Below are 57671 nucleotides of genomic sequence, written 5' to 3'. Positions count from 1 at the left end.
GTAGAATCTGTTGTTAAAAAATGTAATTCACCGCCATCAACAGCAACATAGTTAACTTCACCACCAGCAACAATAGATTTGCATTTATACAATCCATCTTTTTTTGATGCGGTTGGATTAGGAACAAAATGTTGAGAACCACTTAATTCAACAGAACCACTCGTTTCTAACGTACTTGAAACGCCTATACCACCATAATTAATTAACTTAGAAACATCATGTTTTACCTCAGCCTTCGAATACCTACTAATTAGTTCATAGCTAGGTTGATCTATGGCTAATGGAAAATAGTCAATTGTAAGCTCTATTACAGATGCTAATTCTGTACATTTTTTACTAAAGGTAGGATCCGCAGGACGTATATTTTTTTGCTTTAACTCTGTAAAACCACACTCCAGCCCACCTTCAGCAGTCCAATGTGCTTGTCTGGCTAAGACTTCATTTTGAGTACGCTTAATCTGATAAAATAAGTTCTTATATGACGCCAATGAAAATAACAACGCTACAATTAATAACATGCTAGTAATTAATAATGTCGCCATCCCTGACTGCTGATGCTTATTCATTATTGCCAATTCCTTGTTTTAATCTGAATCGACTTCGCTGTACTCACTGCGATATCATTATTTAAATACGCAGCAAGAGTAATTTTAATTAATTGACTGGTTGCACTAGCAGAGCTAATCGGTTTATTTAAAATTCCAAATTCATTTACACTAATCTGCTTATCATAAATTAATGAATAAGATAGGGATCGAGATAAAGAGCATGCATTTAAAACTGTTATTTCATCATTCGACGAACGATAAACTAATTTTTTATCTTTATCGTTATAAATAAATTCATTATATTTGCGGCCATCAGTAGCATCATAAACATATGCTAAACAATTATTAGCGACATTTACATAAACGACATTATCTGCCCCTGATATTTTCAAACTAGAACGACCACCAGAGACATATCCGGCTCGTAGTACATCTTCTTTGATGAGTCGAAAGGCATCATTCACATCTTGTTGAAGTAATAATTCTAATGAACGCTTATTAGATGCTTGATAACCCGATAAAAAAACCGAACCTACAACAGCGATTGCAATTAAACCTACCGATGATGCAATGAGTAATTCAATTAAACTAAAACCTTGATTAGCATTTCTCATAACTGCTCAACTTTTCAGAGTCAGATTCTAAGCAGGTATAAATACGCCCAGTGATGGTATAGAGCGTTGTTTTAAGCTTATGGTCACCGCTGCTATAGCTATAACTACCATTTGCACTGGGTCTACCGTATATAGGATCAAAATAAAATCGATTGAGTTTGCTCGTGTTAGTTATCACTACACCAGAAAATGAACTTGATTCTATTAACGATAAAACAGTGGGTTCTGACTCTAATTTAGCACTAATAGTCCATGGTGCTATAGATCGAGTAAGTAGGCTTGTTGGTGCACTACTTTCAACATACACCTTAACCCCACGCATCACCGCTTCTGATTTGGCTTGCACCAATAACCACTCGATTTCTGTTGCTAACCGCTTGGCTTTATTCGATTCAATTAAACCATTAAAACGCGGGGCTGCCATTGCAATAATAATCCCCATGATCACTACGGTAAAAACCAATTCCAACAAAGTAAATCCTCGCTGACTGTCACCGGTATGATGTATGTAATGAAAGTGCGTGATAATTTCGCGAGCCATTCCCCAAATCCCTGTTAACGTTATTCTTCTTCACCAAGAACAACTTGATCGGGAGTTTATCATCACCGCAAAATAGCACCGTTAGGATATCAATCAGTTATCGAGTCAATTCGAATATTTAAGAGATTACGGAAGATGATTAAACAAAAAGGCGTGACGCTGATCGAAATGTTGATTGCAGTGGCTATCATTGGAGTCTTAACTGCGATTGCCTATCCTTCGTACCAATCTTATGTACTAAAAGGCCATCGTACTCAAGCAATGACAGATTTAATAATGATCCAGCTAGCAATGGAGAGTAAACGTACAGGAGGAGAAGATTATTCAGTTTTCGATGGTATTGATCATTCTCAAATCATTAGCTCATTATGTCCTGCTTGTGCCAATGATGAACGTTATGATTATGAGATTGAAGCGACAACGGTTAACTACACGATAAAAGCGCTACCAAAACTGGCGCAAACAAACGATGAGTGCTCAACTTTAGAACTTAATCAAACCAGTAAAGGTTCACCTGAAGGTTGTTGGTAATATTTTCACTGGCTTCTTTTATGCTCAAACGCGTGATAAGTAGATCACGGATAGCTCGTACCTCCCTTCCGAGACGACGGATAATAACCCGCATCATTCTCGTTTTGGTTTAGGAAATGACGATATTGAGCTACAAAAAAGCCGCTATTAGCATGTGCGAATAGCGGCTTTTATTTATTCTTTTTTGCGACGAATTAGTTGGTTAAATCGTCGAAAAACTTTTTTACGCCGTTAAAGAAACCTTCTGATTTTGGCTTGTGCTTACTCGCATCTTTACCGCCAAACGTTTCTTCTAGTTCTTGTAGCAACTCTTTTTGACGCTTGCTTAAATGTACTGGGGTTTCAACCACCAACTTACAGATAAGATCACCGCGTAAACCGCCACGAACAGAATCAACACCTTTGCCACGCATACGGAACATACGGCCCGTTTGCATTTCAGCAGGCACTTTCAAACTGACACGGCCATCAAGTGTTGGTACTTCAACTTCGCCACCCAATGCTGCCATTGTGAAACTTACTGGTACTTCACAATGTAGGTTATTACCTTCGCGCTGGAAAATGTGGTGTTCTTTAACATGCACTTGAACGTACAAGTCGCCTGCTGGTGCACCTTGTTCTCCAGCTTCGCCTTCGCCACTTAAGCGAATACGGTCACCGGTATCAACACCCGCAGGAATTTTAACTGATAGCGTTTTGGTTTCTTCTACACGGCCTTCGCCATGGCACTTATCACATGGATCTTTGATAATTTGACCACGACCATGACAGTGTGGACAAGTCTGTTGAACAGCAAAGAAGCCTTGACGCATCTGCACTTGACCAGCACCATGACAGGTACCACACGTTGTTGCAGATGAACCTTTTTTAGCGCCTGAACCATCACAGCTATCACAACCAACTAAAGTTGGAACACGGATTTCTTTCGAACAACCGCGAACAGCTTCTTCCAACGTCAGTTCCATGTTGTAGCGAAGATCTGAACCACGCTGCGCGCGTTGTTGACGACGGCCACCGCCACCACCAAAGATATCACCAAACACATCACCAAAGATGTCACTGAAGTCTGCACCGCCGCCAAAGCCGCCGCCGCCACCGCCCATACCACCTTGTTCAAAGGCTGCATGGCCGTATTGATCGTAAGCAGCGCGTTTTTGGTCGTCTGTTAGAATTTCATAAGCGTATTTCACTTCTTTGAATTTCTCAGCAGATTCCGCATCACCCTGGTTACGGTCGGGGTGGAACTTCATTGCTAAGCGCTTATAAGCTTTTTTAATGTCACGCTCACTTGCGTCACGAGCCACACTTAACACTTCGTATAAATCACGTTTCGACATAACTTGATTGTCACCTAGCTAGATATAGTTACGGGCGTTAGAGTAACCTCAAACGCCCGTAATTTAAACAAGATGTTAACTAATAATAGTTAACGTTCTTATTTGTTGTCTTTAACTTCTTCAAACTCAGCGTCAACAACATCGTCGTCTTGCTTAGCTTGTTGCTCACCAGCACCATCAGCTTGTTGTGCTTGTGCTTTCTGTTGAGCGATTTCCATTAGCTTTTGAGATGCAGCAACAACCGCTTGAACTTTCGCGTCGATTGCTTCTTTATCTTCGCCTTTGCGTGCTTCTTCTAGTTCAGCAACAGCAGCTTCGATTTTTGCTTTCTCATCAGCAGGAAGTGCATCACCAGCTTCTTCAATTTGCTTACGAGTACCGTGAACAAGTTGGTCAGCTTGGTTACGAGCAGTTACTAACTCTTCAAACTTCTTATCAGCTTCTTTGTTAGCTTCAGCTTCTTGAACCATCTTCTCGATGTCAGCATCGCTTAGACCGCCAGACGCTTGAATAGTGATCTTCTGCTCTTTACCAGTAGTCTTATCTTTAGCTGATACGTTTAGGATACCATCCGCATCAAGGTCAAAAGTAACTTCGATTTGTGGCATACCACGTGGTGCAGCTTGAATACCTTCTAGGTTGAACTGACCAAGAGACTTGTTGAAGCTCGCTTGCTTACGCTCACCTTGAATAACGTGGATTGTTACCGCGTTTTGGTTATCTTCAGCAGTAGAGAACACTTGGTTCGCTTTTGTTGGGATAGTTGTGTTCTTCTCGATAAGTTTAGTCATCACGCCACCCATGGTTTCAATACCAAGAGATAGTGGAGTAACGTCTAGAAGTAGAACGTCTTTAACATCACCAGCAAGTACACCACCTTGAACAGCAGCACCTACAGCTACAGCTTCATCAGGGTTAACGTCTTTACGTGGCTCTTTGCCGAAGAATTCAGTTACTTTAGCCTGAACCATTGGCATACGAGTCTGACCACCAACAAGGATGATGTCGTTGATGTCGCTAACAGAAAGACCAGCATCTGAGATAGCTACTTTTAGCGGCTCAAGAGTACGTTGAACTAGGTCTTCAACTAGAGATTCTAGTTTTGCACGAGTCACTTTGATGTTCATGTGCTTAGGACCAGTTGCATCAGCAGTGATGTAAGGTAGGTTCACATCAGTTTGCTGTGCAGAAGATAGTTCAATTTTAGCTTTTTCTGCTGCTTCTTTTAGACGCTGCATAGCTAGAGGATCTTTCTTAAGATCGATACCTTGATCTTTCTTAAACTCGTCTGCTAAGTAGTTGATTAGACGTGTATCAAAGTCTTCACCACCAAGGTGTGTATCACCATTAGTTGCTAGAACTTCAAATGTTTTCTCGCCTTCAACTTCATCAATTTCAATGATTGAGATATCAAAAGTACCGCCACCAAGGTCGTAAACAGCGATAGTGCGATCACCACCTTGCTTGTCTAGGCCGTAAGCTAGAGCTGCTGCTGTTGGTTCGTTGATGATACGTTTAACATCTAGACCTGCGATACGGCCAGCATCTTTAGTTGCTTGACGCTGTGCATCGTTAAAGTATGCAGGTACTGTGATAACTGCGCCAGTTACTGGTTCGCCCAGGAAGTCTTCAGCAGTTTTCTTCATTTTCTTAAGAATTTCAGCTGATACTTGAGGAGCTGCCATTTTTTGGCCTTTCGCTTCTACCCATGCATCACCGTTGTCAGCCTTAACAATTTTGTAAGGCATGATTTCGATATCACGCTGAACTTCTTCGTCTTCAAAACGACGACCGATTAAACGCTTGATAGCGAATAATGTGTTTTCAGGGTTTGTTACCGCCTGACGTTTTGCTGGTTGACCAACTAACGTTTCGCCATCTTGCGTGTATGCAACAACTGATGCTGTTGTACGCTCGCCTTCTGCATTCTCAATTACACGTGGCTTGTCGCCGTCAAGTACTGCTACACAAGAGTTAGTTGTACCTAAGTCAATACCAATGATCTTACCCATCAGACAATCTCCGAAATTCGTTATATGTTCTTAACTACACCCAAAATAACAAATGGGTTAGCGGTTCGGGATAACCCCGTGACAAATACATTTAATGTCTTATGACTACTAGATAAGGTCGCCAGACTGCTTTTCAAGGGGAGACCCCAAAAAAAATGCAAAAAAATAAAAAAACCCACCGAAGTGGGCTTTATTTTGCGACATCATCAAGTAAACCTTGAATCATTTGTTGCAAATTACGCTTGAGTATTCACATTACCCGCAGCAGCTTTTGATACCATCACCATTGCAGGACGGATCACACGGCCATTTAGCTCGTAACCTTTTTGCATTACAGCCATAACGGTATTTGGTGCAAATTCAGTGCTTTCTTGAATTGCCATCGCTTGGTGGAACTCAGGATTAAAAGTTTCACCTTGTGGGTCAATCACTTTTAGACCAAATTTAGCTACTGTGGATGTCATGGTCATCAATGTAAGCTCAACACCTTCCATCATTGCTTTAGTTGCTTCGTTATTCTTGTCTGCCATTTCAATAGCACGTTCAAGATTATCAATAACTGGCAATAACTCTTCAGCAAATTTGTTCAATGCGTATTTACGCGCTTTATCAATTTCTTGCTCAGAACGACGACGAACGTTTTCGCCTTCAGCGCGTGCACGTAATGCCGCATCTTTTACTTCATTAACTTCTGCATCTTTTGCTAATAGAGCTGCTTCTAGTTCAGCAATACGAGCTGCATATAATTCTTGCTCAGATTCAACAAACTCACCCTCGACAGCTTCAACTTCTACAGCTTCAACTGCGTCATTTAGCTGCTCATCCTGTACATTGTGGTTTTTGTTAGTCATGCGTTGGTTCTCCGCCAAGATAAAAGGGTATTTATTCACTTAGTAGCCTAATTGGATAAGCGCTACTTTTAGAACAGTCTTGAGCATATTATGGGGATGAAGTTCAATGATTCAAGCCAATATTGACAACAAACCACGACAAGTTGTTTTTTCTAAGGCTATACTGACCCACCATCATTTGTCGGAACAAGGACATGAAGCGTATTTTTGATACTATCGCGTTAATTGGCAAACCTCGTAATCCGGAGGCATTACAAACGCACTCTAGCCTTTACGAGTGGTTAACTGCACAAGGTTATAACGTGTTAGTCGATCATCGGTTAGTCAACGATATTGACGTACCTGAGCATTGTTTTTGTGATTTACTCACCATTGGTGATAAAGCAGATCTTGCCGTTGTTGTTGGCGGTGATGGCAATATGTTAGGTGCTGCTCGAGTATTATCTCGATTTGATATTTCTGTTATTGGTGTTAATCGTGGCAACCTTGGTTTCCTTACCGATCTTGATCCTGATGATTTTGAGCAACAATTACAGTTAGTGCTTGCGGGTGAGTTTATTAAAGAAGATCGGTTTCTGTTAGAAGCTGAGGTGCATCGCAATGGTCAAATTAAAAGCCGTAATGCGGCATTAAACGAAGCAGTATTACACCCAGATAAAATTGCTCACATGATTGAGTTTGAAGTCTATATTGATGACTGCTTTGCATTCTCACAACGTTCTGATGGATTAATCATAGCTACCCCTACAGGCTCAACAGCTTACTCTCTTTCTGGTGGCGGCCCAATTCTATCAACCAGTTTAAATGCTATTGCTTTAGTGCCGATGTTTCCTCACACCCTTTCATCTCGTCCACTGGTCGTAGATGGTGATCGCTGTATCAAACTGCTGGTTTCACCCAATAATGGCAGCACCTTAGAAGTAAGCTGTGATGGTCAAGTCTCACTGCCTGTAAGCCCTGGGGATGAAATTCACATCTATCAAAGCGAAGACCGTCTGCAATTAATTCATCCAAAAAATTACAGTTACTACAATGTACTACGTGGAAAACTAGGCTGGTCAAGCCGACTATTTTAAGCTGAACGGCAGTTATCACTCTAAAAACCAGCATATTTATCTGCTGGTTTTTTTATAACAGTGCAAAAAAGTTAATCTAAGTCACATTTTATCTGAATAATTATCACCCCAGTACTTTACTGGTTATAGATACAGTATATACTGTATGAAAAAACAGGTGTTGATTTAAACAGGTGAACACAATGCTCGCGCACATGACGATCTCTAACTTTGCTATTGTCAAAACTCTTCAATTTGAACTAAAACCGGGAATGACCACTATTACAGGTGAAACCGGTGCGGGTAAATCTATTGCGATTGATGCATTAGGTTTATGCTTAGGCGATCGCGCTGAAGCCTCAATGGTACGACCGAATGAAGATAAAGCTGAAATTTCAGCTGCCTTTTTATTGGCCAATAACCAAGCGGCTCGACGTTGGCTCGAAGATAATGAGCTCAGTGATGGTGAAGAATGTATTTTGCGCCGAGTGATCACCAAAGAAGGCCGTTCACGTGGCTTTATTAATGGCAGCCCTGTTCCTGCATCGCAACAAAAAGCCTTAGGCCAACTACTGATTAATATTCATGGTCAGCATGCTCATCAACAACTAATGCGCCCTGAATATCAACAGCATATGCTAGATCAATATGCTGGTCATCACTTACTGATTGATCGTACTCGCAGTGCTTACCAACGCTGGCGTCAAGCACATAATGAGCTAAAACGTTTAACTCAAAGCCGTGATGAAAACGAAGCCCAAAAACAATTATTGCAATACCAAGTAAAAGAGCTGGATGAATTAGCGTTAGGCGAAGAAGAATTCACTGAAATTGAAGAAGAACATAAACGTCTATCAAATTCAGGTGAACTGGCTATTTCAAGTCAAACTGCGCTGTCTGTTCTTTATGACAACGATGATGGTAATGCATTGCAATTACTGCAACTCGCTTGCCAGCAAGTTAACAATCTTGGGGAATACGACAGCAATTTAAGTGCTATTCCACAGATGCTTGAAGAAGCGATCATCCAAGTTCAAGAGGCTAGCCAAGAGTTACGTAGTTACCTTGATAACTTAGATATGGACCCGCATCGGTTAATTTATCTTGAAGAGCGTTTAGCTAAAATCATGTCAATGGCACGCAAGCACTACGTTATGCCAGCAGAGCTTTACCAAAAACATCATGATTTACTTAAAGAACTTGAAAATCTTGATTGCAGTGATGAACGTTTAGAAGATATGGCAGCTAATGTCGAATCTCTACGCCAGCAATGCATTGAAGCTGCCGAAAAACTAAGCAAAAGCCGTCAACGTTACGCCAAAGAATTAGATCAAAAAATCACTGAAAGCATGCACATGCTAAGTATGGAACACGGTGAGTTTGAAATCGCACTTACCAGTGATCCAGAACGGATGCTAAGTCCATTAGGCTATGACAGTATTAATTTCTTAGTATCAACTAACCCAGGCCAACCATTACAGCCATTAGGCAAAGTCGCTTCTGGTGGTGAACTTTCACGTATCTCACTCGCAATTCAAGTGATCACGGCTCAAAAAGTTGAAACTCCAAGTTTAATTTTCGATGAAGTTGATGTGGGTATCAGTGGTCCAACAGCGGCTATTGTTGGCAAAATGCTGCGAAAGCTGGGCAAATCAACGCAAGTAATGTGTGTAACTCACTTACCGCAAGTCGCTGGTTGTGGTCATCAACAAATGTTTGTTGCTAAGAAAACCACTGATGGTCAGACTGAAACTCAGATGCGTCCATTAAGTACCGATGATCGTATCGCAGAGCTAGCCCGTCTACTTGGTGGCAGTGAAATTACTGAACGCACACTCGCAAATGCCAAAGAACTACTGGTTGCGGCTTGATTTAATTTCGCATCTTGGGCAAATATGAAATAAACTAAAACATTGATGCAACTATTGCTGACAGTAGTAGTCGAATATCAAAATATATTACTTTTTTTCTTTACCGCTTTTTACTTCTGCCAAGAGCTTGTTTATCATCGCAGCAGTTAAAGCTAAAAAGCCAGGATGCTATGAGTTGGAAAAACATTGCAGCCCTAACCTTAGTGTTGGGCTTACTTAGCGGCTGTTCGGTCGCTGAACGTTTGGTTTATCGTATTGATATTGACCAAGGCAACTATGTAGAACAGAAAAGTGTTAATACCTTGCGTGTTGGCATGACGAAAACACAAGTTCAATATGTGCTGGGTACGCCTATGTTAGTCGACCCAAGTTACCCCAACACATGGAATTACATTTTCTACGAACAAAATGGTCATGATAAGCCGGTTCAAAAGAACTTGTTCTTAACTTTCAACCAACAGGCCCAGCTTGTTAGTATGAAAGGTGATTACAAGCAAGGTCCTAACTTCATGGATCCAATGAATTAATCAGACTTCATAGAAAATAGTTGTTTTCAAAAAATAAAAAAAGCTCGCTAATAAATGGCGAGCTTTTTATTGTCTGCTATAAAAAGAAGCGTTACTTTTCAGCGTCTTTTTTGGCTTGTTCTGCGCGTTTACGGCGGATCTCACGCGGATCTGCAATTAACGGACGATAAATCTCAATCCGATCCCCATCACGCGCTGTCGCATCTAATTTTACATTACGACTATATATGCCGACTTTATTGGTCTTGAGGTCAATCTCGGGGTACATAGTTAAAATACCCGATTGCTCAATAATCGCCTGAATGGGAGTCGCAGCAACAACAGCGAGCTTTAATACTCGCTGTACGTTAGGCAGTGCATAAACTACCTCAACATGAATTAAGGGTTGATCAGAATGCATAAACTTCTCTTGCTCGCTGTGTGAACGCTTGCACCATATTACTGGTCAGATCACGAAAAATTTTACCAAAGGCAACATCAATTAAGCCGCTAGTAAATTCAAATTCTAAATTTAATTCAATTTTACAAGCTGTTGCATCAAGTTCAGTGAATGTCCATCCGCCAACTAATTTTCGAAAAGGACCATCCACTAACTGCATTTGAATTTGATTAAAATCAACCAATTTATTATGCGTGACAAATGTTTTACGTATACCAGCTTTGGCTACATCAACTGAGGCCATCATATGGCTGGTCGAACTTTCAATGATTTTACTGCCCGCACAGCCGGGTAAAAACATTGGGTAAGATTCAACATCATTCACCAAGTTAAACATTTGTTGTGCACTAAAAGGCACCAGTGCCGAACGACTAATTTGTGGCATAGCTTCTCCTTCATCGAACACATCCTCACCCTGAAGATAAAATCTATTCGCTGCGTTTAGTCAATGATACCATTACTGAGCTATCGACCAAAATAACAGTTACCATCTAGCGGTATTATGGTAACGTCAATAGCTTATTCGACCAGAAAAATCACCGATATTAGATTTTGTTCTGGGACTGCAACAATGACTCTACGAGGTCAACATGGCTAAAAAACCAAAGCAAAGTAGCAATACTATTGCAAAAAATAAAAGCGCTCGTTTTGAATTTGCCATCGGCGACGAATACGAAGCTGGTATGGTATTACAGGGTTGGGAAGTAAAAGCCATCCGTGACGGTAAAGTAAATATGACCGAAAGTTATGTTTTCTTACGTAACGGTGAAGCCTTTATTTCAGGTTTAACCATTGCGCCATTAAATGCAGCATCAACTCACGTAGTCGCTGATCCAACCCGCGTACGTAAGCTATTGCTTAACCGTCGTGAACTGAGAAAGCTAGAAGATTCGGTTAACCGCGAAGGCGATACCATCGTCGCTTTAGTTATGTACTGGAGTACTTCATTTGTAAAAGTGAAAATCGGTACTGCTCGTGGTAAGAAATTGCATGATAAACGTGCGGATAGCAAAGCCAAAGATTGGCAACGTGATAAAGCTCGTATCATGAAAGGCAATAACCGTTAAGCAACCTATGCAACACGATGTTAGCATTTGAATAGTAATCAATCACTTGGTGAGTGAATTACAATATAGCTATTGACCTAGTTAAATATTCTGCTAACATCGAATGCATCTGGGGCTGATTCAGGATTCGACAGGATCACGAAGGCTTGTGGAGCATGTCGAGGTGCGGTTTGCCTCGTTAAACAGCCGCAAAAAAATAGTCGCAAACGACGAAAACTACGCACTAGCAGCTTAATACCCTGCTAAGAGCGCTCCTGCCCTAGCTTCCGCTTGTAAGACGGGGAATAACAGGGGTTCAAACCCAAACGAGATAGCGAGGGATTCTTTGACTAGAGAGATGAACCGCGAAATAGAATTCTGGTATGTATTAGCATAGCGTGTCAATTCGCAGTGACGATACGAGAATAAAGATTGACTAAACATGTAGCGCCATCTGTTAGACTGATTTTGGACGCGGGTTCAAATCCCGCCAGCTCCACCAAACGTTTGGAAAGGGCCACTTCTTAGGAAGTGGCCTTTTTTAATGCCTAAAATTCGATAAGATCATATATAAAAACAGCAGCAACAAAAAAGCGTTAGCAAAATCAATTCTGCTAACACCTTAAATAAAACACCATATTACGTATGACGAACATGTTTATGTTTAATGATTACGCTTAGTTTGACTCTTAATCAATATCGCAATCAGTACAGCTTTGTAATACGATTTCGTGTTCAAAAACAGCAGTATCACTACCGTTAGCTAATAGCTCTGCTATTTCATCTGCCACTTCTTGCTCATCTTCTGATTTAACTGGATTGGCTAATTCTTTTTCTGAATAACCATAGAAATTCAGCAATAAGTAATCACGAGCTTCGTCTTTAGTACAAGTAACGTTCACTGACAGTTCTTGCTCAACATTGCCTTGCGCAATAATCGCAGTGACTTGCGCGATAACATCATCTTTCATCGCAGCCGTTAACCAACCAAGATCAGCGCTTACTGTGTTTTTTTTACATTGAAAGCAAGGAAATTGATGAAAGTAATATTGGAAATTAGTCATGGTTCATTTCTTCTGTAAGTTTTGTATAGCACGATTATGATGCTTTTCTCGCAAAATACTATCTCAATAGGCATTGAAAATAGAAACTATCGCTTAATTAAAATCGCTATAAAATTGAATACTGCTATAAGATTTTATCTACATAGCAATGAGATACTTTTGAAAAACCTCAATCCAATTCTACAGTCAACCTTACCCACTATTGTCCGTTAATCATCGATATATTTAATAGGGTATTTATTATTGCTGATCAACAAAGTGGGATCATGACCGCATTCTTAGATAATACTTATGAGCTATTATCGATCCTCATATTGAGTCAAAATTAGCATATACTATTAATATATTGTACTCATAAGTAAGTATTACGATGGCTGATATTCCAAAAGGGATCCATTATAAGATCACCCACCCAGCTCATAAACTATGGATGATTGCGTTAGTTGCCGCTGCAGGCTCCGCATTATGTATTGGTACCCTTGCCTTTTTCGATGGTGTAGCCAAAGGTGACTATTTATTAGTCGCTCCTTTTGGTGCCACAATGGTGTTGGTCTTTGGGTTACCACAAAGTCCTTTAGCCCACCCTAAAAATGTAGTATTCGGTCACCTAACGACTGCAATCACAGGCATTATATTTGCTAACCTTTTGCCTGTAACATTTTGGTCTCTAGGCTTGGCGGTTGGCGTTGGTATTTTTCTGATGATAATGCTCAATGTTACGCACCCACCTGCTGGGGGGAATCCGTTATTGATCATGTTAGGTGCTCATACCAGTATTCTCTTCGCGTTTTATCCAATTTTTGCAGGTAGCTGCATAATTGTTCTGATTGCACTTTTGTACCATGCTTTAGTCTCTCGCTTAGAATATGCATGGGTTAACAAACCTAAAGAAGGCAAAGATGTATAAAAAAGTATTGTATGCGCTAGATATCGATTCTAAACCTTATCTTCTCAAAGCGATTGCTTTAGCTGAGCAACTCAACGCAGAACTGTTTGTTGGTTATGCCACAAATATTGATGATCAACTATTTTCTGATGACGCCTATTTTGGACACCAACTAGGGGATGATCTTGTTAATACTGAAAAGGACGAGCTAGAAAATAAAATAAAGGATTTAATTACTGGCACCAGTTTAAATAAAGATCATGTTTATATTGTCAGCGGACCGGTGGGTATGGCTATCGAGCGATTGGCGACACATTTATCCGTTGATTTAGTTGTCATGGCAAATTCTCACCATTATTTTAGTTTTTTATCAAAAAATGGTTTTCTAATAAAGTTAGCAACTCGCCATGATTTTTTGAGCTTCTCTTGATTGTAAGAAGGTTAGAATATTTAAAAAGTCCTATTTTATTTTTACATAAAATAGGACTTTTTCTTTAATCAGGTTAGGCCCGAGGTGTAGTCAATCTAAATAGTTTCTCCAGTCTCACTGGTGATAAATCATCAACCAACCGCCCCATACACCAACAATAGGTTTTAGCTATTGAATGTATCGGCTGTAACGATTTCCTTAATATCCCCGGTTCGACAATAATAGCTTCAGAGATTTGATTTGCACTACAGCATAAAAAATTAAAATTATATTTAAAAGGATTCCATATTATGATCAACACTGAAATTAAACCATTTAGCGCTACAGCATTCAAAGAAGGCAACTTCGTAGAAATCACTGAAAAAGATGTTCTAGGTAAGTGGGCTGTATTCTTCTTCTACCCAGCTGACTTTACTTTCGTATGTCCTACAGAGCTTGGCGACCTTGCTGACCATTACGCAGAGCTTCAAGAGCGTGGCGTTGAAGTGTTCTCAGTATCAACTGATACTCACTTTACTCACAAAGCATGGCACGACAGCTCTGATACTATCGGTAAAATCAACTACTTCATGGTAGGCGACCAAACTGGTAACATCACAAATAACTTCAATGTTATGCGTGAAGGTCAAGGTCTTGCAGACCGCGCTACTTTCCTAATCGACCCACAAGGTGTTATCCAAGCAATGGAAATCACTGCTGAAGGTATCGGTCGTGAAGCTGAAGATCTAATGCGTAAAGTAAAAGCTGCACAATACGTTGCTGCTCACCCAGGTGAAGTTTGCCCAGCTAAATGGAAAGAAGGTGAAGCTACACTAACTCCTTCTCTAGACCTAGTTGGTAAGATCTAATCTTATTCACCTTTGATGACAATATGACATTTTGATCGCTATTCAAAACTCAATATTGTTCATCCTGCTTTTAAATAATTCGCTTATTTAAAGGTAATAAGGCATCAAACATAAACCTCATGTTTGGTGCCTTATCAATTATAAGACCTTCCAAACATATTTAAGCCTTTTTATATAGGCAATATGTCGTATTACAGTAGATCAGTTTTCATCATCTACTGTTAAGCCGTAAATAAATTAAAAAGGCAAGATTATGTTAGAACAAAACATGAAGCAGCAATTAAAAGCATATTTAGAAAATTTAAAAACCGACGTACAACTTGTATTAAGTTTAGATGATAGTGACACTGCACAAAAACTGCATGAGCTTGCTTATGAAATTGCAGAACTAAATAATAAAGTTAGTGTTATTGAAGATAACAATGCCAGCGTACGTAAACCAGTAATGCAAGTGGTTAACCCAACCAAACAGACCTCAATGAGCTTTGCTGGTCTGCCAATGGGACACGAATTCACTTCATTGGTATTAGCACTACTGCATAGCGGCGGTCACCCAATGAAACTAGAGCAAGCGGTTATTGACCAAATCGCCGCGCTTGATCAAGACATCGTTGTTGAAACATTTATTTCGTTATCTTGCCAGAACTGTCCTGATGTTGTGCAGGCTTTCAATATGATGGCAGCAATCAACCCTCGCATTAAAGCAAGCATGATTGATGGCGCAGCTTTCCAAGCTGAAGTAACTGAACGTAATATCATGGCGGTACCGACTGTTTATGTAAACGGCGAAGTATTTGGCCAAGGTCGTATGTCTTTAACTGAAATTCTAAACAAGTTAGATACAGGTGCTGCTAAAAAAGTAGCGGCAAGCCTAAACGATAAAGCCCCATTTGATGTATTAGTTGTTGGTGGTGGCCCAGCTGGCGCATCAGCTGCTATCTACTCGGCACGTAAAGGTATTCGTACCGGTGTTGTTGCTGAACGTTTTGGTGGCCAAGTAATGGATACTATGTCTATCGAGAACTTCATTTCTGTTCAAGAAACAACAGGCCCTCGTTTAGCGGCAAGCCTTGAAGAGCATGTAAAACAATACAACGTTGATATCATGAGCGAGCAACGTGTAAATAACATCGTTGAAGCCGCTGATACTGACGACGGTTATGCTCATATTTATCTAGAAAGTGGTGCAATCTTAAAATCACGCAGTGTGATCATCAGTACAGGTGCACGCTGGCGTGAAATGAACGTCCCTGGTGAGCAAGAGTACCGTAATAAAGGTGTCGCTTACTGTCCTCACTGTGATGGTCCATTATTCAAAGGCAAACGTACTGCTGTTATCGGTGGTGGTAACTCTGGTATTGAAGCGGCAATTGATCTAGCAGGTATTGTTGAACACGTTACTGTACTTGAATTTGCTGACACATTACGTGCTGACCAAGTATTGATTAATAAGGCTGAAAGCTTACCGAACATCGATATCATAAAAATGGCACAAACCACTGAAGTTGTCGGTGATGGCACTCGTGTTACAGGTATTAGCTACAAAGATCGTAACACTGATGAAATCAAGCACATTGAATTAGCGGGTATCTTTGTTCAAATTGGCTTGGTACCTAACACTGAGTGGCTAAAAGAGTCAACAGTAGCATTAACACCACGTGGTGAGATTGAAATTGGTGCTCATGGCAATACCAGTGCTAACGGTATCTTTGCTGCTGGTGACGTAACAACTGTACCTTATAAGCAAATCATTATTGCAATGGGTGAAGGTGCTAAAGCAAGTTTAGGGGCTTTTGATTACTTAATTCGTACTCCAGCCCCAGTTAATAAGTAATACCAATAAAATAGCAAAGGCCTACTCTCATTGAGAGTAGGCCTTTTTACGTATAACAGCATAAAAAATTATACTGGATGTAAGATAGAGCATTCGATTCCTTCCCTTCCCCACCTAGTTTCAATATAAGCTCAATATCAAGCCTGATAGCAAATTTAAATACCAAAAAAGCATTTAAACGTTATAAAGACAACAATCAAATAATGATTATTCTTAAAATCATCAAGACTAATATTAATACCCATGAAAACTATTTAATTTTATTATTGATTTTACGGTTACTAGCAGTTGTTGTTTTACAAATAAAACCAAAATTTACAAAAATAAAAAACAAATAACACCACATTACTTAACACTTTTGAGTTTACTTTTAAAGTATTAAAAATCATTAAGTTATAACTTTTAATTATTTTATTTGCCTAATATCTCAATTGACGTAATCATTAAGATTGCTTCCGCAAACGTTACCTTTATGGTCAAAACTTATTTCTTTCTGCGTATTTTGTTCCCTTTTTTACCCATCTTTCCTCTGGGGTATATTTCTTTAACCAAATCAATCCCACTTTTAAAGTAACAATGATTCCTTTTCTACACTTTTGAGTAATATGTTTTATAACTATTGAGAATGTCTATCTCATTCACACCCCCTATTTGAAGCAGGAAGCTAGTTACATGGAATATTTAGAAAGAATTAAGCGTTTGGCTAAAGTTCAAGGTATTAGTCAGAAGCAACTTGGTGAAGCATTAAGCCTTCAACAAGGTACAATGAGCCGTAAACTATCAGGTAAATACGGTATCGAAGTACGTGAACTAGAAAAGATTGCTGAGACCCTAAATACATCAATTGGTTATATCCTAACGGGTCAAATTGATACAGGCACCCAAGCAACAACGACAATCAGCACTGAACATGATAGCTCAGCAACCTGCACATATATTCCAGTGATCCACCGTAAAGATTTTTCGGCTTACAATTTAGGTGATTCTGTTGAGGTAATCAGCAAGCGTGCTATTCCCCAACACCTAGAGCGTGATGCATGCCTAGGTTTATTCATTGATAATGAAAATATCGCCCATTGTGCACCAGTAGGTAGTTACGCTTTAGCAACTAAAGAGGCCGTTTACCGTCCAAAGCAACCTGTATTTGCTTCTGTGCGTGGCAGTGAGCCTGATTTCTACCATATGACACAATTAGCTGATGGCGTTGTATTTTCAACCTCACAGCCAGATTTCCCTAATTTATTTGTAAATAACGGTGAGTTCCAAATTCACGGTTACATTATCCAATCAGACTGGGCTTACGACCGTTAATCACTACGGACTGCTCAATTAGGGATAAAGAAAAGCTCATCTTATTATTAGATGGGCTTTTTTATTAACTACAAATCACACTATAAATACGCTATTTTCAATACACTTATGAATATTTTTATTTTATGAATAGTTAATTATGCTAACCATTATTGTCGCGTCAACTAACCCAGCTAAAATCACCGCAGTAACCGATGCATTTAAGGCTGCTTTTCCACAACAATCATTCACTACAACAGGCGTTAATGCTATCAGTGGCGTACGTGATCAACCATTAACCAGTGAAGAAACATTATTAGGTGCTAACAATCGAGTCGCTCATTGCCATGAACGTTATCCTGATGCAGATTACATCGTTGGCTTAGAGGCTGGACTCGACGACAATTTTACATTTGCATGGATGGTAATTGAACATCAAGGCAAAAAATCGACAGCTCGCTCAGCATCATTACCATTACCGCCACTAGCATTAGCGAAAATAGCTCAAGGAATGGAGCTAGGAGATGTGATGGATGAGATGTTTGCTCAACAAAACATTAAACAAAAAGGGGGGGCTATTGCGATGCTAACCCACCATTTGTTGAGCCGTAGCAGTGTTTATCAACAAGCTTTAATTCTCGCGTTAATCCCTTTTTTACACCCTGAATTATATTAATAAATACAATTTAGTAGTAATAACTAACGCGCAAGATGTTAATGAAGCTCATAATAATTATTCTGATGCAGAAGGGACATTTTTTGCAAGAAAATCAGCTAACCATGCTTTTGTTGCATCATCTTGATGTTTTAGTTCATTTGAACCACGCGTAATAGTAGCAACACCGACACCAAGTAACTCACTGATTTTACGTTGGCTACGTTCACCATTTAGTAGCTCATGTACTATGTTCACTCGTGCGATTAATGCTTCTCTTTCATCGTGAGTTAATAATACTTTAAACAGTAATTGATCACGTTGTTCCGCAGAAGCTTGCTGGAGTAAATCTAGAATCTGTTGCCAATCAGTATACTTTGGTGAGTCTACAGCCATTTTCGTTTATCCCGTAAGGCATTATATACGCGGTGCAGTGTACCGCGATTCCTACATCAGACCAAGTAACGGTGCTATTTATAGCGCATAAAGAGATGAGTAAATCATCACTATCATTCCCCTATTCTATGCCAAAAATCATCATTATTATTTACAGAATTAAGAATGCTGATGAAATCAGAAAAAATAAAATAGCCATATACAGGATGATTGTTTTTTTGATAAAACAAACCGCCTATAAAAATATTTATTTTTTTAGTGTCAAAAAAAGCAAATACACATAATATATAGCAAAAGCAGTAAATGTTTTATAAAACAAACAATATGTAATACAAAATATTTATGATTTACCTGTTTGACATATTAACTACAAATGCAAACCTGACACAGAGATAACAGATCAAAATCATTAAGTTAGTTATACTTAAATATTCATAAGTGATACTGTTTAATTAATTGATATATAAAAAGTACGAACAAATATATTAGTGTTAATTATAAAACATACAAATAATATTTACAAGTTAGATAAATAACAGGCAGAGAACCTAGAATGGAAAGTTTACAATATCGATTATTTTCAGGAATAGTATCCAAACTACCGATAAAATTAAGATTACAACTGCTATTTTTTAGAAAATTTAAAAAATTCATTAATTATGCTAATCCACAAACATTTAATGAAAAAGTACAACTAAAAAAAATTCATGATCGCAGTGAATATCTAACTATTGGTGCAGATAAATTAGCAGCTAAAAAGTTCGTTAAAGAAATTGCCCCAGAACTGTACATTCCAGAAACGTTATGGGTTGCTAAGTACGTTGCTGATTTCGATACATTCCCATTTTCAGAAATGCCAAGTAATTATGTATTGAAGGCAAACCATACAAGTCAAACCATCGAATTTGTTCGTGATAACAACCACTTATCCGGACATGAAATGAAAAATTTCGCATCGCGTTGGTTTAAAAAAGATCAATCAGGGTCTCTAGGCGAATGGGGATATAAAAATATTCCACCACGTGTTTTTGTTGAAGAGTTTCTAGACTTTAATGGCACGGTTCCTGACGATTATAAACTGCATGTAATTGATGGAAAAGTAGAATTTATCCAATTAGATCAAGGTCGTTTTGAACAGCATTATCGAAATATGTTTGATCGAGATTGGAATGAACTTGGTTTTATCCTAAACAAAAAACCACGCTTAGTGCCAGTACCTGAAAAACCAGCGTTCATTGATCAAATGATTGAAATAGCAGAACGCATTGGTAAATATTATGACATGGTTCGTGTCGACCTTTATTTCCACAATAATCAAGTCACATTCAGCGAACTAACCATGTACCCTGCGGCTGGCTTCTCTATGTTTCCTGATGAATGGAACCATAAATTTGGTGAACGCTGGATATTAGATTATCCAACCTATTCTCAGAAAAAATAATCATACATTTTATATATCAAATTAAATTATTTTTCTCTTATTTATATAGCCACTACTGTCACATCTCTGCATAACAGTAGCGGCTTATTTTCTTATTAATTTATATATTTAATAAGTTTATTATATATATAATATCTAATTATTATTTAAATGGTTAATAACGGTCTTTTAGTTCTTGCGGGCTAAATAACACCCCTTTGTGACCCATCAGTTCATTGTAATAAATATCAAACATCAATACATTTTGAACATAACCACGGGTTTCATTAAATGGTATTTGTTCAATGAATGAATAAACATCTAATTTACCCGCTGTTATTTTTTTCCACTGTGCCACGCGACCAGGCCCCGCATTGTAAGATGCAAACGCATAAATACGATTATTATCATGACGCGCTAACATCATTTCCAAATAAGCACTGCCCAAACGAATATTAACACTTGGATCAAATAAACTTTGCTTTCCTAAGTATTTATAATCAAGTTTTTTAGCCGTTTCAGCAGCCGTTGCTGGCATTAACTGCATTAACCCACTTGCACCAACATGTGATCTTGCATGGATGTTCAAGGCACTTTCTTGACGCGCCAATGCCATCATGGTTGATGTCGGAATATTGCGTTTCTCGCTAAAGAAATCAAATAACCATTTGTGCGCCAATGGGAATCGTAATGTCATGTGATCCCATAACTTACCTGAAATAGTTGCTTGTACAGCAAGATAATGCCATTGGTGCTTTTCAGCATATACCGCAAGCTGACGCTTCGTTTGTACATTGGTTATTTTTGATAACAAAAACCCCCACTCACGATTAGCTGCCGCTATTTTATCAATTTTAATCAACTCGCCAACACGGGCTAAACTCTTTTTATACGGCTTTAATAGTGTTGTCGATGTAGGTGCCTTTGTTAGTGGGTATACAATGGGTTTATGTAATATCGTTGCCGCAGCAGCACTGTAAAAATCACGCTCACCTAATAATGAGGTATAGATTTTATCAGCTTGTTTTTTATTACCATTCTGCGCTAATAATTTTGCTTTCCAAAATGTCCACCGTGGCGTCTCTTGCGCTGCTTTTGGTAAGCGATTAATCCACAGCTGAGTTTGTTTCCAATTAGCGTCACGAATAGCATTACGCACTCGGCGCTCTAAAATGCTGGTGTTATGACTATGAGCTAATTTACTATCACGCCACTGCATTAATGCCGTATCTGTTGTCGACATTAATCGAGAAGCGACTGCATCAGCCAATGTTTGCTTCGTTTTAGCATCAAAGTGCTGCCCACGCATGACCTGATCATATTCAGCAACTGCTTGTTTAGTATCTGTACGCGCAAGTAATAAAAAAGCATTCTTAGTCAGTGCTTGATTAAAAGAGGTTACTTTACTTTTTTTAGCAAACTCACCCACATTTTGAGGCTGTTCATATAACGCTAATATAGTTTCTCCTGTCGCTTTAGCATCACCCGTTAGCAACTTATCAAGATAGCTTAATAAACTTTTATTTCCTTTTGAATAAGCCAATACCATGCGATCTAACACCATAGTATTAGTACGTTTACCTGCAGCATTCCAGCTATTTAATAAGTTATCACAAGCCGTTGGTAATGAACTGCCTGTTTGCCATAATTTTTCAGCGCCTTGCCAGGCTAATTTAGTGTTACCTGTTTTGTCTTTCGCATAATAAAATGCACACTGTAGATCGGTATTTCGAGGTACTGCTGGTTGCATCGTCAAAAAATCACGCCAACGCTCAGTCTTGACCAGCTGGTTTAAATAGCGTGTTTTAATTGTTTGGCTAAAAGGTAACATTTTATATTTATCAATAAATACCTTCACCTGGCTTGGATTTTTGGTCTCCAACTGCGCATTAAACTCTCGGTACTCTAAATAAGGGTATAATGAATAGCCCCCTAACTTAATTTTAGCTTGATGAAATGCGGCCATATCGTTAGCAGAAAAAGCATTTTGAGCTTGTTCATACCATGTTCGTTGCTGCTCTAAAGACGCAGCCTGAACGCTTACAGTGCTGGTTAATCCGACAGTCAACAAAGCAAGTGAAAAAACGCGAGAATAACTAAATAGACGTGTCACGATTGACTCCATATCTAAAAAAACACCAAAACTTATCTACGATCCTTGCTCAAGGATAGCAAAAAAATGCCACTCCAATGCGAAATAGCCCTTAATATCAGCGCTTACATAGATTGACGGATATATGATTACCATAGGGTATGATTGTGATAGTAACCATTACAATAAACAATCCCTTTTATTGTTAAAATACCTTACAGAGCCAAGTAATAAACAACAATTCGAGTGAACTTTTAAAGATTATAGGTACTATATAAGCTTCATTTTAGAGTAGAGATCACACACGGATATGGCTGATTACGTCTATACCATGTCGCGAGTGGGAAAAATCGTCCCACCTAAGCGTCAAATCTTAAAAGATATTTCATTGAGTTTCTTTCCTGGTGCCAAAATTGGTGTTCTAGGTCTTAACGGTTCAGGTAAATCAACCCTACTGCGTATTATGGCAGGCATTGATACTGATATTGAAGGTGAAGCACGTCCTCAAGCTGGACTTAAAGTCGGCTACTTGCCTCAAGAACCAGTATTAGATGAAACCAAAACGGTACGTGAAATAGTTGAAGAATCTGTTTCTGATGTTAAAGATGCCTTAATTCGTCTCGATCAGGTGTATGCAGCTTATGCTGAACCAGATGCTGATTTTGATGCTTTAGCTAAAGAACAAGGCGATCTTGAGTCATTAATTGAAACGAAAGACGGTCACAATTTAGGTATGCAACTTGAGCGTGCTGCAGATGCACTGCGTCTACCTGATTGGGATGCGCCTATCAAAAATTTATCCGGTGGTGAGCGTCGTCGTGTTGCTATTTGTCGTTTATTACTTGATAAACCAGACATGCTATTACTTGATGAACCAACTAACCACTTAGATGCTGAATCAGTGGCATGGCTTGAGCACTTCTTAGTGGATTACAGTGGTACTGTGGTTGCAATTACCCACGACCGTTACTTCCTCGATAATGCTGCTGGGTGGATTTTGGAACTTGACCGTGGTGAAGGTATTCCATGGCAAGGTAACTATACTTCATGGCTTGAGCAAAAAGACGCACGTCTAAAACAAGAATCATCTCAAGAACGTGCTTTGCAAAAAACCATTGAGAAAGAACTTGAATGGGTTCGGCAAAACCCTAAAGGTCGCCAAGCTAAATCAAAAGCACGTATGGCGCGCTTTGAAGAGCTTAATACAACCGATCACCAAAAGCGTAATGAAACCAATGAATTGTTCATTCCACCAGGTGAGCGTTTAGGCGACAAAGTTATTGAAGTAAAAAACCTGACTAAATCCTTTGGTGATCGTGTACTGATTGACGATTTATCATTCAGCATGCCAAAAGGAGCAATCGTCGGCATTATCGGTGCTAACGGTGCGGGTAAATCAACGCTATTTAAGATGTTAAGCGGTGATGAACAACCTGATTCGGGTACGATTGAATTAGGTGAAACAGTGAAGTTAGCCTCTGTGGATCAGTTCCGCGATAGCATGAACGATAACAACACTGTTTACCAAGAAATCTCAGAAGGTGCTGATATTCTTAAGATCAACAACTTTGAGATTCCTGCTCGTGCGTATGTATCACGCTTTAACTTTAAAGGCAGTGATCATCAAAAACGTATCGGTGATCTATCTGGTGGTGAACGTAACCGTGTTCACTTAGCTAAACTACTAAAATCGGGTGGTAACGTATTACTACTCGATGAACCAACCAACGACCTTGACGTAGAGACTTTACGTGCATTGGAAGAAGCGTTACTTGAGTTCCCTGGTTGCGCGATGGTTATTTCCCACGACCGTTGGTTCCTTGACCGCGTTGCTACCCATATTCTTGACTATCGAGATGAAGGTAAAGTGAGCTTCTTTGAAGGTAACTTTACTGAATATACTGAGTGGTTGAAGAAAACATTGGGAGCTGATGCTGCCGAACCGCATCGTATTAAATACAAACGTATTGCAAAATAATTAATTCAATAGTTTGTAATCAAAGAGCTGTGTGAGCAGCTCTTTTTTATCAAAAATAAAAATAGCCATTTAAATCAAATGCTTTTTATATAAAACCTTAGCAAGATACTGTATTGCCTCATTTATGTGACGTGATAACTAGCAATAATATAAGCGAAGACATAGACTGAGTAGCTAATTCCTTACTGTTAGTTGACACGATATTAAACACTGTAAACGTCTGTTCATCGCCGATCAGCTCTCACTAACTTATCAATCATAGCTATAGATTATGTCTCATTTAGAACCACCATTATCAGAGCCATCATTAGCCAATAAATCCCGACGTCCATTACAGCACTATTATCGTGCCGCCGTGATTATTGCTGTATGTGGTATGTTTAGCTATGGCGGCTATTCAATGTTTCACCTTTATCAAAACGCTAAAATTTCTCAGATCAAAGCCCAGAAATTAAGTGCCCAAGCATTAGCATTAAGTGCTTCACTTTCTGAAGAAACCGCAATGAATCAAGATCTCAATCAAGCATTAGCGGATAAGAACAAATCATTAGTCGCGCTTAATCAACGTATTGATGATATGGAAACTGTCCTCGGCATTGAACCCGCTGACGATAGCCAAACCATTACCCAGCGGGTTGATACTGCGGCAATTAACTCTGCCGTTAGAGCAACTTTATTTCAGCTAATTCCTAATGGTGCTCCAACCCCTAATGTACAATTAACTTCGGGCTTTGGCACTCGCATTCACCCGATCACTAAAAAACGCAAACGCCATGATGGTCTTGATTTTGCAGCTAAAATTGGTACCCCGATTTATGCTCCAGCTGACGCGGTTATTGAACGCGCTCGCAATAGTAACTACGGTTATGGTAATCAATTGACCTTAAACCATACCATGGGTTTTACTTCGACTTATTCACACATGAGTAAATTCAAAGTCAAACAAGGCGAATTTGTAAAAAAAGGGCAACTTATTGGCTGGACGGGTAATTCAGGATTATCAACCGGACCACATCTGCATTATGAAATTCGCTTTTTAGGTAAACCACTTAATCCTCGTCCATTCGTTAAATGGAACATTGAAAATTTCGATAGTTTGTTTAAACAAGAAAAGAATGTTCAATGGGCATCGTTATTAAATACCATCAATAGTATGGTTGCGATGCAAGTACAATTAACGGGTGATGAACACCACGATCTTGGTATCACTACCGTAAATCATACCCAATCAACAACCAACCAAGACGATTTTTAACAACCACACCGATTAAAAAGGCCAATCACATTATTGCGATTGGCCTTTTATTGAGAAAAATTTACTCAATGATAATTAGTTAATTAACTCAATTAATTCATGGATAGTTTTCACTGCCACAATTTTGGCACCCAGTCCTTCCATTGATTTATGGTAGTTACGATAAGGAATAAAAATCTCGGTAAATCCATGCTGAGCAGCTTCTTTTACTCGCGGTACACCGCTATCTATCGGACGCACGTCACCATTGAGACTTAACTCTCCCATAATGCAGGTTGTACGCGGTACCACAAATTCATTTAAGCTACTTAATAAGGCCGCGACGAGTGCCAAATCGATGCACGTCTCAGATTCATCAATTTTTAATCCTCCGACAATATTGAAAAAAGTATCATGGAAGATTTTGGTCTTAGCATGTTTTCGTAAAATACCGGTTAACATTTTAATTCGATTCATGTTTAACCCGACACAGACCCGTTGTGGAAACTCTCCTTCGGTCTCTGTGGTTAAACATTGAATTTCAAGTAAAATATTACGGTTACCTTTTCGAATACAGGTGATCGCTGAGCCAGAAGATTCCGTCGTTGATCCCGATAGAAATATTTCACTTGGGTTATCGACACTGAGCATGCCGCGCTCTGTCATACGGAAAATACCAACAGTATCAACATCACCAAAACGGTTTTTATTGGCACGTAATGTACGCACTTGACCATCATTGGTATCGATATGCAGTAAAGCATCGACAATATGTACCAATGTTTGTGGGCCTGCTATCTCGTTATTTTTATTAACATGCGCAATCAAAAACATCGTAACGTTATTTTGTTTACAGTATTGCGTTAGTGATTGAGCAGCCGTTTTTACTTGTGATGGTGAACCGGGGCTACCATTAGCTAACTCCGTTGATACCGCTTGAATTGAGTCGATAACTGCAAATTTAATCTGCTTCGCATCCAATTCGGCAATAATTGCTTCAACACTGGTTTCAGCCATTAAGTACAAGTTATCTTCGTTGCAGTCTAACTTTAAGCGATTAACTCGGTTTTTAAACTGGGATAACGATTCTTCCGCAGTACAGTACAACGATGGCATTAATTTCGACATTCGCGCCACTAAGTCTGACAATAATGTCGTTTTACCCGCACCAGGATCGCCTGAAATAATATTCACAGAACCTGTGGTTAATCCACCACATAATACTCGATCAAGCTCACCAATACCGGTTAGCATTTTCTGAGCATCAACCGCTTCAACCTCATGTAATTTTTTAGAGCCACCACCAGCAATGCCTGCATAGCCTGACAAACTTGAACGAGCTGAGGTTACTACGCCTGTTTTAGTATTCGGAATAGTAAATTCAGTGATCGTATTCCATGACTTACATCCTGAACATTGGCCTTGCCAGCGCGCAAAGTCCATTCCACAATCACTACATACATATGCTCGTTTTGCTGCTTTTGCCATTCTAAATCCTATATCAGTTATTGTTCACAATCGCTAATCACATTAGCGTCAAGAAACTATCGAATAACGACAAATATATGTCAGTTAAACCTAAATTTTTTACTCTACAGGTCGATAGTACAACTAGCCATTCATCAATATGACCAAATCATGCACCTCGACGATTATAAAGCACTGATTGAGCAATTATTGCCAATTTATAACAAACCCGATTTTGAGACCACGTTCAAGTTATTGACTGAACACGAAACGGGTCCTGTGCGGCTACAAATAAAAATGGAAATCAATCGCTTGATGACTCCTTGCAATAAAACTATTGATCTGCGAGGGCGGGTTAAAGGTCAATGTCGACAATATACATTTAATGGTCATAGTCATTGGTTGGACGATGTCGCTATTAATATTTATCATCACCGCAATGCAGTATTTGGCGGACAATATTGCTATGGGCTGTATGAAGAATTAATTAATACCCATAACAATTTTCGTATTATTCACCAACAACAAAAAGCACCACCAGTAGACACTGCTACAACAGATACCCAATCGAGCTTGTTCCAAGCGCGACTGATTCGATTTGGATACTACCTTAGCCGTGAAGAAAGTAGGCTCAGTATTGCGACACCGATGGCATTAACGTTAGCCAACAATCAACAAGTCTTAGCCACAACAGTCGATATTTCTCTTTCTGGGGCTAAGTGTAAAGTACCAGCAGCATTTGACTATCAACTAGGCCAAACCATCGCAGCTTCGTTTCCACAATTAGCGCAGCAATATCAAGATGCTCGTCTTAATCTAAGTCACCACTATCGTATTTTAGGCATTGATGAGATTCAAGATAACGACAGTGTAAAATGGTTACGATTATTGGCATTAACTGAAAATACGGCACTTCAGGCAATCATTAAGCATGATCAGCATCAGTCATTAAGTCGTAATAACCATGACGATAAAATTATTCAACTGCGCACGCAAGGTTTTGAGCATTGCTATTTAAAACATACGACAACGATGCCATTATTTTTTGCAGGAACACACCTTAAATACAGCCTGTTAACGGATCATAATCAACACCAATGGCAATATTGGCATGATGAGCGTAATCAGCCAGTGATTAATCATCTGTTATCAACAACACGCATGACTAACCTTGGATTAAGTCAGGTCTCACAAACCAGTACCTTAATTTATAGCTTCTTTCATGAGCATCAAGGTCAACGTTATTTTTATTCGGCGGCATTGTCTGAAATGACCCGCCAGCAACGGCTATTATTTTGGCAAGTAGGCGCTAAACGTAAAAGTTGGCGCGTGATGCAATTAACGCTATCCCCTTTGACGTCAACAGATGTGCAAACATTGGCAAAACTCACTCCAGAAATGATGCCTTGTTGTCAGGATTTATCACATATTGGTACCTTACAGGATTTAACTCACTCCCAAATACAATCTGATTATCTCTGCGGTGCTCCATCAACCTTAGTTGCCCAAGAGCTAAACCAATTTCGTCATCCTCGAAATCCAATCAGCCAAGCTGAAGCGATTCATTTTGATCCTAAACCACTGCGAAGTGAATCTCGGTTTAGCTATCAAACAACCATCACATTACACCAAGGTGATGACAATATTAGCGGCCATTCGATCGACTTTTCAAGTCGTGGACTTAATATTAATTTGGATCAACCATTACGGTGTAAACAAGGTGATACGGTAATAATTGGGTTCACTAAACTGGCCCGTAGCACTAAAAATGATATTTTAAAAAATATGCCTTATCAGATCGTTCGTACCAGTCCTAATGGTAAAAATATTCAGTTAACAACCATTGAAAATGAAGAAGGTTTATTAGGTGGGCAATTTCTACGTAATTTAATTGCATCTAACCTTGAAAAATTGCCACTTTGTAAAGAGCCCCAACCCTCTCCAGCAATGTTATTAGCGATGCATCAAATGTTACTAACGAGACTGCATAGCTTGCCTTATTTTGCGGAGAAGATTGATCATAAAATAAAAGTCAAAGCTGTCGGATCTAATTTACCATTATCACCACTGGCGAATATGCTCCAGCAACTGAATAATAATAATCGCTTCAATCTTGATGTTATTTTCAAACAACGCGTTAAAGAGTTGCTGGCAGATCCTATGCGGCCACGAGACAAGCAACAACCGCCTTTTATTCATGAGTTATATTTAGCGGTTGAGTTTCACGGTAATAAAATACATAAAGTTGAGACTAAACTACGGGAGGATTTTGATGATGTTGCTAGCCTACGTACTTATATTCACCAAGCACGCCAACAAGGCGATCTGTTTGCGTTGCGGATCACGGCATTACCATTATTAAATCCACTCACGGCATTAATTGGTGAAAAACTCAGTCAATTAGCACGCTTAACCCTCCATCGAGCACGCGCATTAGAGATAGAATTTACCTCATTAATGGGCTGCGGTGAAATCTCAGACATTACCGATGAAGTATTAATTCGGCTTGAAATTCACTAACCTTAGTTAACACATCGCACCTTTATTAGGTGCGATTTATTAAGCCGATAACGATACTATGCCAGCATCACCATGCTAAACGTTGCTCAGCTAGCGATGCTGATAAAATACAAATCACCGCGCCTAAGTCAGCATGACGAACAGCAACATTTGCCTGTTGCTCAACCATCGGCTTAGCATGATAAGCCACCCCTAATCCAGCAACTTCCATCATCAATAAATCATTAGCACCATCGCCAACAGCGACAGTATTATGTGGCTCGATATCAAACTCTTCGGCTAGTGCCAGTAATATTTCCGCTTTTGCTTTAGCGTCAACGACTTTGCCAATCACCTTACCCGTTAACTTACCGTCAATAATTTCAAGCGTGTTTGAGGTTGCTGATACCAAGTTAAATTGCTGCTGCAAGTGATCTGAAAAGTAGGTGAATCCTCCTGATGCAATCGCCACTTGCCATCCATAATGATGCAAAGTTGTGATTAATTGAGGTAATTCAGCCATCAAAGGTAATTTATCACGTACTTGAGTTAAAATCGTTTCGTCAGCACCGGCTAAGGTTGCCACTCGCTGGCGTAAACTCTGTTCAAAATCTAATTCACCAAGCATTGCTCGCTCAGTGACCGCAGCCACTTCTTCACCGACACCAGCTAGTTTTGCGATTTCATCAATACATTCAATCTCAATTGCAGTGGAGTCCATATCTAACACTACAATTCCAGGCATAGATAAATCAGGAATGTCACTGACATAAGCAAAATCTAACTGTTGTTCAAGCACCACCTGTTGTTGCTCTACCGTTAGCTCACTGGCAATTAAAATTGCATCATAGGCTCCCACTTTCCATGCCGCGACAATTTCAATAGCACTCAGTGCAACATCATTAATCGCATCAATATTATCAGTGGAAATTTGTTTACCATATACCAGCCAACTCGCTTGGCGCTTGCTGGTATTAGTGACAGAGAGTATTTCTGGAAAGCGTTTAAATAAGGTCGGGTGTTTATTGATTTTGAGTACGTTAGCAACGTCCATTACGTCATCCTTAACAATTTAGTTACTACAAACCTAACGATTGTATTCCAGAAGAGCAAGCCCAATTGAAAATTGACTGTTATATCACTAACAAAAAAATCAAATTAAAATCCATATAATTAGCAACTTACGCAATCAACTTACAACTAATCATTAATAACTATTATTTGTTAATAAAGTTTAACACTTCCCTGAAGGGGAAATAATCATCCATTATTTTTTTAGTGTAGAATAACTGTAACTAGGATAATCGAGTGATATTAATGATCCAATGGAATACCAAACGGTGGCAACGTCAGCGTCTGCATAAAACCGTTATATTGCTAATATGTTTATTAACATTTATCGGCATACTCCAATATGGTGCATTACTTAGCCAACAAAACTACCAACTGCTCAGTGAACAAACTCAAACCTTATCACAAATTATTGTGCGTCAAGCGGCTCAAAATGCAGCGGTAGATCTTGAAAATAAAGACCAAGATCAACTGCAATTATTGGTTCAAAATTTAACCACTGAACCATTGATCTTAGATGCTAGCATTTATAATCTTGAAGGGGTGGTATTAGCAAAAACTAAAGCTGCAATGCCACTAGAGCAGTTAACCGGACTTTCTACCCCATTAGCGATAGCAAGTATTGGCCGTCAACAAATTGCAGAGCCGGTATTACTTAACGGCCACATTATTGGATTTATGCGGATCACTCTTGAACACGATAAACTACTGGCGCATGCTTTTGCTCAAATGGCTTCTATGACTGCCATTATTCGAGGCCTAATCATTGCAGCATTGATCCTTGGTGGATTACTGATGCTAGTATTTAGCCGTCAGCATTATCAAGGTAACTTTCCTTTCCTACGCAATCATCGCCAATAGTACTAACTAATATCCATAAAAAAGCGGCAACAGCTGACACTGTTACCGCTTTTTTTATTCTGATGAGCACTCAATCAGAGTACCTTTTCAGTTCACGATTACTCAGCATCACCAAGTAATACTGATTCTAGCGCAATTTCAATCATCTCGTTGAACGTTAATTGACGCTCTTCTGATGTTGTTGCTTCGCCACGTAGAATATGATCAGAAACAGTACAAATAGTCAGTGCTTTAGCACCAAATTCTGCAGCTACGCCATAAATACCAGCAGCTTCCATTTCAACACCAACAATGCCGTATTTATCCATTGTTTTGAAGAAATCAAAATCAGGATTGTAGAACAAATCAGCTGAGAAGATATTACCCACTTTAACTGGAATACCTTTTGCTTTTGCTGCATCTACTGCATTTTGTACCATACCGAAATCAGCAATTGCTGCGAAGTCATGGCCACCAAAACGGATACGGTTTACTTTAGAATCTGTTGATGCGCCCATGCCGATAACAACATCACGCAATTTAACGTCATCACGTACAGCACCACAACTACCAACACGGATAATTTTCTTCACGCCAAAGTCTTTAATTAACTCTGTCGCATAGATAGAACAAGAAGGAATACCCATGCCGTGGCCCATAACAGAGATCTTACGACCTTTGTAAGTACCAGTGAAGCCAAGCATGCTACGTACATTACATACTTCAGTAACATTTTCTAGGAATGTCTCTGCAATGAACTTAGCACGTAGTGGATCACCAGGCATCAGCACGACATCTGCAAAATCACCCATTTCAGCATTAATATGTGGAGTAGCCATAGTTATATCCTTTTGTTAATTGAATCAGTTACCAGTGGCGGCCATATCTATTTAAAACACCCACCACCGATGACTAATAACCGCTTAATATCGTTCAGATAACGACAACAATCGCTACCGTACAAACATGCATACTTTTATACTAATCAAGGCGATTTATCCAATGATTCCTCGCCTTGATGATTAAGATAATGCCACTATATTAGGTTTATAGAAACGACTTACCATAAGCCATATCAGATGTACCAAAATGCTCGGCAAGACTTTGACCAATATCCGCAAATGTTTCGCGACGACCTAATGATCCTGCTTTAACTTTTGGTCCAGTTACAATCACAGGAATATGCTCACGTGTATGATCAGTACCTGGCCATGTTGGATCGCAACCATGATCAGCAGTAATAATTAGCACATCATCTTCTTTTAGCAATGCTAAAATTTCAGGTAAACGACGATCAAAATATTCTAACGCGGCAGCATAACCCGCTACATTACGACGGTGGCCATAAGCTGAGTCAAAATCAACGAAGTTAGTGAAGACGATACTGTTATCACCAGCAACTTCAATTTGTGCTAGCGTTGCATCAAATAAAGCGGGAATACCGGTTGCTTTTACTTTGCGAGAAATACCACAACCAGCATAGATATCAGAAATCTTACCGATAGAAATCACTTCGCCTTGCTTTTCTTCAACTAACTTTTGCAAAATAGTTGTTGCAGGTGGCTCAAGTGATAAGTCACGACGGTTACCCGTACGCTCAAATTGACCTTTGCCTGCGCCAATAAATGGACGCGCAATAACACGACCAATATTATAATCTTCTAGCTCTTCACGCACGATATGACAAAGTTCCATCAACTTATCAAGACCGTAAGTCTCTTCATGACATGCAATTTGGAATACAGAGTCAGCAGATGTATAGAAAATTGGTTTACCTGTTTGCATGTGCTCTTCACCCAAGTCATCCAGTACTTGTGTACCTGATGCATGGCAGTTACCTAAGTAACCATCGAGACCTGCACGCTCAAGGATGCGATCAGTTAGCTCTTTAGGAAAACTATTGGTTTTATCACTGAAATAGCCCCAATCAAACAATACCGGCACACCTGCAATTTCCCAGTGACCAGAAGGCGTATCTTTTCCTGATGAAATTTCTTTCGCATGGCCGTAGGCACCAACGATTTCAACATCAGCATCCATACCTTCAGGGAAACTACCGCATGACTCTTCACAGGCTTTTGCTAAACCAAGTTTAGTGAGGTTTGGTAAATGTAGAGCACCACTACGATCGCCATTATCAGCTTCACCGCGCGCACATGCTTCTGCAATGTGGCCAAGGGTATTTGCACCTACATCACCAAAATCAACCGCATCTTCAGTCGCGCCGATACCAAAAGAATCTAAAACTAAAATAATTGAACGTTTCATTTTTGCTCCGTTATACATCTTGCTTGCCAATGCGACGGTATACTTCAGGGGTTGCTTCTGACGGTGCTTCTGCAATAGTAATATTGGCACGTACAGCTTTAGCAGCTTCTTGCCACTGTGCCTCAGTACGTGCATGTACCATTGCTAATGGGGTATCAGCATACACTTCATCACCAAGACGAATCATATCAGATAAACCAACGGCATAATCGATGCTGTCGCTAGCGACACGACGACCACCGCCCATACCTACCACAGCCATGCCTAAACCACGAGTATCCATTGCACTCGCAAAACCGGTTGTTTCAGCAAATACAGGTTTAACGATTTCTGCTTTATCAAGATAGTTATCATAATTATCGATAAAATCAGTTGGACCACCAAGACCTGCAACCATTTTGCCAAAACGTTCTGCTGCTTGACCATTATCTAACACTGCTTGAAGTTTCGCACGTGCTTGCGGTAAATCTGATGCAAGTTTACTGATAACTAACATTTCAGCACACAATGCCATGGTAACTTCGTATAAACGTGGGTTACGGTATTCACCCGTTAGAAATTGTACCGCTTCACGTACTTCAAGCGCATTACCCGCTGTTGATGCCAACACTTGGTTCATATCAGTCAATAACGCTGAAGTACAAGTACCAGCACCATTAGCAACGGCAACAATAGATTTAGCAAGTTCTTCTGATGCTGCGTAAGTTGGCATAAATGCGCCAGAACCTACTTTAACGTCCATGACTAAGTAATCGAGACCAGCAGCTAATTTCTTAGACAGAATAGATGCAGTGATCAATGAAATATTATCAACGGTTGCAGTAACATCACGTGTCGCGTAAACACGTTTATCTGCAGGTGCTAAATCACCCGTTTGACCGATAATTGCCACACCCGCTTCTTTAGTAACTTTACCGAACACTTCATTGCTTGGCGTAATGTTATAACCTGGAATCGATTCCAGTTTATCTAACGTACCACCTGTATGACCAAGGCCACGACCAGAAATCATTGGTACATAGCCGCCACATGCGGCTACCATTGCGCCCAGCATTAAAGAGGTCACATCACCCACACCACCGGTTGAATGCTTATCAACAATCGGACCATCAAAATTCATATGGCCCCAATCAATCACCATTCCTGAATCACGCATTGCACAGGTTAATGCGACCCGCTCATCCATGGTCATATCATTAAAATAAACCGCCATTGCAAATGCAGCGATTTGACCTTCAGAGACAGTGTTTTTAGCAACACCTTGAATGAAAAAATTAATTTCATCGGCAGTCAAAGCAATGTTGTCGCGTTTTTTACGAATAATTTCTTGAGGTAAGTACATGACGATCCTCTTACTGATATGTTTTTCAATGGGGGGAATTAATTATCTATTGTAAAATTAAGCTATTATTTTGCTAAAATTTACGTGCACGAATCCATCCAGTGATGCCAATACATCATTGATAAATACGATAAAATAACCTAGATAATTGTCACTAATATAAAACAATTAGTGCTAAGAATAATAAGGTGGCATAACGCCACCTTATTCAAAGAAGCTTAGTAGCCGCCTTGTGCTGCTTGCTCGCCTTCACCTAACGTGTGAAGTAAATTAGCAAGTAGGCTTGATGCACCGAAACGGTAATGACGGCTATCTGCCCACTCATCACCAAGAATAGTGTTAGCCATTGCTAGGTATTGTTGTGCATCTTCAGCAGTACGCACGCCACCAGCAGGCTTAAAGCCAACTGTTTTTGCTACACCCATATCTTTAATCACATTAAGCATGATTTCAGCATATTCAGGTGTTGCGTTTACAGGCACTTTACCTGTAGATGTTTTAATAAAATCAGCACCAGCATTGATACAGATTTCAGAAGCTTGCTTAATAAGTGCTTCCGTTTTTAGCTCGCCAGTCTCGATGATAACTTTAAGTAATACGTTATCGCCACACGCTGCTTTACATTGCTTAACAAGCTCAAAGCCTACTTCTGCATTACCCGCCATTAGTGCGCGGTATGGGAATACTACGTCTACTTCGTCTGCGCCGTAAGCAACAGCGGCTTTAGTTTCAGCAACAGCGATCTCAATGTCATCGTTACCGTGTGGGAAGTTAGTAACAGTTGCAATACGTACATCTGGTGTACCTTGCTCACGTAACTGCTTCTTAGCTACTGGGATAAAACGAGGGTAAATACATACTGCAGCAGTGTTACCAACAACTGTTTTTGCATTCTTACATAGTGCGATCACTTTTTCATCAGTGTCGTCTTCATTTAATGTTGTAAGATCCATTAATTTTAATGCACGTAGTGCTGCAGCTTTTAAATCGCTCATGACTATCTCCAGTCGTAATGTTTGATCGCGGTAGTATTAATAGTACTACCTGAATACTCGGTATGAATTCAGCAGTGACCTAATCAATTTCACTGCAATGCAACGACATCTACTATCGCTGTCATCTATGAGCGGACGTTATTCCTTGAAGACCCTGCAACAAATTAATGTTGTCTTGGTTACTATCCCTATCACCGCGTGAGCTACCTAATCTTAGATAAAGTTACCCTAACCTGTTTAGGTTTTACTTACTTATAATATCAACTCAACCACGACTCGACTATTAAACTCGTGTTTCCTGTGGTGGATAATATGTTTACTGAAATAAAAAGTGTAATCGTAACTAATGCGACTTGATCAAAAAAAAATAGCTCTTTTTGCATAACTGTTATTTATCATGCAAATAACGGCAATAATTTATTAACCGCAACTACTGAATTGTTTCTACAAGCGAATAATAACAGAGTGAGAATTTAGAAAGGGGAACGCAATCGATTTTATTACATTAAATATCACCCACCCAATCAAATTAATTTGCCCCTACTCCTATTCCAACAAACTACCCGATTAAAACAGCTCGTTAAAACAAAAAAGCGCCACAGTATTCACTGTGACGCTTTTTCTTTTATCGTTTGAGGCTAGTTATTACGATGCAGCAAGAGTAATAAATAGACCAGCAATGGTTGCAGACATTAGGTTAGATAACGTACCAGCCGCAACAGCCTTCATACCAAAGCGAGCGATTTCAGCACGACGAGTTGGTGCAAGACTACCAATACCACCCAGTAGGATAGCGACTGAAGATAAGTTAGCGAAACCACACAATGCGAATGAAATGATTGCTTTCGTCTTATCAGACATTACCGCACCAGTCTCTGCTACTAACATACCGCCGTCAGCCACATCTTTTAAGTAAGGGGCAAAGTTTAGGTAAGCTACGAATTCGTTAACAACAATCTTTTGACCGATGAATGAACCAGCAAGTTGTGCTTCGCCCCATGGCACACCAATTAGGAATGCTAATGGTGAGAAGATGTAACCTAGAATTAATTCTAGCGTTAACTGAGGCATACCGAACCAACCGCCGATACCACCTAACATACCGTTTACTAGTGCAATTAAACCAATGAACGCTAGTAGCATTGCGCCAACGTTTAATGCTAGTTGCATACCTGATGATGCACCTGCAGCTGCAGCATCAAAAATGTTTGCTGGTTTTTCTTCAGCTTCATCAACATTGTCACCTAGCTGCTCAATTGGCTGCTCAGTTTCTGGCTTGATGATTTTTGCGAATAATAGACCACCTGGTGCTGCCATAAATGACGCCGCAATCAAGTACTCTAGTGGTACACCCATTTGTGCATAACCTGCTAGTACACCACCAGCAACTGATGCCAAACCACCACACATTACTGCAAATAGCTCAGATTGAGTCATCTTAGGTACGAATGGACGAATAACTAAAGGTGCTTCTGTTTGACCAACAAAGATATTCGCTGTTGCAGACATTGATTCTGCATGTGATGTACCCAGTACTTTACGTAGACCGCCACCAAGAATATTGATTACAACCTGCATGATACCTAAGTAGTACAACACACTAATAAGAGCAGAGAAGAACACGATAACTGGCAGAACACGCAAGGCGAAAACGAAACCGCCACCACCGAACACTTCAAACATCTTGTTTGAGGTTAGGCCGCCGAACAAGAAGTTAATACCGTCATTACCGTAAGCAATAACGTTAGCAACTGCTTGTGACATACCATACAGCACATCACGGCCTACAGGTACATAGAGTACAAATGCACCAACAGGAATTGGATAGCAAATGCGCCACCAACAGTACGTAGATTGATCGCTTTACGGTTATCAGAAAGTAGTACAGCAATTAGTAGCAGTACCACCATCCCAACAAGGCTCATTAGCAGGCTCATGATTTATGGAATCCTATAGTTAAGTTTTGGCGTCTTGACAGTTCGGCTCTTTAAGAGTTGGCGCATTATACTCATGGAGTTGGTGATGATGTAATGCCAAGATCACAGTTTATGAGGAAACTTGATGTATTAGAATTCGCTATTGTGATCGGAATCACACATAAGAGGTATGATGATGTAAACGGTTAGCGCAAACGTTTGGCTTTGGCAGCAGAATCACAGCTTTATTTGAAATAATTCAGCCGTTGTTAAGGTTGTGACCTGTGCGACTTGTGCATAATCCTCAGCTCTAATTTCAGCCAGTACCATCGCAATATCGACTAACCGCTCAGGTCGATTCGGTTGACCTTGATAACCTGCAACAGGCATATCAGGTGCATCGGTTTCCAACAATAATGCTGATAACGGCAATTTTGCGACTGTTGCCCGCGTTTTTTTAGCTCGACTATAGGTAATTGTGCCACCAACTCCAATTTTGATACCAAGATCAACAAGCTGAGTAGCTTGCTGGTAACTGCCACTAAAACCATGATAAACCCCTCCCGCCATGGGTGGATGTTGGCGAAGTAACTGCACCAATTCAGGAAAAGCTTTACGGCAATGCAAAATCACAGGTAGCTTATAGCTATTGGCTAATAGCAATTGTGCTCGTAACCATTCAAGCTGTAGCTCTCGCTGAGCGCCAGCTACTGCAAAATCTAACCCACACTCTCCCACCGCCACACAACGATCATCTTCTTTTGCTTCAGCAAGCCGTGCTGTTAACTCAGCAACAACCTCAGAACTATGTTGGTGGTTAAAAAAAGGATGAATACCCAACCCATAATATAAGCCTGAGAGTTGCTGACATAAGGCAGAAACTGTCTGCCAATTACTGCGACCAACCGTCGGAATAACCATCGCTTTAACGCCAGCTTGCTGTGCTTGTGTCCACGCTTGGTGCGGATTTTCTGCAAACGGAGCGAAATCAAAATGGCAATGGCTATCTATTATGACTGAATGATTAGTTACTACGGACATACTTTGAGTCTCTATTAGGGCAAGTATTATGGTTAATATTACTCAAATTAACCGTCAAACACGTCATTCTTTATCTTTGTTGGTAATTCTCACTGCGGCTAGATTGAGTCTAAGGGTAAAATCAGCGACAATAGCGGATAATGCACTCCATTCAAAAAGAACATGCTAATGTCGCTAACACAGTTTCAGGGCGAAGTATCTAAACGTCGTACTTTCGCTATTATCTCCCACCCCGATGCGGGTAAAACCACCATTACTGAAAAAGTATTGTTGTTCGGAAACGCGATCCAAAAAGCTGGTACAGTAAAAGGTCGTGGTTCTAACCAGCATGCAAAATCTGACTGGATGGAGATGGAAAAAGAACGTGGTATCTCGGTAACCACATCGGTTATGCAGTTTCCTTACAACAATTGTTTGGTTAACTTACTTGATACTCCAGGACACGAAGACTTCTCTGAAGATACTTACCGTACCCTAACAGCCGTTGACTCCTGTCTAATGGTTATCGATGCCGCTAAAGGTGTCGAGGATCGTACTCGTAAGCTAATGGAAGTTACTCGCCTACGTGACACACCTATCGTTACCTTCATGAACAAATTGGACCGCGAAACACGTGATCCAATGGAATTGCTTGATGAAGTTGAAGTTGAACTAGGTATGGCATGTGCACCTATCTCATGGCCTATTGGTTGTGGTAAAGAGTTCAAAGGTGTTTACCATATTCACCGTGATGAAACGCTTCTTTACAGCACAGGTCAAGGCCATACTATTCAAGAACAACGCATCATTAAAGGCTTAGATAACCCAGAGCTTGATGTGGCTATTGGTAGCGATTTAGCAGCAAACTTACGCGAAGAACTAGAATTAGTGATTGGCGCATCAAATGAGTTTGATCTTGAGCTATTTTTAGCCGGTGAGCTAACGCCTGTTTTCTTTGGTACTGCACTGGGTAACTTTGGTGTTGACCATATGCTTGATGGCTTAACTCAATGGGCTCCAGCACCATTACCTCGTCAAGCAAATACCCGTGAAGTAGAAGCGACCGAAGAGAAATTTTCAGGCTTCGTGTTTAAAATCCAAGCGAACATGGATCCAAAGCACCGTGACCGTATTGCATTTATGCGTATAGTTTCAGGTACTTACAACCAAGGTATGAAGATGAACCATGTTCGTACTGGTAAGAGCGTAAGTATTTCTGATGCGGTAACCTTCATGGCGGGTGACCGTTCACGCGCTGAAGTTGCTTATGCGGGTGATATTATTGGTTTACATAACCACGGCACAATTCAAATTGGTGATACCTTTACTCAAGGTGAGAACCTTAAGTTTGCTGGTATTCCAAACTTTGCTCCTGAACTATTCCGTCGAATTCGTCTAAAAGATCCACTTAAGCAAAAGCAATTGCTAAAAGGCTTAGTACAACTTTCAGAAGAAGGTGCGGTACAGGTATTCCGTCCGCTACAAAACAACGATTTAATCGTTGGTGCGGTGGGTGTACTTCAGTTTGATGTGGTTGTTGCACGTCTTAAAGCTGAATACAACGTTGAAGCGATTTATGAAGGCGTTAACGTTGCAACAGCGCGTTGGGTTGAATGTGACGATGCTAAGAAACTTGAAGAATTCAAGCGTAAGAACCAATCACACCTAGCATTAGACGGCGGTGATAATTTATCTTACATCGCCCCAACAATGGTTAATCTAAACCTTGCTAAAGAACGTTTCCCTGAAGGTGATTTCCGCGCAACGCGTGAGCACTAATCTACTTTCTAGTTATTAATACAAAAAAGGCCGTATTCATCTGAATACGGCCTTTTTATTGGTATTTTTATAGCTTAATCAGCCAAAAGGCATAAACATATAGGCCATGATCAACGCATCTTCGCGACCATCAACCGCTGGGTAATAGCCTACGCGACGATTGGTTTCATTAAATCCAGTCGCTTCATACAATTTATAAGCACCTAAGTTGCTTTCTCGTACTTCAAGCCAAATTTCTTCCGCTTGTTTCGCTTCTAGTGCATCAATAAAACCATTAAGTAACAACTTCCCGTAACCCTTACGTTGCTGAGCAGGATCAATAGCGATATTAAGTAATGTGCCTTCACCTGCGACCAATTGTCCAAAACAATAACCAACAACCTGTTCGTCAACCACTAACACATAGTTAGCCGCTATGCGATTCGGTTCCTTACGGATCATTGACTCTGCCCATGGAAAAGTATTAGCGGCTTGTTCTATACGCCAAACATCATCAGTATGGTGTGCTTCTAACGGAATAATTTTATGAGTCATAACTACAAATCTGTTGCCATAACGCCTTCTTAGATGAAGGATCATTATGCATTAGTTTTAATGAGGCCGAATTCAGTACCTGACAGCCACTAGGGTGCGCCCCTTGGCAACCCGCAAACCAACACCAATCTAAATGGTGCTCTGCGATTTGATCAAGCGCCGATAACGGCAATGATAAAGCTTGAGATGGTGCTAATTTCATACTAGATAAAATCCGTCCAAACAACCAAGCATCATGCTCATCCAATTCCTCTGCTGTAATAAAAAGCAGCTTACACTCAGCGGGTAGATTGATCACAGGCAGCACTTGGTTAGGAAAAAGCTCTGGCTTTCGTACTTGCCAATAGGTGATCCCCATTTCCTGTAACACCTGAATATCGCGTTGCTTCATACCCTACCTGCTATGGAATATAAATGGAGGCCGATCCTAACAAATCCACGTCAGTTTGTACTCATAAACTATAACCATCTGTATTCCACTGCCTAAAAACAACAATGCCGACAGCAAGTCGGCATTGTTTATTATTCAGTGATCATCAAGCTTAAGCATTAATCATGGTAACGTTGAGCTAATGCATCTGCGGCAACCATTGCTTGGTAAACACGCTCTGCATTCACTTTAACGGGCATATTGCCCATGGTATCACCTTCAGCACAAGCAATTTCAGCGACTTGACGCCAATCAGCTTCAACCATTTCTTCAATGCCAAAATCGGCAAGTGTTAATGGTAGACCTGCTGTTTTCATTACATAAATAACGTTTTCAATCTCTTCTGCGTCAGCTTTTTCTAATACCAATTGGGTTAGTAAACCAAAAGCGACTTTTTCACCATGTTGAATATGATGTAGTTGCGGTAGTGATGACATACCGTTGCTGATCGCATGTGCAGCAGCTAAACCACCAGACTCAGCACCAACCCCGCTTAAGTAAATAGTCGCTTCAACCATTTCTTCTAATGCTGGAGTAACGACATGACGGCGTGCTGCGTCCATAGCCATTTCAACATTTTCAACAATCAGTTCATAACACATTAGTGCCATACCTAAACCAGTACGTGATACTCGTTTTTGGACTAAGTTTAGTCCATCGGCATAACAACAAGCACGTGCTTCAAAGAAAGTAGCAAGAGCATCACCAATACCAGCAGCAAAAAACTTCGTTGGAGCAGCAGCAATGATACCGGTATCAGCTATAACCGCATCTGGATTTTGAGGTAAGAACAAGTAACGATCAAACTCACCATCGTCTTTATATATCACTGATAATGCAGTACAAGGCGCATCCGTTGAAGCGATGGTTGGAAAAATAATCACTGGAATTTTAGCAAAATGCGCCACCGCTTTGGCAACATCCATAGTTTTACCACCACCGATACCCACTACAACATTTGCGCCGTGGTGTTTTACTATCTCATGAATACGACCAATTTCAGTATCAGTACATTCATATTGAAATTGTTCTGCATGAGCGGTAATGCTCGCTTGCTGTAAAGAGGGTAATGCTTCAGCTTGTACTTTATTAAGAATAAATTCATCACAAATCAATAAAGCATTATTACCAAAATCTTTAATAAACCCATCCAGTTGCGGTAACAGGTTTTGGCCAATAATAAATTTTTTAGGTGAGGTAATACTACGTGGGATCATCGATGCTATTCCTTAAGAATTATTTCTTAGCGACAAAATACCACCACTAAATATTAAGCTAAATGACAAATAAAGAATTCTTAATTCTCAATATTAACCTTGTTGCACCAATCTATGAATAGGTTGTTAATAAAAACCAAAAAGCCACACCATTATTAACGTGTTGTCGTTAATGTCCAGTGTGGCTTTTTATTTTGGCTATTAACCACATGATTAGGCTAACGCATTAAACTCTTCACAATATTCAACCAAACCTTGATATTGTTTAACACTACCAGGCACAACTTCTAACACCATGAAAGCCTCTTCAGTGCCGGGCCAACTGCATGTTAAACCATACTTAAGTGCCGGTTGATAACCCGCTTGCTGATAATAATTAGGATCACCTAATACCACCACTGTCGGATAATCAAAATCGGCTAACGTTGCTTGCGCTTCCGCTAATAATGCTAGACCAACCCCTTGATGGCGATGATCCTCACGCACAGCTAAAGGAGCAAGACCTTGCCAATTCGTTTCTTGTCCAGCGACCGTTACCGGACTAAAAAAAGCATGCCCAATCACTTCACCATCATCTGTACAAGCAACTAATGACAATGTACGACAGCCATTTTCACGTAAACGCATCACCAAATTAGCTTCGGCGTCAGTCTCAAAAACTGATTTTAACAATGCATCAATTAATAGAATATCAGCAGGCGCTTCAGATCTAATGAGCATGTATAACCTCTTTCTCAATCACGTTAGTCTGCATTCCCTGATGAATAAAATCAGCTGATTGCTGTAACACAAATTTTACCAGAGCAGGTAAAGAATCAAGATCAATACTATCCATCAAATTCTTTACTTCCAGCCCCAGTTCAGTATCCCCTTCTATACGAAGACGACGTTGGAAGAACAGTGTATCAGGATCTTCTTTGCGTGCCGCAATTAATACTAAGTCATTACACTCACCACTAAAGCTTACATCATGCTGGTCGCATTGCTCAGCAACAACCAACTGCTGATCTTGATAACTAATAAACCACTGTAACCCTAAATCACGCACTTCAACTTTTAGCCAACGATCTTCAAGAAACTCAAAATCACCGTCCTCTAAAGCTTCTTTAAAAACCATCGCCAAGCCATCAAGCATCATTTTCTTTTGAATAGCGAACGGGGTTAGCTTTGCAGGGACACGTAAGAATGCCGGGCCGCGTTGAACCAATTTTCGTCTAAGTTGAGCAATCACTATTTGTATTCCTGTTTAAAATCGAACGCTAAAAATGAATTGTATGGCAATCTTAGCCATTTGTTTTATGCCTTGAGTCAAAAAAAAGCAACTGCTCTAGAAAAACTCACTATTATTTTGTTAATAAACATTATATTTACCCTCACTAACATTTACACTAACTATGATTTAGCACCAACTTATTATTAACATTCAAATATAACGCTAAGGATTAGACATTCATGCAAATAGAGCAACTTGACTATTGGTTTCCATTACTGACAAATAATAGTCCTTTCCTATTTGCGATTCTTAACGACCAACACCACTATCATAGTGTTAATAATCGTTATAGTGATATCAGTGGTAAACCACAACACGAACTCATTGGTAGTAATGATATTGACACTCTTGGTAGCTACTACTATCAATGCTTAAAACCTTATTACGAACGTGCATTTAATGGCGAAGTTATTGAAGCTGAAATTATTATCAATGACACTGATCATCACACCAGTTTGCACATTAGCTTGGCACCGTTAACGAATGTCGACGGTAAAATTGATCATATTATTTTACATTCCGTAGATACTTCAGAACGCCATGTATTAATCAACTCATTGCAAGAATCAGAGCATCAACTGACCCAACTTCAAAACCTGATGACTGATGGTATCTGTGTGATTGAAAAAAATATCATCATGAATGCCAATCAACGCGCCGTTGAACTATTGGGTATGACCTCAAAAAATGCCTTACTCGGACAAGCACTTGATCATGTGTTACTCGATAATAAGAAACAACCTTGTCACAGTAAAACATTCGCTCAAGCAACCCATAACAATAATCGCCATTATTATTCTGCTCATAATGATGCTCACTCGCCATTGATGGTAACGACAACGGCTATTACCATGATGGGGGAAGCGGCATTACTAATAAAGCTCACTCCCGACACCAGCACTGATGAACAACAGCATAAAATTGAGCAATTAACTCAACTGGATCCTTTAACGGGCCTTTATAATCGCTATGGCTTTAGTCGCCAACTTGAACTGCTAATGAAAGCCAATACACCGCTATTTATGCTATATATCGACATTGATAACTTTAAAAACATCAATGACTCATTAGGGCATCATATTGGTGATAAAGTCCTGCAAGAAATTGCGCTGCGATTGCAACAACTGTTACCTAAAAATGCGCTTATTGGTCATTTAAGTGGTGATGAATTTGCCGTTTTACTGGCACACCCTGAACATGAAAATAGCGGTGAAATAATTGCAGAACAAATCATTGCGTTAGTTAACCAACCCTTTGATCTGCGTTATTTTAGTAAGCACCTTGCCTGCTCAATTGGGATGGTTAAATCGCCGGGTAATGGCCATGATGCGCGCATGATGTTGCAAAATGCCGACACTGCAATGTATGAAGCCAAAAATCGCGGTAGAAATCGGTTAGTGGTTTTCAGTGATGCAATGAGTAAAGAAGCTCGAATGCGATTATGGCTGGAAATAGAACTACAAAAAGCACTGCAAAATAATGGCTTAGAAGTATGGTATCAACCTAAAGTTAACGCCAAAAATTTTGAAATTGACGGTGCAGAAGCATTAGTTCGTTGGAAGCACCCCGTTGAGGGCTACATTAGCCCAGCCCAATTTATTCCTGTTGCTGAACGATCTGGTCTCATCGAGCAACTAGGCCGTGTGGTGATGCGAGAGGTATTTACTACCGTTAAGCAATGGAAAAAACAACAGCTCTTAAAAGGGCGAGTAGCAATCAACTTATCATCACAACAATTTGAAAATCCTAAATTAATTAGTTTTGTCGATAAACTACGTCAATCAACAGGAATCAATGCGGCAGATTTTACCTTTGAGCTTACCGAAAGTTCAGTAATGAGCGACGGTGAACATACCATCCAAATGCTCAATGCCATTAAGCAACAAGGGTTTGCATTATCTATTGATGACTTTGGTACCGGATATTCATCATTGTCTTATTTAGCGAGGTTTCCGCTAGATGAACTCAAAATTGATCGCGCTTTTATTAAAGATATTGATACCATTCCGAGACAAATTACCCTCATCGAAAATATCATCAATTTAGGTAAATCACTCAACATGAGTGTAGTGGCAGAAGGCATTGAAACTCGCCAACAAGCAACTTTACTATCAAACCTTAATTGCGACTATATTCAAGGATTTCATTTTCACCGCCCAATGCCAAAGCAAGAACTTGAAGACTTGTTATTAAAGGAAAAAGTTTATCTTAATGGCTGATATGAACCTCAAAACACGATCATTTAGTAACAATTTTATTGTTTAATATCAACCAAACCTGCCTAACATCAAGATCTGCCGCCATAAACACTTTTACTATGATGGCATCGCTTTTATGCAAAGATTGGATAATAAATAACATGGAGCTTCTTTGCCCCGCTGGTAATCTTCCAGCATTAAAAACAGCTATCGATAACGGTGCAGATGCAGTTTATATCGGTTTTAAGGACGATACTAACGCCCGCCACTTTGCTGGTTTAAACTTCACCGATCGCAAGCTTGAAAAAGCCGTACAATATGTAAAAGATCACGATCGTAAATTACATGTGGCTTTAAATACCTTTGCTCACCCAGATGGCTTTAGTCGCTGGACTAAAGCGGTTGATAACGCAGCGGCAATGGGCGTTGATGCTCTGATCGTGGCTGATATTGGCGTACTTGAATATGCCGCAACCACTTACCCTGATTTAGAGTTACATCTCTCAGTGCAGGCATCAGCAACTAACACCGCTGCAATCGATTATTACCAGCAAAATTTCAATATCAAACGCGTCGTGTTACCGCGGGTACTTTCTATCCATCAAGTTAAGCAATTAGCCCGTAATACTGATATGCAATTAGAAGTTTTTGCTTTTGGTAGTTTATGTATTATGTCTGAAGGACGCTGCTATTTATCATCTTACATGACAGGCGAATCCCCCAATACGGTTGGTGCTTGTTCTCCAGCAAAGTATGTTCGCTGGCAAGAAACACCACAAGGATTAGAATCGCGCTTAAATGAAATTTTAATTGATCGCTATACTCAAGGTGAAAATGCTGGTTATCCCACGCTATGTAAAGGCCGATTTGATATTAATATCGACGGTGAAAACAAGCGCTATCACGCACTAGAAGAGCCAACTAGCCTTAATACCCTAGAAATTTTACCTGAGCTATTTAAGGCTAATATTGCATCAGTTAAAATTGAAGGTCGCCAACGCAGCCCTGCTTATGTTGAGCAAGTAACCCGTACTTGGCGTGCAGCAATTGACCACTATTTAGCAAATCCTGAAGGCTACAGTGTTAATCCAGCATGGAATGCATGTCTGGGTAACCTGTCTGAAGGTAAGCAAACGACGTTAGGTGCATACCACCGCAAATGGCAATAAGGGATCATTAATGAAATACTCACTAGGGCCATTATTATACTTTTGGCCTCAGCATGATGTTGAAACCTTTTATCAGCAAGCAAAGCACAGTAATGTTGATATTATTTATTTAGGTGAGACGGTGTGCTCTAAACGTCGTGCCCTAAAACCAGCTCAATGGATAGATATTGCGAAAGAACTTGCCACCAATGGTAAGCAAGTCGTGCTATCAACCATGGCATTGCTAGAAGCGCCTAGCGAAGTTAACATCATGAAAAAATATATCGATAACGGCGACTTTATTGTTGAAGCTAACGATGTATCTGCGATTCAACTTGCATCACAAAGCAAGGTGCCGTTTGTGGTTGGTCCTGCGGTTAACTGCTATAACGCCCAAACCCTCAAACTATTTGTTAAACAAGGCATGACCCGTTGGTGTATGCCGGTTGAACTGTCTCGTGATTGGTTAGCTAACACACTTACCGAATGTGAGGCTTTAGGTATCCGTCAACAATTCGAAACCGAAGTCTTTAGCTATGGTTATTTACCTCTTGCCTATTCAGCCCGCTGCTTTACTGCTCGAGCTGAAAATAAAGCTAAAGATGATTGTGAGACTTGTTGTATCAAGTATCCACAAGGGATCACTGTGAACAGTCAAGAAGATCAAAAAATCTTCACCCTCAATGGCATTCAAACCCAATCAGGCTACTGCTATAACTTGATCAACGATTTGAAAGGCATGAAAGATATGGTCGATGTAGTCAGGTTAAGCCCTATGGGACTTGATACCCTCACCTTAATCGATGATTTCCGTGCTAATGAGCAAAGTACGATTCGTCATCCTCTGGCTGATGGTCATCAATGTAATGGCTATTGGCATAATCTTGCAGGATTAGATATTCGTTAGAGGTTCGAGGTTCGAGATTCGATTAAAATAAAAAAATAGCCGCTTTTCATAGCGGCTATTTTTATAGAAAATCATGATGACTATGCGTTTGGAGGAACTGGTTCCACTGGTGCTGCATTTTGCTCAGCGGTTAAAATACGATCCAATTCAAGTAAAGACAGTCGATGTTCAACAAACTCATACACATTACCCGCTAGTGCAAGTTTATACAGCATAACTGCAGTCGAATAATCTTGTTGATTTTGATAGCGCTGCGCTAAATAAAAATAGCCTTCAGTTAATCGCAAAGCCAACTGTTGATTATCTTTACTCTGCTCGGCAATCTCAGTTAAAAATTGCGCTTCACTAATATCACCAAGATACATACGCACAATCTGCCAGCCCCAATCTTGTTTATCACTCGCCGCATAACGTTGTTGAAGTAATGTTTGAGCTTGCTCTGGCACAAATTTCAAATCATTAATGTAGAGCCAAATTACTCGATAAGGATCATTAATATCCAGCTGGTAATGCGGCAATAAATCATCATTCGCTAAATCGTAACGCTCACCATAATAAAGCGCGATACCTCGATTACGGTGTGCATAAGGATGCTCTGGAGCGAGATCCAAGGTCGAATCAAACGCTTCATAAGCTAAATCAAACAACCCCATTTGAGTGAAAATAACCCCGGCAACATTATATAAATCAGGCTGGTTAGGGTTTAACGTTAACGATTTATTAAAATCAAGTCGTGCTAAATCACGTAAACCTAAACTGTCATGCAGTAAACCGCGATCATAATAAATGGTCGCTAATGTTGTTTGAGGAATATTGGGTTGCTGTAATATTTGCTCAATTCGTGCCAACTGGATTTGCTGCTGCAAACTAGGTTGATAAGGAATCGCCATTGGCGGATGGGTCCATGTTGTTGGCATTGCTGAACAACCACTCAACATCAGCACTGACGCAATTACAACATATTGAAGATGGCGTATTATCAACTCATTTCTCCCTGTGACATCAATGACGATCCAGCGTCTATGATAATATTTGGATCAAAAAAAGGGGCTATTAAGCCCCTTTATATCATGATATTAGCAAAACGTTTAGCCTTGTGGCTGCTCGTCTTGTGCAGGAGCTGCGGCTGGCGCTTCTACTGCTTCTTTCATGCTTAGACGGATACGGCCTTGACGGTCGATTTCAAGTACTTTAACTTGAACTTCTTGACCCATCTGTAGGTAATCAGACACTTTCTCTACACGATCTTGTGAGATTTGAGAAATGTGAACTAGACCTTCTTTAGCACCGATCACTGATACAAATGCACCGAAATCAACGATACGCATTACTTTACCAGTGTAAACACGGCCAACTTCAACGTCAGCTGTGATTTCTTCGATACGACGGATTGCTTCTTGTGCAGCAGTCCCTTCAGTCGCAGCGATCTTCACTGTACCATCGTCTTCGATTTCGATTGTAGTACCAGTTTCTTCAGTAAGTGCACGGATAACTGCACCACCTTTACCGATAACATCTTTGATCTTCTCAGGGTTGATCTTCATCATGTGAATGCGAGGAGCAAACTGAGAGATATCTTCACGAGGAGAGTTAATTGCGTTATCCATTACGCTAAGGATGTGCTTACGCGCGCCTTTAGCTTGGTTAAGTGCAATTTCCATGATCTCTTTAGTGATACCTTCAATCTTGATATCCATCTGAAGTGCTGTGATACCGTCGTCAGTACCCGCTACTTTAAAGTCCATGTCACCTAGGTGATCTTCATCACCAAGAATGTCAGAAAGAACAACGAAATCATCGCCTTCTTTCACAAGACCCATTGCGATACCCGCAACAGATGCTTTGATTGGCACACCAGCGTCCATAAGAGCAAGTGAAGTACCACATACAGAAGCCATTGAAGATGAACCGTTAGATTCAGTGATTTCTGATACTACACGCACTGTGTACGGGAACTCGTCAACAGAAGGCATAACAGCTTGAATACCACGCTTCGCCAACTTACCGTGACCAATTTCACGACGCTTAGGCGAACCAACGAAACCAGTTTCACCTACACAGTATGGAGGGAAGTTGTAGTGAAGAAGGAAGTGATCTTTCTTCTCACCCATGATGCTATCAATGATTTGAGCATCACGTTGTGTACCCAATGTTGCAGTAACAAGTGCTTGCGTTTCACCACGTGTAAATAGTGAAGAACCGTGAGTACGTGGAAGTACACCAGTACGTACGTCTAGCGCACGAACCATGTCCTTTTCACGACCATCGATACGTGGAAGACCTGCAATGATACGGCCACGTACAACTGTCTTCTCTAGATCGTGGAAGATAGTGTGGATTTCTTTCGCGTTTGCATCAACATCTTCAGCAAGAATTGCGTCATTTACTTCAGCAGCAATCTCATGAATACGGTCGTAACGCGCCATTTTCTCTGTGATTTGGTAAGCTTCAACAAGCTTAGCTTCAGCAAGTTCAGCGATCTTAGTTTTAAGTGCTGTGTTCTCTGCAGGAGCAGTCCAATCCCAAGCTGGTGTTGCAACTTCAGCTGCAAACTCATTGATTGCATTGATAACAACTTGCTGTTGGTCGTGACCGAACACTACTGCTTGTAGCATTTGCTCTTCAGATAGGCGATCAGCTTCTGATTCAACCATTAGAACAGCATCTTTAGTACCAGCAACAACAAGATCTAGACGGCTTTCTTCTAGTTCTACATTGCTTGGGTTAAGAACGAATTGATCGTTAATGTAACCTACACGTGCAGCACCGATAGGACCATTGAATGGAATACCAGAAATAGCTAATGCCGCTGATGTACCAATCATTGTTACCATATCAGGGTTAACTGCAGGATTTACAGAAACCACAGTGGCAATAACTTGTACTTCGTTTTTAAAATCGTCAGGGAATAGCGGACGGATTGGACGGTCAATTAGACGTGCAGTCAGTGTTTCGCCTTCTGAAGGGCGACCTTCACGCTTGAAGAAACCACCAGGGATCTTACCTGCAGCGTAAGTACGCTCTTGGTAGTTCACTGTTAGCGGGAAGAAGTCTTGGCCTTCTACTGCTGTTTTCTTACCAACAACAGAAACGAACACTGAAGTGTCGTCCATGCTAACCATTACTGCAGCAGTCGCTTGACGTGCTATAACACCAGTCTCAAGAGTAACCGTGTGGTTACCGTACTGGAAAGTCTTTACGATAGGATTCACGTGAATTTCCTTAAATATATTCCGCTTTCTATTTGCTGGTCAATTATAACCAACACAAACATAAGCGTCATGTAATGATGTCCACTTTTGTAGTGATTTCACGTATCGCGACTAATGAAAGTTCTTAGCCATGAAAAAACTCTCATTAGCCGCGACCTGAAGGTCGACGAAAACGACTCGCGAAGTCATAACAAGTGGATGTGTACAGTTATTTACTCGACACCTATCATATCTTTGCATAAGCATTCATACAACAAACTTGAGCTTAACTCCGGTACAGATAGTAGACGAAATTGCGAAAGATGACAGGGGAACGAATCAATAATAGCGGTATCAATAATAAAAAGAGCAGATAAAAAGAAAGGAGCCTAGGGCTCCTTTCTTAAAGCAATCTTAGCGACGTAGGCCTAGACGCTTGATCAAGTCTTGGTAACGATCTAGGTTTTTACCTTTAAGGTAATCTAGAAGCTTACGACGACGAGAAACCATGCGTAGTAAACCGCGACGGCTGTGGTGGTCATGCTTGTGGTTAGCAAAGTGACCTTGAAGGTGGTTGATTTGCGCTGTTAAAAGTGCAACCTGAACTTCAGGAGAACCAGTATCATTTTCACATTGTGCGTAATCTGCAACGATTGCTGCTTTAGTTTCTGCATTCAGAGACATAACTCATTCCTAATACAAGATGTTTTAATTTGTGCCGCCAATCTCTGATTCAGCCGACACCCAAGCCGCGGATTATACTGATCAGCGGTACTAACTACAAGCGAATAATTAACCAGTGTTATTTTTAATCTCAAACGACTTATTCCCGATAATCAAGATGATTCGCGGTTCACAATCAGTTGCGATTTTCTGGTGTCATTATTATTCTTGTTCGTTTGCCATTACTCGCTTTGGTGCCAACATGCCTTTCGCATCAATGGTACCAACACCAATAAATTCAGCTGCTTCACCGACGGTAATACGCACTAATGTGCCTTCAGCAGGGACAACTTCCGCACTGACAGGATTACCATGCAGCACATGAACAGCTAATTCAGCACTGATGTTCACTTCTGGTAAATCTTGCACCGCAGTATCAGTTGGCAATAATAACGCATCTAACACTGTACCCGGTTCAATCTCATCCGCTTTAGCTTGATCAAGCATTGCTTGTAATTGCTCAATAGTAACCATTCGTTCATACGGAAAGTTAGATACTCCTGTACGACGTAAATAAGTCACGTGAGCGCCACAACCTAGCATTTCGCCTAAATCATCCACAATCGTACGAATATATGTGCCTTTTGACACATGTAATTCCATTTCAACTTCATTGTTATCAAAGCGTAGTAACTCAACCGAATACACCGTAATCTTACGTGACTCGCGAGGAATTGAAATTCCTTCGCGCGCGTATTCATACAATTTACGGCCTTGGTACTTTAATGCAGAGTACATTGATGGAATTTGATCTGTCGTGCCACGAAAGCTATCGATACAAGCTTCAAGTTGATCACGTTCAACATTAACAGCACGGGTTTCAACCACTTCACCATCAGAATCAGACGTATCAGTACGTTCACCTAACTTAGCAACCACACGATAACGCTTATCTGAATCTAATAAAAATTGTGAAAACTTGGTCGCTTCACCAAAACAAAGCGGTAACATGCCCGTCGCTAAAGGATCAAGCGCACCAGTATGGCCCGCTTTTTGTGCAAAAAAGATACGTTTCACTTTTTGCAGCGTATCGTTAGAACTAATGCCGGTTGGTTTATCAACCAAGATCACACCGTTAATTGGACGACCTTTACGACGACGTGCCATGTTTACTCCTCGCCTTTTTCTACTTCGTCTTCATCACCACGACGATCTTCATCGTCACGTACCGCTTTTGATACTAGGTTTGAAATACGCATACCTTCAGTCAACGACTGATCAAAGATAAAGTTTAATTCTGGCGTCACACGCAAGCGAATTTCTTTACCTAATAGTGAACGAATGTAAGGTGCCATTTCACGTAACGCAGCCAAGCTACCTTCTGCCGTTTGCTCACCAATAGTGAAAAACGTTACATAGATCTTGGCGTAGTTCATGTCACGCGAAACATCAACACTTGAAATTGTTGTCATTGCGATCGCTGGATCTTTGATTTCACGTTGTAAAATCACAGCCAATTCTTTTTGTAGCTGTTGAGCTACACGTTGGGTACGGCTAAATTCTTTTGCCATTGTCTTGCTCTCTCTAAGAATAATGCTCTTGAAAGAATGGGGAGCCGAAGCTCCCCATTATCATTATCATGTTGAAAAACAACTATCTACACTGATTATTAATCAAGTGTACGTTGGATTTCAATAATTTCGAATACTTCGATCTGGTCACCAACGCGAACGTCGTTGTAGTTCTTAACGCCGATACCACACTCGTAACCGTTCTTAACTTCAGCAACGTCATCTTTAAAGCGACGTAGTGACTCAAGCTCACCTTCGTAAATAACTACGTTTTCACGTAGAACACGAATAGGGTTATTACGCTTAATAGTACCTTCAGTTACCATACAACCAGCGATTGCGCCGATCTTAGGTGACTTAAATACGTCACGTACTTCAGCAAGACCAATGATCTCTTGCTTGAACTCAGGAGCCAACATACCACCCATCGCCGCTTTAACTTCGTCGATTAGTTGGTAGATGATTGAGTAGTAACGTAGGTCTAGGTTTTCATTTTCGATTGTTTGACGCGCAGACGCATCAGCACGAACGTTGAAACCAAGAACGATAGCGTTAGAAGCTGCTGCAAGTACTGCATCAGTTTCAGTGATTGCACCAACACCTGAACCTACAATGTTCACTTTCACTTCGTCAGTTGAAAGTTTACGTAGTGAGTCAGCAATTGCTTCAACAGAACCTTGAACGTCAGCTTTTAGTACTACGTTTAGCTCAGCAACTTCGCCAGCTTCCATGTTAGCAAACATGTTTTCTAGCTTAGATTTTTGTTGACGTGCTAGTTTAATATCACAGAATTTACCTTGACGGTAAAGTGCAACTTCACGTGCTTTACGCTCATCACGTACAACAGTTGCTTCATCACCAGATGATGGCACACCAGAAAGACCAAGGATCTCAACAGGAATAGAAGGACCTGCTGATTCAATTTCTTGACCTTGTTCGTTGCGCATTGCACGGATACGACCATGCATTAGACCACAAAGAACGATATCGCCCTTACGCAATGTACCTTCTTGAACAAGTACAGTTGCTACAGGACCACGGCCTTTATCAAGACGTGATTCGATAACCACACCTGACGCCATGCCTTCTTCAACTGCTGTAAGTTCAAGAATTTCTGACTGAAGTAAGATAGCTTCTAGTAAACCATCGATATTAGTACCTTGTTTCGCAGAGATGTGAACAAACATGTTCTCACCGCCCCACTCTTCAGGCATAACGTCGTATTGAGCTAACTCATTCTTCACGTTGTCTGGGTTTGCATCTTCTTTATCGATCTTGTTTACCGCAACGATCAAAGGTACACCAGCTGCTTTCGCATGCTGAATCGCTTCGATTGTTTGTGGCATAACACCATCGTCTGCTGCAACTACAAGTACAACGATATCTGTCGCTTGAGCACCACGAGCACGCATAGCTGTAAACGCTGCGTGTCCTGGAGTATCAAGGAAAGTGATCATACCATTGTCAGTTTCAACGTGGTAAGCACCAATGTGCTGTGTAATACCACCTGCTTCGCCTGAAGCAACGTGTGCTTTACGAATGTAGTCAAGTGTTGATGTTTTACCGTGGTCAACGTGACCCATGATAGTAACAACTGGCGCACGAGATACTTTGATTAAATCTAGCTCGTTACGATTAGAAAGAATCGCTTCTTCCAATTCGTTTTCTTTACGTAGAATAACCTTGTGGCCCATTTCTTCAGCAACAAGAGATGCTGTTTCTTGGTCGATAACTTGGTTGATAGTCGCCATTGCGCCCATCTTCATCATTACCTTGATAACTTCAACGCCTTTAACAGACATTTTGTTAGCCAATTCAGAAACAACAATCGTTTCGCCAATAATAACATCTTGCTTAGCGACTAGTGCTGTCTTATCGAAGCCATGTTGCATTGATGCTGGTTTGTTCATTTGTGGCTTACCGCGACCACGTTGGTTACGACCGCCACGGCCACCACGTTCGTCTTGCTTAGCCGCTGGTTTTTTCTTTTTACGACGGCGAGAAGTTTCTTCTTTGCGGTCTTGTTCATCTTCTGCAGCACGAGCATATGTAGATGTCGTTGTATGGTAATCAGATTTTTCCATACTTACTGCTTGCTCAGGTTTTACCCCGTTTTTCTCGTTCTGTTCTGCCATTTTGCGAGCCTCTTCTAGCTGACGCTGACTTTCTTCTTCGGCTTTTCGCTTGGCTTCCTGTTCCAGACGACGCTGTAGTACTTCAGCATCTAACTTAGCCTGTTTGTCAGCGACGGTGCGCTTAGCTTTTTGATCAGCTTTACGCTTATCCTCTTCGGTACGATTCGCTTTATCCTCAGCGTCTCGCTTTAATTTCTCTTCTGCTTCACGCTTGGCAGTTTCTTCTGCTTTACGCTGCTCTTCAGCTTGACGTGTGGCAGCTTCCTCTGCGCTACGTTTTGCTGCTTCTTCTGCGGCTTGGCTAGCAATCATGTCAGCTTCACGTTGCGCTTTTGCTTCCGCTTCACGCTTAACAGCATCTTCTGCTGCACGTTGTTCATCTTCAAGTGCTGAACGTTTCACGTAGGTGCGCTTTTTGCGCACTTCTACTTGAACATTTTTGCTCTTGCCACCACTGCCAGACACACTTAGTGTACTACGTGTCTTGCGCTGCAGAGTCAGACGAGTCGGAGCGCCGTCAGTATTGCCGTCACTACCATGCTCCTTTTGGAGATGGTTAAGTAACGCCTGTTTTTCGGTTTGGCTTACATTTGCATCAACATTCTTAGCGATCCCAGCATCTGAAAACTGTTGAAGTAAACGGTCAATTGGCGTACCAATTTCTTCCGCCAATGTTTTAACGGTAACCTCTGACATAATGCTCCTCCCTTGCTTTATTTTTTGATTACGCTTCGTCGCTGAACCAGCAAATATTACGCGCAGCCATAATTAGCTCACCCGCTCTTGCTTCGTCCACGCCTTCAATGTCGGTCAAGTCATCAGTTCCTTGATCAGCAAGATCTTCAAGCGTACAAATACCTTTTGCTGCAAACTTAAACGCTAATTCACGCTCAAGACCTTCCAGACTTAATAAATCTTCAGCTGGTTCTACACCATCAAGCGTTTCTTCTTTAGCAAGCGCTAGAGTAGTCAATGCTGCTTTTGCACGGCTACGTAGGTTATCAATCGTCTCTTCATCAAGACCATCAATATCCATTAACTCACTTAATGGAACGTAAGCAATTTCTTCTAGTGTAGTAAAGCCTTCTTCTACCAATACTGTGGCAAAATCTTCATCAATATCAAGGTACTTAGTGAACACTTCAATTGATGCTTGTGCTTCTGCTTGGTGTTTTTTCTGTAGATCTTCAACTGTCATTACGTTCAGTTCCCAGCCAGTAAGCTGTGATGCTAGACGTACGTTTTGACCGTTGCGACCGATCGCTTGTGCCAGATTATCTTTCTGTACAGCGATATCCATCGTGTGGTTGTCTTCATCAACAATAATTGAATCAACTTCCGCAGGTGCCATTGCATTAATAACGTATTGTGCAGCATTTTCATCCCACAATACGATATCAATACGCTCGCCGCCAAGCTCACTAGAAACAGCTTGAACACGCGCGCCGCGCATACCAACACACGCACCAACTGGATCAATACGCTTATCGTTAGTTTTTACTGCGATTTTCGCACGAGAGCCAGCATCACGTGCTGCGCCCATTAGTTCAATGAGTTCTTCGCCCATTTCAGGCACTTCAATGCGGAATAGCTCAGATAACATTTCTGGCTTAGAACGCGTCATGAATAACTGGAAACCACGTGCTTCAGGTGCAACTTTGTACAGTAGACCACGAACGCGATCGCCTGGACGGAAGTTTTCACGCGG

Annotated in this window: 50 protein-coding genes, 1 other RNA gene and 1 pseudogene (2 of these 52 cut by a window edge); 21 read left to right on the top strand and 31 right to left on the bottom strand. The window is 40.5% G+C overall.

Features of this window, described 5'->3' with window-relative positions; translation table 11 throughout:
* The 3 genes in view from C0W29_RS12470 to C0W29_RS12460 are tightly spaced (each overlapping or abutting the next) and all read right to left on the bottom strand, a layout consistent with a single transcriptional unit that may run on beyond the window.
* On the bottom strand, positions 1-566 hold the 5' portion of the coding sequence (locus C0W29_RS12470) for a hypothetical protein (protein WP_045045136.1). 757 nt of this gene lie to the left of the window's left edge; the window shows 566 of its 1323 coding nt (coding positions 1-566); it begins with the start codon at positions 564-566; the stop codon falls past the left edge of the window.
* On the bottom strand, positions 566-1162 hold the full coding sequence (locus tag C0W29_RS12465) for a PilW family protein (protein ID WP_045045135.1): 597 nt from the start codon (positions 1160-1162) through the stop codon (positions 566-568). The genes C0W29_RS12470 and C0W29_RS12465 overlap by 1 nt, the downstream gene beginning before the upstream one ends.
* On the bottom strand, positions 1149-1703 hold the full coding sequence (locus C0W29_RS12460) for a GspH/FimT family pseudopilin (RefSeq protein WP_052671652.1): 555 nt from the start codon (positions 1701-1703) through the stop codon (positions 1149-1151). Before C0W29_RS12460 ends, C0W29_RS12465 begins: the two co-directional genes overlap by 14 nt.
* A gap of 135 nt (positions 1704-1838) precedes the next feature.
* On the opposite strand from C0W29_RS12460, the gene C0W29_RS21910 reads away from it, so the two are divergent.
* The gene (locus C0W29_RS21910) at positions 1839-2234 is read left to right on the top strand and encodes a type IV pilin protein (protein WP_036795903.1); all 396 of its coding nucleotides are present in this window, start codon (positions 1839-1841) and stop codon (positions 2232-2234) included.
* Positions 2235-2428: 194 nt separating this feature from the next.
* On the opposite strand, the gene dnaJ is transcribed toward C0W29_RS21910, so the two are convergent.
* From dnaJ to grpE, 3 genes are all read right to left on the bottom strand, one after another.
* Positions 2429-3571 carry a molecular chaperone DnaJ gene (gene dnaJ, locus C0W29_RS12450; protein WP_036795905.1) on the bottom strand — a complete coding sequence of 381 codons (1143 nt, stop codon included), beginning with the start codon at positions 3569-3571 and terminating at the stop codon, positions 2429-2431.
* Positions 3572-3669: 98 nt separating this feature from the next.
* Positions 3670-5583, bottom strand: a complete 1914-nt coding sequence (gene dnaK / locus C0W29_RS12445; RefSeq protein WP_045042308.1) for a molecular chaperone DnaK — start codon at positions 5581-5583, stop codon at positions 3670-3672.
* Positions 5584-5819: 236 nt separating this feature from the next.
* Positions 5820-6434 carry a nucleotide exchange factor GrpE gene (gene grpE, locus C0W29_RS12440; protein WP_036795907.1) on the bottom strand — a complete coding sequence of 205 codons (615 nt, stop codon included), beginning with the start codon at positions 6432-6434 and terminating at the stop codon, positions 5820-5822.
* 194 nt (positions 6435-6628) lie between these two features.
* Here grpE and nadK point away from each other — a divergent pair, with 194 nt between their 5' ends.
* The 3 genes from nadK to bamE all read left to right on the top strand — a co-directional run bounded on the left by nadK (position 6629) and on the right by bamE (position 9887).
* Complete coding sequence (nadK, locus tag C0W29_RS12435; protein WP_045042307.1) at positions 6629-7510, top strand: NAD(+) kinase; 882 nt, start codon at positions 6629-6631, stop codon at positions 7508-7510.
* 182 nt (positions 7511-7692) lie between these two features.
* On the top strand, positions 7693-9360 hold the full coding sequence (gene recN, locus C0W29_RS12430; RefSeq protein WP_036795910.1) for a DNA repair protein RecN: 1668 nt from the start codon (positions 7693-7695) through the stop codon (positions 9358-9360).
* Between the two features lie 170 nt (positions 9361-9530).
* Entirely contained in the window at positions 9531-9887 is a 357-nt protein-coding gene (gene bamE / locus C0W29_RS12425; RefSeq protein ID WP_036795911.1) for an outer membrane protein assembly factor BamE, read from the top strand.
* A gap of 91 nt (positions 9888-9978) precedes the next feature.
* Here bamE and C0W29_RS12420 read toward each other — a convergent pair whose 3' ends face one another.
* Both C0W29_RS12420 and C0W29_RS12415 read right to left on the bottom strand, forming a co-directional pair.
* On the bottom strand, positions 9979-10287 hold the full coding sequence (locus tag C0W29_RS12420; RefSeq protein WP_036795913.1) for an RnfH family protein: 309 nt from the start codon (positions 10285-10287) through the stop codon (positions 9979-9981).
* The gene (locus tag C0W29_RS12415) at positions 10277-10711 is read right to left on the bottom strand and encodes an SRPBCC family protein (protein ID WP_036795914.1); all 435 of its coding nucleotides are present in this window, start codon (positions 10709-10711) and stop codon (positions 10277-10279) included. The genes C0W29_RS12420 and C0W29_RS12415 overlap by 11 nt, the downstream gene beginning before the upstream one ends.
* 205 nt (positions 10712-10916) lie before the next feature.
* Between C0W29_RS12415 and smpB the strand changes: the two genes are divergently transcribed.
* Positions 10917-11393, top strand: a complete 477-nt coding sequence (gene smpB / locus C0W29_RS12410) for an SsrA-binding protein SmpB (RefSeq protein ID WP_036795915.1) — start codon at positions 10917-10919, stop codon at positions 11391-11393.
* Positions 11394-11504: 111 nt separating this feature from the next.
* Positions 11505-11874, top strand: a transfer-messenger RNA (tmRNA) gene (gene ssrA / locus C0W29_RS12405).
* A 187-nt stretch (positions 11875-12061) separates the two neighbouring features.
* On the opposite strand, the gene C0W29_RS12400 is transcribed toward ssrA, so the two are convergent.
* Positions 12062-12436 (bottom strand): hypothetical protein, encoded by a 375-nt coding sequence (locus C0W29_RS12400; protein WP_036795934.1) that lies wholly within the window; start codon positions 12434-12436, stop codon positions 12062-12064.
* Between the two features lie 370 nt (positions 12437-12806).
* Between C0W29_RS12400 and C0W29_RS12395 the strand changes: the two genes are divergently transcribed.
* The 6 genes from C0W29_RS12395 to yjjX all read left to right on the top strand — a co-directional run bounded on the left by C0W29_RS12395 (position 12807) and on the right by yjjX (position 18400).
* Positions 12807-13343 (top strand): HPP family protein, encoded by a 537-nt coding sequence (locus C0W29_RS12395; protein ID WP_045042296.1) that lies wholly within the window; start codon positions 12807-12809, stop codon positions 13341-13343.
* Positions 13336-13752, top strand: a complete 417-nt coding sequence (locus tag C0W29_RS12390) for a universal stress protein (protein ID WP_036795936.1) — start codon at positions 13336-13338, stop codon at positions 13750-13752. Before C0W29_RS12395 ends, C0W29_RS12390 begins: the two co-directional genes overlap by 8 nt.
* A gap of 290 nt (positions 13753-14042) precedes the next feature.
* The gene (ahpC, locus tag C0W29_RS12385; protein WP_036795938.1) at positions 14043-14600 is read left to right on the top strand and encodes an alkyl hydroperoxide reductase subunit C; all 558 of its coding nucleotides are present in this window, start codon (positions 14043-14045) and stop codon (positions 14598-14600) included.
* A 253-nt stretch (positions 14601-14853) separates the two neighbouring features.
* The gene (gene ahpF, locus C0W29_RS12380) at positions 14854-16434 is read left to right on the top strand and encodes an alkyl hydroperoxide reductase subunit F (RefSeq protein WP_045045134.1); all 1581 of its coding nucleotides are present in this window, start codon (positions 14854-14856) and stop codon (positions 16432-16434) included.
* Between the two features lie 672 nt (positions 16435-17106).
* Positions 17107-17745 (top strand): helix-turn-helix domain-containing protein, encoded by a 639-nt coding sequence (locus tag C0W29_RS12375; RefSeq protein ID WP_045045133.1) that lies wholly within the window; start codon positions 17107-17109, stop codon positions 17743-17745.
* Between the two features lie 139 nt (positions 17746-17884).
* Complete coding sequence (gene yjjX / locus C0W29_RS12370; RefSeq protein ID WP_045045132.1) at positions 17885-18400, top strand: inosine/xanthosine triphosphatase; 516 nt, start codon at positions 17885-17887, stop codon at positions 18398-18400.
* A 57-nt stretch (positions 18401-18457) separates the two neighbouring features.
* On the opposite strand, the gene trpR is transcribed toward yjjX, so the two are convergent.
* Positions 18458-18775 carry a trp operon repressor gene (trpR, locus tag C0W29_RS12365; RefSeq protein ID WP_036795942.1) on the bottom strand — a complete coding sequence of 106 codons (318 nt, stop codon included), beginning with the start codon at positions 18773-18775 and terminating at the stop codon, positions 18458-18460.
* Between the two features lie 553 nt (positions 18776-19328).
* Here trpR and C0W29_RS12360 point away from each other — a divergent pair.
* The gene (locus tag C0W29_RS12360) at positions 19329-20216 is read left to right on the top strand and encodes an ATP-grasp fold amidoligase family protein (RefSeq protein ID WP_107174160.1); all 888 of its coding nucleotides are present in this window, start codon (positions 19329-19331) and stop codon (positions 20214-20216) included.
* 154 nt (positions 20217-20370) lie between these two features.
* Here C0W29_RS12360 and sltY read toward each other — a convergent pair whose 3' ends face one another.
* Entirely contained in the window at positions 20371-22308 is a 1938-nt protein-coding gene (gene sltY, locus C0W29_RS12355) for a murein transglycosylase (RefSeq protein ID WP_235869019.1), read from the bottom strand.
* A 289-nt stretch (positions 22309-22597) separates the two neighbouring features.
* Here sltY and ettA point away from each other — a divergent pair, with 289 nt between their 5' ends.
* Positions 22598-24265, top strand: a complete 1668-nt coding sequence (gene ettA / locus C0W29_RS12350; protein WP_045045130.1) for an energy-dependent translational throttle protein EttA — start codon at positions 22598-22600, stop codon at positions 24263-24265.
* A 271-nt stretch (positions 24266-24536) separates the two neighbouring features.
* On the top strand, positions 24537-25520 hold the full coding sequence (locus tag C0W29_RS12345; protein WP_080895399.1) for a M23 family metallopeptidase: 984 nt from the start codon (positions 24537-24539) through the stop codon (positions 25518-25520).
* A 75-nt stretch (positions 25521-25595) separates the two neighbouring features.
* On the opposite strand, the gene radA is transcribed toward C0W29_RS12345, so the two are convergent.
* On the bottom strand, positions 25596-26987 hold the full coding sequence (radA, locus tag C0W29_RS12340) for a DNA repair protein RadA (RefSeq protein WP_036795948.1): 1392 nt from the start codon (positions 26985-26987) through the stop codon (positions 25596-25598).
* Between the two features lie 150 nt (positions 26988-27137).
* On the opposite strand from radA, the gene C0W29_RS12335 reads away from it, so the two are divergent.
* Positions 27138-29486, top strand: coding sequence for a PilZ domain-containing protein (locus C0W29_RS12335; RefSeq protein ID WP_045045128.1), 2349 nt, complete (start codon positions 27138-27140; stop codon positions 29484-29486).
* A gap of 67 nt (positions 29487-29553) precedes the next feature.
* On the opposite strand, the gene serB is transcribed toward C0W29_RS12335, so the two are convergent.
* Complete coding sequence (serB, locus tag C0W29_RS12330) at positions 29554-30519, bottom strand: phosphoserine phosphatase (RefSeq protein WP_045042288.1); 966 nt, start codon at positions 30517-30519, stop codon at positions 29554-29556.
* 263 nt (positions 30520-30782) lie between these two features.
* Here serB and C0W29_RS12325 point away from each other — a divergent pair, with 263 nt between their 5' ends.
* Positions 30783-31397: a YtjB family periplasmic protein gene (locus C0W29_RS12325; protein ID WP_045042320.1), complete on the top strand. Its 615-nt coding sequence runs from the start codon at positions 30783-30785 to the stop codon at positions 31395-31397.
* Positions 31398-31495: 98 nt separating this feature from the next.
* On the opposite strand, the gene deoD is transcribed toward C0W29_RS12325, so the two are convergent.
* From deoD to C0W29_RS12295, 6 genes and pseudogenes are all read right to left on the bottom strand, one after another.
* Entirely contained in the window at positions 31496-32215 is a 720-nt protein-coding gene (deoD, locus tag C0W29_RS12320) for a purine-nucleoside phosphorylase (protein ID WP_036795952.1), read from the bottom strand.
* A gap of 208 nt (positions 32216-32423) precedes the next feature.
* Positions 32424-33644, bottom strand: coding sequence for a phosphopentomutase (gene deoB, locus C0W29_RS12315; protein WP_036796480.1), 1221 nt, complete (start codon positions 33642-33644; stop codon positions 32424-32426).
* Positions 33645-33654: 10 nt separating this feature from the next.
* Positions 33655-34986 carry a thymidine phosphorylase gene (gene deoA, locus C0W29_RS12310; protein WP_036795953.1) on the bottom strand — a complete coding sequence of 444 codons (1332 nt, stop codon included), beginning with the start codon at positions 34984-34986 and terminating at the stop codon, positions 33655-33657.
* A gap of 218 nt (positions 34987-35204) precedes the next feature.
* A complete protein-coding gene (deoC, locus tag C0W29_RS12305; RefSeq protein ID WP_045042287.1) occupies positions 35205-35981 on the bottom strand; it encodes a deoxyribose-phosphate aldolase in 777 nt (258 codons plus the stop codon).
* 645 nt (positions 35982-36626) lie between these two features.
* Positions 36627-37918 (bottom strand): annotated as a pseudogene (locus C0W29_RS12300) (NupC/NupG family nucleoside CNT transporter).
* A 216-nt stretch (positions 37919-38134) separates the two neighbouring features.
* Positions 38135-38938, bottom strand: a complete 804-nt coding sequence (locus C0W29_RS12295) for a TatD family hydrolase (RefSeq protein WP_235869018.1) — start codon at positions 38936-38938, stop codon at positions 38135-38137.
* Between the two features lie 168 nt (positions 38939-39106).
* On the opposite strand from C0W29_RS12295, the gene prfC reads away from it, so the two are divergent.
* The gene (prfC, locus tag C0W29_RS12290; RefSeq protein WP_045042286.1) at positions 39107-40696 is read left to right on the top strand and encodes a peptide chain release factor 3; all 1590 of its coding nucleotides are present in this window, start codon (positions 39107-39109) and stop codon (positions 40694-40696) included.
* A gap of 78 nt (positions 40697-40774) precedes the next feature.
* Here the strand turns inward: prfC and rimI are convergent, their stop codons facing one another.
* The 5 genes from rimI to ubiT form a co-directional block, all read right to left on the bottom strand.
* Positions 40775-41230, bottom strand: a complete 456-nt coding sequence (rimI, locus tag C0W29_RS12285; protein WP_045042285.1) for a ribosomal protein S18-alanine N-acetyltransferase — start codon at positions 41228-41230, stop codon at positions 40775-40777.
* On the bottom strand, positions 41220-41621 hold the full coding sequence (locus C0W29_RS12280) for a DNA polymerase III subunit psi (RefSeq protein ID WP_045042284.1): 402 nt from the start codon (positions 41619-41621) through the stop codon (positions 41220-41222). Before C0W29_RS12280 ends, rimI begins: the two co-directional genes overlap by 11 nt.
* A 158-nt stretch (positions 41622-41779) precedes the next feature.
* On the bottom strand, positions 41780-42877 hold the full coding sequence (locus C0W29_RS12275; protein ID WP_045045127.1) for a glycerol dehydrogenase: 1098 nt from the start codon (positions 42875-42877) through the stop codon (positions 41780-41782).
* Positions 42878-43090: 213 nt separating this feature from the next.
* On the bottom strand, positions 43091-43597 hold the full coding sequence (locus C0W29_RS12270) for a GNAT family N-acetyltransferase (protein WP_045045126.1): 507 nt from the start codon (positions 43595-43597) through the stop codon (positions 43091-43093).
* Complete coding sequence (gene ubiT, locus C0W29_RS12265; protein WP_045042282.1) at positions 43587-44108, bottom strand: ubiquinone anaerobic biosynthesis accessory factor UbiT; 522 nt, start codon at positions 44106-44108, stop codon at positions 43587-43589. Before ubiT ends, C0W29_RS12270 begins: the two co-directional genes overlap by 11 nt.
* A gap of 221 nt (positions 44109-44329) precedes the next feature.
* Here ubiT and C0W29_RS12260 point away from each other — a divergent pair, with 221 nt between their 5' ends.
* From C0W29_RS12260 to C0W29_RS12250, 3 genes are all read left to right on the top strand, one after another.
* The gene (locus tag C0W29_RS12260) at positions 44330-46369 is read left to right on the top strand and encodes a sensor domain-containing protein (protein WP_045045125.1); all 2040 of its coding nucleotides are present in this window, start codon (positions 44330-44332) and stop codon (positions 46367-46369) included.
* A gap of 140 nt (positions 46370-46509) precedes the next feature.
* Positions 46510-47517 carry a ubiquinone anaerobic biosynthesis protein UbiU gene (gene ubiU, locus C0W29_RS12255; RefSeq protein WP_045042280.1) on the top strand — a complete coding sequence of 336 codons (1008 nt, stop codon included), beginning with the start codon at positions 46510-46512 and terminating at the stop codon, positions 47515-47517.
* Between the two features lie 10 nt (positions 47518-47527).
* Entirely contained in the window at positions 47528-48403 is an 876-nt protein-coding gene (locus C0W29_RS12250) for a U32 family peptidase (protein ID WP_036795970.1), read from the top strand.
* Positions 48404-48483: 80 nt separating this feature from the next.
* On the opposite strand, the gene nlpI is transcribed toward C0W29_RS12250, so the two are convergent.
* From nlpI to nusA, 7 genes are all read right to left on the bottom strand, one after another.
* Positions 48484-49386, bottom strand: a complete 903-nt coding sequence (nlpI, locus tag C0W29_RS12245) for a lipoprotein NlpI (RefSeq protein WP_080888852.1) — start codon at positions 49384-49386, stop codon at positions 48484-48486.
* Between the two features lie 105 nt (positions 49387-49491).
* Entirely contained in the window at positions 49492-51615 is a 2124-nt protein-coding gene (pnp, locus tag C0W29_RS12240; RefSeq protein ID WP_045042278.1) for a polyribonucleotide nucleotidyltransferase, read from the bottom strand.
* A 393-nt stretch (positions 51616-52008) separates the two neighbouring features.
* The gene (gene rpsO, locus C0W29_RS12235; RefSeq protein WP_006646210.1) at positions 52009-52278 is read right to left on the bottom strand and encodes a 30S ribosomal protein S15; all 270 of its coding nucleotides are present in this window, start codon (positions 52276-52278) and stop codon (positions 52009-52011) included.
* A gap of 201 nt (positions 52279-52479) precedes the next feature.
* Positions 52480-53424 (bottom strand): tRNA pseudouridine(55) synthase TruB, encoded by a 945-nt coding sequence (truB, locus tag C0W29_RS12230; RefSeq protein ID WP_036795973.1) that lies wholly within the window; start codon positions 53422-53424, stop codon positions 52480-52482.
* A 2-nt stretch (positions 53425-53426) separates the two neighbouring features.
* Positions 53427-53828 carry a 30S ribosome-binding factor RbfA gene (gene rbfA, locus C0W29_RS12225; RefSeq protein WP_036795974.1) on the bottom strand — a complete coding sequence of 134 codons (402 nt, stop codon included), beginning with the start codon at positions 53826-53828 and terminating at the stop codon, positions 53427-53429.
* Between the two features lie 98 nt (positions 53829-53926).
* Positions 53927-56659: a translation initiation factor IF-2 gene (infB, locus tag C0W29_RS12220; RefSeq protein ID WP_045045124.1), complete on the bottom strand. Its 2733-nt coding sequence runs from the start codon at positions 56657-56659 to the stop codon at positions 53927-53929.
* 28 nt (positions 56660-56687) lie between these two features.
* On the bottom strand, positions 56688-57671 hold the 3' portion of the coding sequence (gene nusA / locus C0W29_RS12215; protein WP_045042275.1) for a transcription termination factor NusA. The gene runs 504 nt beyond the window's last position; only the last 984 of its 1488 coding nucleotides appear in the window; its start codon lies beyond the right edge, outside the window — the gene reads right to left on this strand; its stop codon occupies positions 56688-56690.

The sequence above is a fragment of the Photobacterium kishitanii genome (assembly GCF_003026355.1).
Classification (GTDB): domain Bacteria; phylum Pseudomonadota; class Gammaproteobacteria; order Enterobacterales; family Vibrionaceae; genus Photobacterium; species Photobacterium kishitanii.
Note: the sequence above shows the minus strand (reverse complement) of the source record. Positions and strands in the feature narration are given on the sequence as shown.

Bases quoted from the DNA above. Each gene is read 5' to 3' on its own strand.
- C0W29_RS12465 (WP_045045135.1), bottom strand. From the start codon at position 1,162: ATGAGAAATGCTAATCAAGGTTTTAGTTTAATTGAATTACTCATTGCA.
- C0W29_RS12460 (WP_052671652.1), bottom strand. From the start codon at position 1,703: ATGGCTCGCGAAATTATCACGCACTTTCATTACATACATCATACCGGT.
- C0W29_RS21910 (WP_036795903.1), top strand. From the start codon at position 1,839: ATGATTAAACAAAAAGGCGTGACGCTGATCGAAATGTTGATTGCAGTG.
- dnaJ (WP_036795905.1), bottom strand. From the start codon at position 3,571: ATGTCGAAACGTGATTTATACGAAGTGTTAAGTGTGGCTCGTGACGCA.
- dnaK (WP_045042308.1), bottom strand. From the start codon at position 5,583: ATGGGTAAGATCATTGGTATTGACTTAGGTACAACTAACTCTTGTGTA.
- grpE (WP_036795907.1), bottom strand. From the start codon at position 6,434: ATGACTAACAAAAACCACAATGTACAGGATGAGCAGCTAAATGACGCA.
- nadK (WP_045042307.1), top strand. From the start codon at position 6,629: ATGAAGCGTATTTTTGATACTATCGCGTTAATTGGCAAACCTCGTAAT.
- recN (WP_036795910.1), top strand. From the start codon at position 7,693: ATGCTCGCGCACATGACGATCTCTAACTTTGCTATTGTCAAAACTCTT.
- bamE (WP_036795911.1), top strand. From the start codon at position 9,531: ATGAGTTGGAAAAACATTGCAGCCCTAACCTTAGTGTTGGGCTTACTT.
- C0W29_RS12420 (WP_036795913.1), bottom strand. From the start codon at position 10,287: ATGCATTCTGATCAACCCTTAATTCATGTTGAGGTAGTTTATGCACTG.
- C0W29_RS12415 (WP_036795914.1), bottom strand. From the start codon at position 10,711: ATGCCACAAATTAGTCGTTCGGCACTGGTGCCTTTTAGTGCACAACAA.
- smpB (WP_036795915.1), top strand. From the start codon at position 10,917: ATGGCTAAAAAACCAAAGCAAAGTAGCAATACTATTGCAAAAAATAAA.
- C0W29_RS12400 (WP_036795934.1), bottom strand. From the start codon at position 12,436: ATGACTAATTTCCAATATTACTTTCATCAATTTCCTTGCTTTCAATGT.
- C0W29_RS12395 (WP_045042296.1), top strand. From the start codon at position 12,807: ATGGCTGATATTCCAAAAGGGATCCATTATAAGATCACCCACCCAGCT.
- C0W29_RS12390 (WP_036795936.1), top strand. From the start codon at position 13,336: ATGTATAAAAAAGTATTGTATGCGCTAGATATCGATTCTAAACCTTAT.
- ahpC (WP_036795938.1), top strand. From the start codon at position 14,043: ATGATCAACACTGAAATTAAACCATTTAGCGCTACAGCATTCAAAGAA.
- ahpF (WP_045045134.1), top strand. From the start codon at position 14,854: ATGTTAGAACAAAACATGAAGCAGCAATTAAAAGCATATTTAGAAAAT.
- C0W29_RS12375 (WP_045045133.1), top strand. From the start codon at position 17,107: ATGGAATATTTAGAAAGAATTAAGCGTTTGGCTAAAGTTCAAGGTATT.
- yjjX (WP_045045132.1), top strand. From the start codon at position 17,885: ATGCTAACCATTATTGTCGCGTCAACTAACCCAGCTAAAATCACCGCA.
- trpR (WP_036795942.1), bottom strand. From the start codon at position 18,775: ATGGCTGTAGACTCACCAAAGTATACTGATTGGCAACAGATTCTAGAT.
- C0W29_RS12360 (WP_107174160.1), top strand. From the start codon at position 19,329: ATGGAAAGTTTACAATATCGATTATTTTCAGGAATAGTATCCAAACTA.
- ettA (WP_045045130.1), top strand. From the start codon at position 22,598: ATGGCTGATTACGTCTATACCATGTCGCGAGTGGGAAAAATCGTCCCA.
- C0W29_RS12345 (WP_080895399.1), top strand. From the start codon at position 24,537: ATGTCTCATTTAGAACCACCATTATCAGAGCCATCATTAGCCAATAAA.
- radA (WP_036795948.1), bottom strand. From the start codon at position 26,987: ATGGCAAAAGCAGCAAAACGAGCATATGTATGTAGTGATTGTGGAATG.
- C0W29_RS12335 (WP_045045128.1), top strand. From the start codon at position 27,138: ATGCACCTCGACGATTATAAAGCACTGATTGAGCAATTATTGCCAATT.
- serB (WP_045042288.1), bottom strand. From the start codon at position 30,519: ATGGACGTTGCTAACGTACTCAAAATCAATAAACACCCGACCTTATTT.
- C0W29_RS12325 (WP_045042320.1), top strand. From the start codon at position 30,783: ATGATCCAATGGAATACCAAACGGTGGCAACGTCAGCGTCTGCATAAA.
- deoD (WP_036795952.1), bottom strand. From the start codon at position 32,215: ATGGCTACTCCACATATTAATGCTGAAATGGGTGATTTTGCAGATGTC.
- deoB (WP_036796480.1), bottom strand. From the start codon at position 33,644: ATGAAACGTTCAATTATTTTAGTTTTAGATTCTTTTGGTATCGGCGCG.
- deoA (WP_036795953.1), bottom strand. From the start codon at position 34,986: ATGTACTTACCTCAAGAAATTATTCGTAAAAAACGCGACAACATTGCT.
- deoC (WP_045042287.1), bottom strand. From the start codon at position 35,981: ATGAGCGATTTAAAAGCTGCAGCACTACGTGCATTAAAATTAATGGAT.
- C0W29_RS12295 (WP_235869018.1), bottom strand. From the start codon at position 38,938: ATGTCCGTAGTAACTAATCATTCAGTCATAATAGATAGCCATTGCCAT.
- prfC (WP_045042286.1), top strand. From the start codon at position 39,107: ATGTCGCTAACACAGTTTCAGGGCGAAGTATCTAAACGTCGTACTTTC.
- rimI (WP_045042285.1), bottom strand. From the start codon at position 41,230: ATGACTCATAAAATTATTCCGTTAGAAGCACACCATACTGATGATGTT.
- C0W29_RS12280 (WP_045042284.1), bottom strand. From the start codon at position 41,621: ATGAAGCAACGCGATATTCAGGTGTTACAGGAAATGGGGATCACCTAT.
- C0W29_RS12275 (WP_045045127.1), bottom strand. From the start codon at position 42,877: ATGATCCCACGTAGTATTACCTCACCTAAAAAATTTATTATTGGCCAA.
- C0W29_RS12270 (WP_045045126.1), bottom strand. From the start codon at position 43,597: ATGCTCATTAGATCTGAAGCGCCTGCTGATATTCTATTAATTGATGCA.
- C0W29_RS12260 (WP_045045125.1), top strand. From the start codon at position 44,330: ATGCAAATAGAGCAACTTGACTATTGGTTTCCATTACTGACAAATAAT.
- ubiU (WP_045042280.1), top strand. From the start codon at position 46,510: ATGGAGCTTCTTTGCCCCGCTGGTAATCTTCCAGCATTAAAAACAGCT.
- C0W29_RS12250 (WP_036795970.1), top strand. From the start codon at position 47,528: ATGAAATACTCACTAGGGCCATTATTATACTTTTGGCCTCAGCATGAT.
- rpsO (WP_006646210.1), bottom strand. From the start codon at position 52,278: ATGTCTCTGAATGCAGAAACTAAAGCAGCAATCGTTGCAGATTACGCA.
- truB (WP_036795973.1), bottom strand. From the start codon at position 53,424: ATGGCACGTCGTCGTAAAGGTCGTCCAATTAACGGTGTGATCTTGGTT.
- rbfA (WP_036795974.1), bottom strand. From the start codon at position 53,828: ATGGCAAAAGAATTTAGCCGTACCCAACGTGTAGCTCAACAGCTACAA.
- infB (WP_045045124.1), bottom strand. From the start codon at position 56,659: ATGTCAGAGGTTACCGTTAAAACATTGGCGGAAGAAATTGGTACGCCA.